Raw genomic sequence first — 57,671 nt, forward strand, 5'->3', positions numbered from 1 at the left:
CCCTGCAGCTTGTAGACCTGCACGGCCTCGAACAGGTTGTTCGTCGTGTCGCTCATGATCGTCGTGTAGTTCGACCCGAAGCTGCCCGGGAAGTTCCCGATCGGCATGCTGGCCCGGTAGATCTTGCCGTTGTCCCCGGCGAAGAAGAGGTACATGTTCGTACCGTCACCGATGACCGCCTGGTCGATCGGCCCCGTCCCCGAACCGGTGATGCTCCCGCTGAACAGCGTCTGCGGCGCCGACCAGCCGTTCGGGTTGGTCGGGTCGGTCGAGGTCCGGTAGGAGAACGCCGGCCCACCCCACTGGTAGGCGAGCACCCAGATGTTGCGCGGCGCGAAGTAGAACAACGACGGCGCGACGGTCTTCGTGAAGAGGCCGAAGTTCATCGAGCCCCACCTGGTCCCAGTGTCGTGGGTGGTGGCGTAGACCAGTTGCTGGCCGTTGTACGGCGCGACGGTGAAGTCCTTGAGCGACACCCAGCCCGACCTCGGGGTTGCCAACACGCCCGTCGACGACCACCGGTACGTCGAGGGAAGGTTGCACGTCTCGGTCGGCGGTGGAGTCGTCGGCGGTGGAGTCGTCGGCGGTGGGTCGGTCGGCGGTGGGGTCGTGGGCGGAGGGGTCGTCGGTGTCGTGCCACCGGTGCAGGTGACGCCGTTCAGGGCGAAGCTCGTCGGTGCTGGATTGCTGCCCGTCCACGACCCGTTGAACCCGAACGAGACCGTGCCGTTGGTCGGGACCGAACCGTTGTAGCTCACGTTCTTCGCCGTCACCGCCGAACCGCTCTGCGTCAACGACGTGTTCCACGCCTGCGTGACCGTCTGACCGGCGCCGTACGACCAGGTCAAGGTCCAACTGCTCAACGGATCACCCAGGTTCGTGATCGACACGTTGGCGCCGAAACCGCCCTGCCACTGCGACGACACGGCGTAGTTCACCGAACAACCCTCGGCCGCGGCGCCGGCCGGCAGCGCCGCGACAACCGTCGACGACAGCAGTAAACCGACGCCGGCCGCAACCAGACCGACATTTGTGGCTCTGGATCTGGCCATATAGCACCCTCCTCGCGGGACGGCGGCCTACACATTGGTGGTGGTCGCTGCTCAGTGACTGATTGTGAGCGTTAACAGGCCGCGACAGGTATGTTACGGGAGCGCTCCCATACCCTCAACTGTCATCTATGCCTTGAGGGCCGTGCTGCGCCGCCGGCCCCGACGATTCGCGATGAGCCCCCCTTCGAAACACGAGGGAAACCCGACGCACTAACATTGCCGCGGTCCGCGACGGCTCTGCTGAATCGAGGCGACATGCGTTGGCTCCGTCGGTTGCTGGGCGGTAGGCGAGTCCAGCTCGACCCGGGACGCCAGCAGGAGCTGCTGCGCGACGTCCAGTCGCGGTACGGCCCCCACGCGCACGTCCGGTTCAACGACCAGGTCGAGACGCTCACCGATTCGCTCGACAGCGACGACGGCCTGGTGGTGGCGGCCCGAATCGTGAGTCAGGTCGCCGACGAGGCCCATGTGGACCTCCAGGCCCAGGCCCAGGAGTTCCATCGCCGGACGGGCCGGCGCCTGCTGGTGCACCGCCGCAACTACCGGCCACTGTGGAAGGAAGCCGGCACGGCCCTGCGCTGGCCGCTCTTCGCGTTACCGTGTGGCTTCCACCCGTACGCGCAGGTGGCCGCCGCGGTCACGGTGGTCGGCAACCGGGCGCCCCGGCTCGACCGGGTGACCGACCCGAATCCGCTGGTGACCCGCGTGTTCGAGGTGCTCGACCTCACCACCTCCGGCTGGGAGTACGGCCGGGTGCGGGTGGACACCGACGCCGCCGCCCTGGCCGATCGACTGATCGTCAGTGCCGGGCAGGTCCTCGCGGCCATGGACGACCCACCGCGACTGCCGCCCGCGGTCCGGGAGCTGATGCGTCGCAACAACACCGTCGCCGTGCACGATCCGGCCGGCCCTCGGGCAGTCGGTGGCATCAACCTGGGCGCGCGGATGCGGGAGGAGTTCCTGGTCTGACGGTGGCGGACCGGCGCGACGACAACTGCGCGCAACCGCTTGCCGGCCCGCCGGACACCGCTCGACCATGGGCGGATGGGGCCGGAGCGTCGGGTGATCGTCGGTGTCGACGTAGGCACCACGGCCGTGCGGGCAGCCGCGTTCGCGCTGGACGGCACCGCGCGCCACATCGCGACACGGGAGTATCCGCTGCTGGAGCCGGTGCCCGGTTGGCGGGTACAGGAGCCGGACGTGCTCGTGGCGGCCACCCTGGCGGCGACGTCCGCGTGTGTGGCCGGCACCGCCGGGGCGGAGGTGGTCGCCCTCGCGCTGAGTTCCGCCAGGTACGGCCTGATCGGGTTGGACGCGGCGATGAACCCGGTGACGCCGCTGCTGACCCGGCGGGACGCACGCTCGGCGGACGCGGCCCGCGCGTTGCGGCTGTCCGGCCAGAGCCGGGAGCTGCACCGGTTGACGGGTACGCCTGTGCACCCGATGAACCCGCTCTGCAAGCTCCTGTGGTTCGCCCGCCACGAGCCGTACCTCTGTACGGCCACCCGGTGGTGGATCGGCCTCAAGGACTTCGTGGTCCATCGGCTCACCGGGATGTTGGTGAGCGAGTTGTCCTCGGCATCGGGCACCGGGATGTTCGACGTGCACCGTCGGGGCTGGAGTTCCGCCGTACTCGATCTCGCCGGGGTGTCCGAGAGTCAGCTGCCTCCGGTCCTGCCCACGACGGCGGTGTTGCGGCTCTCGGCGGCGGCCGGACGCGCGGTCGGCCTGCCCTCCGGCACACCCGTCGTCGTCGGCGCCGGCGACGGTCCGTTGGGGAGCCTCGGCGCGGCGGCGATCGACCGCACTGTCGGCGGCCTGACGCTCGGGGCCACCGGGGCGCTGCGGACGGTTGTCGCGGCGCCCCTCGTCGACCCGGCGGAGACCTTCTCCTGCGGTGCGCTGACCGACGACGCGTGGGTTGTCCGCGGGGCGGTCAGCAACGGCGGCAACGTCGTGCGGTGGGCGGGACGCGCCCTCGGTGACGACTGTGCCGCACCCGCGCTCCTGGATCTCGCCGAACGGATCGCACCCGGCAGCGACGGGCTCGTGATGCTGCCCTATCTGCTGGCCGACGATGCCCTGGCCGGAGGCTGGAGCCCGCCTGGCGCATTTCTGGGGTTGCGCAGCGAGCACTCACGCGGGCACCTCGTCCGGGCTGCCGTGGAGGGTGTCTGCCTGCAACTCGGCGGTGTCCGCGACCGGCTGGCCGAGCTGACGCCGGTCGGCAGCGTTCGGTTGACCGGCGGTGCCTTCCGGTCGCCGCTGTGGCGCGAGGTGATGGCCGCGGTCCTGGACTGTCCGGTCCAGGTCGCGAGGACGGCCGACGAGGTCACCCTCGGCGCGGCGGCGCTCGGGCTCTTCGCGATCGGCCATGCCTGTGACCTCTCGGACGCCGTCACCCAGCTCGACCCCGGGGTCGCCGGCACCGAGCCCGTCGCCGTCGACCCCACTCTCGCCACGGCCTACCGTGGCCTGCGCACGAGGTTGCCCGCGCTCATCACGGTCGCGGGCCACCTGAGCGAGCTCCTCGACGAGGCGGCCGGCGCGGGCCTCAGTGCTCGGGTTCGTCCTTGACCCGCGCCACGAGCTGGGTCGGGTTGACGTATCGCAGTGCGACGACGAGCAGGACCAGCATCATCGAGGTGTAGATGACCGCCATGGCGTCGACCGACTGCTGGGCCCTGATCCCGGACGCGGACATCGAGTAGTAGAGCGCCACCACGAGGGTCTGCGAGTCGGGCCCCGCGGTCAGGAAGGTCAGCTCGAACATGCCCACGGTCCGGACCAGCACGAGGATCGCGGCGGCGAGGATGCCCGGCACGAGCAGCGGCGTGAGGATCCGGAGGAACACCGTCCGCAGGCCGGCGCCGCACATCCGCGCGGCGCTCTCGATCCGCGGGTCGATCTGCTCGATGAACGGGGTCATGGTCAGGATGACGAAGGGCACCGACGGTACGAGGTTGGCGAGCACCACCCCGGACATGTGCCCGGCCAGGCCGAACTTGTAGAGGACTGTTGCCAGCGGGATGCCGTAGGTGATCGGGGGCATGAGGATGGGCAGCAGGAACACCAGGAAGATCAGCCGTTTGCCGGGGAACGAGCGCCGCGCGAGGGCGTAGGCGGCCGGCACGCCGATCAACAGCGACAGGCCCACGACGAGTACGGAGACCTCCAGGGTCACGGTGATGACCTGCAGGAGCGCGAACTCGTCCCAGGCCCGGGCATACCAGCTGGTGGTGTAGCCGTCCGGGAGCCAGGTGTCGAACCACCGCTTGCCGAACGAGCTGACCAGCACGGACGCCACGACGCCCAGCAGGTTGACGAAGAAGAAGATGACGACGCCCCACACGATCCAGGCGGCCGGTCGCGCGGCGATGCGTCGTCGCCGGTCGGTGGTGGTGGCGGGGGGCCGCGCTGGTGGCGCCTGGGTGGTCGTTGCCATCAGCCCTTGCCTCCGGTGGAGCCGGTGTAGAAACGGCTGCGAGCGGCCAGCACCACCGCGATGATGACCAGCTCGACGAATCCCATGATCATGGCGATGGCCGACGCGTACGGGTAGTCGTACTGCTCGTACGCCGCCTGGTACGCGGCGAGCGAGATGACCCGGGTCTCGCCGGCCGGGTTGCCGACCAGGACGGCCGACGGGAAGACGCTGAACGCCAGCACGAAGGTCAGGCAGAACGTCGTGGCCAGGCCGGGCATCAGCAGCGGGAGGGTCACCCGGGTGAACCGACGACGCCAGTCCGCGCCCAGCGTCGCAGCCGCCCGTTCCAGGGTCGGGTCGATGCCGGACAGGTACGAGAGCACCAGCAGGAACGCGAACGGAAAGCCGGTGATCACCAGCGAGAAGAAGACACCCCAGTAGTTGTGGGTCAGCCGCACCGGCTCGTCGACGAGGTTGGTGGCCAACAGGGTCCGGTTGAACCAGCCGGTCGGGCCGAGGAAGTTCAGCAACCCTTGCGCGGTGAGGACCGTGCCGAGCGTGATCGGCACGACCAGCAGCGTGGTGACCAGCCGCTTACCGCGGAACCGACCGCGCATCCGGTAGGCGATCGGCACCGCGGCGAGGACGTTCAGCAGCGCGGCGGGCAACGCGATGCGCAGCGTGATCCAGATCGTGCCCCGCTCGTAGGAGTCGGAGAAGAACCGGGCGTAGTCGCTGAGCGGCCCACCCTTGGTCGGCTGGAACGAGAGCGTCAACCCGTAGAAGAACGGGTAGAGGAACAGGGCGATGACGAAGACCAGGGCGGGGACCAGCAACCAGAGCTGACGGTCGATGCCCCGCTCGGCGAGACGGTGCTGCCAGTGCGCCAGTGGCCTCCCGGGCCCGGCGTCGCTCACCGCGTCGCCCCCGCGGCGTCGGCGAGGCGGTCGGTCTGGGCCGACGCGTCGGCCGGATAGACGAGCAGCCGCTGCGGGTCGATGGCGAGCTTGATCTCGTCGCCCGGCGCGATCCGGTGCTCGGTCCGCAGGTGCACAAGCAGCCCGGTGTCGGTGCGGGCCTCGGCCGCCAACTCGCGGCCCTGATACTCCACCACCTCGACGGTCGCCGACATGGCGTTGCGGGTCTCGGCGGGCCCGTCGACGCGGATGTCCTCGGGGCGTACCGCGACCACTGCGTCCACCCCGGGCCGCAGACTCCCCACCACCTCGCCGAGCAGACGATGGCCGGACGGCTCGACGGTGGCCCGGTCGCCGTCGACCTGCCCCACCCGCCCCCGCCACAGGTTGCGGTAGCCCATGAAGTCGGCGACGTGCCAGTTCGCCGGCCGGGTGTGCAGCTCGCGCGGCGAGCCGATCTGCTGCACCCGCCCCTCGCGTAGCACCACCAGCCGGTCGGCCAGGGAGAGCGCCTCCTCCTGGTCGTGGGTCACGTAGACGGTGGTGAGCCCCAGCGACTGGTGCAGCCGGCGGATCTCGGTACGCATCTCCAGGCGCAGCTTGGCGTCGAGGTTGCTCAACGGCTCGTCCATCAACACCAGGGACGGTTCGAACACGACGGCTCGGGCGATGGCGACGCGTTGCTGCTGACCGCCCGAGAGCTGACCGGGCAGCTTGTCGACGTGGTCCTCCAGCCGCACCAGCCGCACCGCCTCCTCCGTACGCCGGCGGGTCTCCTCCTTGGGCAGCCGCCGCATGCGCAGCCCGAAGGCGATGTTCGCCCGGACCGTCAGGTGCGGGAAGAGGGCGTAGCTCTGGAACACCATGCCGAAGCCGCGCCGCTCCGGTGGCAGGGTGTCGATGCGGCGCTCGTCCTGCCAGATGCTTCCGGCCGTCAACGGCAGGAGCCCGGCCAGGCAGTTCAACGCCGTCGACTTGCCGCAGCCGGACGGGCCGAGCAGGGCGATGAACTCCCCCGCCTCGATCGTCAGGTCCAGCTCGGTCAACGCGGCCTGGCCGCCGAACCGGCGGGACACCCCGTCCAACCGCAGCTGGGAGAAGGCGCTCATCCCTGCTTGACCTTCCCGCCGCCGATCTCGCGGTCCCACCGGCTGAACGCCGCCACCAGGCTCTTCGCGTCGAGCGGGACCTCGGTCGGGTTACCGCTGATCAGCGCGTCGTACTCGGGGCGACCGAACTGCCGGATCGCGTCCTGGCTCTTCTGCGGCGCCGACGAGAGCTGCACACCCTTGATCGCCGGGCCGGGGTAGAAGTACCCCTCGTCGTACGCCTTCGCCTGCTGCTCCGGTGTGAGCATGAACGCCAGCAGGGCCAGCACCGCGGCCTGGGTGTCGGTCGACACGCCCTTGGGCAGGACGGCGTAGTGCGCGTCGGTGACCCAGTGGAAGCCGTCGATCGGGGTGATCCTGGCCTCCTTGGGCACCGTGCCGAGCACGCGCGGGTTGATGTCCCAGCCGGTCGTGCTGACGATCAGGTGCGCGGTGCCGTTGGCGAGGTTCTTCATCGTCTCGGTGGTGCCGGACGGGTAGTAGTCGACGTACTGGCCCAGCTCCTTGAGGAAGGCCCAGGTCTTGTCCCACCCCGCAGTGGGGTCCTTGGGGTTCGAGTCGCCCAGGATGTAGGGCAGACCCATCAGGAACGTCCGCCCCGGGCCGGAGTTGGCCGGCCGGGCGTACTGGAACTTCTTGGGGTTGGCCTTGGCCCAGGCGAGCAGCGCCGCCGCGCTGGTGGGGGGCGTCGCGAGACGGGCCGGCAGATATTCGAGCAGCGGACCGGACGGGTAGTAGGTGACGGTGACACCCGCGTTGCCGGCGAGCTTCTGCATCGCGGCGGCCGGTTCGAGGTAGTCGCGCATGCCGCCGAGGCGGTCCTGGAAGGTCGGCAACAGGTCGATCCAGAGCCCCTGCTCGATCCCGGCGGCCAGACCGTCGACGCCGGTCAGCACGAGACCGATGTCCACCCGGTCCGCCCCCTGCTGGGCCTTGATCTTTCCGGCCAGCTCCGGTGCCGGCGCCTTCGAATAGGTCACCCGGGAGATCACGTCGGGGTTCTTCGAGACGAACTCGTCGATCATCGCCTGGGTCAGCTGGAGGTTGCCCGCCACGTCGAGGACGTTGAGCGTGACGGCCTTACCAGGCCGCTGCGGCACCTCGCCCGTGCTGTCGCCCTTATTGTCGCCGGGCGCCTCGGGTGCCCCACACCCGACTGCGCCCACCAGGAGCGACGATGCCGTGACCAGGAGAGCGCCGCGCCGCGTCATACCCATGAGCCGTTCCCTCCGCCAGGTGTCATCCCCGCTGATTGAGACAGCCGGCCCGCCGCGACGGCAACGGGTTGCCATGTATTGCCTTCACTACTCGGCGATCAAAGCTGCTCGATTGTTGCGAGGGCATTGCCGAGTATTCACGGCCGCCATAGCATGATCACGGCGCGTAGCCGGGAGGAGCATGCAGATGCCCGACCACACCAGGCCGCCGGACAAGAGGGTCACGATCTACGACGTCGCGGTCGAGGCGGCCGTCTCACCGTCCACGGTGTCTCGCGCCTTCTCCCGACCGAGTCGGGTCAATTCCGAGACCGCCGAGCGGATCCGGCAGGTCGCCGAGCGGTTGGGCTACCGAACCAACCCCCTCGCCCGGGCTCTCACCACGTCCCGCACGCAGATGATCGCGCTGGTCATCGCCGACATCACCAACCCGGTGTACGCGGAGATCGTGCGCGGCGCGCAGGAGGCCGCGACCGACGGCGAGTACACCACTGTGCTGATCGACGCCCAGGAGTCCGACCGGCGGGAACGGGCAGCTGTCGAACGCACCATGTCGACGGTCGACGGCATCGTGCTGGCCAGCAGCCGGATGTCCGACTCGGCCATCCGGATGTTCGCCAAGCAGCGGCCGGTGGTGGTCCTCAACCGCGCCATCGCCGACGTGCCCTGTGTCGTCACGGACAACCCCCGCGGGGTACGGCGGGCCGCCGAGCACCTCGGCGAGTTGGGGCACGACCACATCACCTACGTGGCGGGGCCGCAGGCGTCCTGGCCCAATGGCATTCGCTGGCGCTCGCTGCTCGAAGCGGGCATGGAACTTGAGATCAAGGTGCGCCAGATCGGGCCGTTCAGCCCCACCATGGACGGCGGCGAGCGGGCCGCGCAGGAGCTGTGCGCGCGTCCCACCACGGCCGTCCTCGCCTTCAACGACCAGATGGCGATCGGGATCATCCGCGGCCTCAGCCGGATGGGCGTCAACGTTCCGGGCGATGTCAGCGTCGTCGGTTTCGACAACATCCTCGCCGCCGACCTCGTCACACCCGGGCTGACCACGGTCGCGGCACCGCTCTACGCGGAGGGCTCGGCCGCGACCCGGCACCTGCTCACGATGATCGCGGGGGCGCCCGGGCACACCGGCCGGCCGATGGTCCTGCCGGTACGCCTCGTGGTCCGCCAGTCGACGGCCGCGCGCAACCCGAGCCCCGGTCGGGCCCGACCACAGTGGGTGGGGCAGCGGCCCGCGTCCAACCCGGCGGCCCACCTGCCGTGAGGCCGGCACGGCCCCGCGACAAGAAACGACAACTCGTTGCCGATGCGCAGCCGCGCCGGACAGGATCGGCGCGCATCCATCCATCAACGTCGTTGCGCTTGTGGGACGGGCCGCACGGCGTCCCCAGCGGACGAACGAGGAGATGGCGATGAACCGAGCATCGGTGCCCCGGCTACGGCGAACCCTCATCGTGCTGGGAACGGCACTCGCCACGGTCGCGGCCACCCTGACGGTCGCCACGACGCCTGTCGCCGCGGCCCCGTCGCCGGACGACTACAGCGGCTCCGACCTGTGGCTGCGGTACGTGCCGGTCGACGACGCGAAGCTGCTGCGCGACTACCGCCGCGCGGCCACCGCGATCGTGGTCGAGAACGCCGACGCCACAAAGGTCCACCGGCACACGACGGGCCTCGCCATGGCGCCCGGGTCGACCGAGAAGCTCGTCGAGACCACGCTGGGCGGCGCGCGGGACGAACTGGTACGCGGCCTCGGCGGGCTGCTCGGTCAACCGACCCCGGTGGTGACGGTCGACGGCGACCAGGTCCCGGACGGGGCGGTCGTGGTGGGCACGCCGACGAGTTCACCGCTGGTGGGCCGTGTCATCCCGGCGCGAGACCTGGCCAAGGCGGGCGACGAGGGCTACCTCGTCCGCTCGGTGTCGAAAGGCAGGGCACGGTTCACCGTCATCGCCGGCAACACCGACCTCGGCGCGCTCTACGGCACCTACGCCTTCCTCCGACTCCTGCAGACCCAGAAGCCCATCGACCACCTCCGCGTCGCGGAGTCACCGAAGATCAAGCATCGGTTGCTGAACAACTGGGAGACCGAGCGTCTCTACGCCGGCAACAACGCCTCCGGGCTGGGCGGGCTAAACGGGGAGAGCGGCGCGGTCTTCAACTTCGCCGCGACCGGGGCCAGCGCCGGCCGGAACCTGCCGGTCATCCTCGACCGCTACCTGGTCATGGCCCGCGCGCTGGCGTCGCTGGGCATCAACGGGATCACCATCAACAACGTCAACGCCGACAACGCGTACCTGACAAGTGCCCGGATCGCGCAGGAGGCTGCCCTCGCCGACGCGCTGCGTCCGTACGGCATTCGGTTGGGCCTGTCGATCCGCTACCCGCACCCACCGACAGCCGGTTCGCACCGGACACGCTGACCAACAGTCAACTCGACCCGTACGGTGCGGACTTCCGGGGCTGGTGGCACCGCCGGGCCCAGCAGATCCAGACCGCGATCCCGGACTTCATGGGGCTCACCGTCAAGGCCAACTCGGAGGGCCAGCCGGGGCCACAGGACTTCGGGTACGACCACGGTGACGGCGCCAACGCCATCGCCGCCGCCGTGGCGCCGCTCGGGATGACCGTGCACTGGCGCACGTTCGTCTACAACGCCGAGGTCGACAACGACCGGCTCAAGCGGGCCTACCTGGAGTTCGGGCCGATCGACGACGAGGTCCAGCCGGACGGAAGCCGGGGTCGCTTCGCCGACAACGTGTTCCTGCAGACCAAGAACGGGCCGCTCGACTTCCAGGCCCGGGAGCCCATCCACCCGATGTTCGGCCGGATGGAGAACACCAACCAGGCGCTGGAACTGCAGATCACGCAGGAATACACCGGCCAGAACTGGATGCTGGCCTACCTCGGCCCGATGTACGAGGAGATCCTCAAGACCGACACGTACGCGACCGACGCGAAGGGGAAACTGCTCAAGGAGCGCCTGGTCGGCAACATCGTCGACGGGACCGCCCAGCACCACCCGGACACCGCCATCGTGGGTGTCGCCAACCTCGGCAACGCCGACAACCTGACCGGGCAACACTTCTCCCAGGCGAACCTCTTCGCCTTCGGGCGTCAGGCGTGGGACTGGACGCTCGACTCGACGGACATCGCCACCGACTGGGTACGGATGACCTGGAGCAACGACAGGCGGGTCGTCGACACCATCCGCAAGATGATGATGGGCTCGTGGGAGTCGCTGGTCAGCTACCAGACGCCGCTGGGCATCGGCCACCAGTTCGCCGAGGGCGCCCACTACCGTCCCGACCCCGCCGACTGGGCGGGCCGCGACGACTGGAGCCCGATCTACTACAACAAGGCCGACACCGTCGGTCTGGGCTTCGACCGCTCCCCCACCGGCAGCAACCTGGCCGCCCAGTACTTCCCCCGGTTGCAGCAGCGCTACGGGAACATCGACGCGATCCCGGAGAACCTGCTGATGTGGTTCCACCACGTGCCGTGGGGCTATCGGATGGACAGCGGCCGGACCTTCTGGGACGAGCTGGTCTACCGCTACCAGATGGGCGTGCAGTACGTGACCTGGATGCGGGAGACCTGGGACGCGCTCCAGCCCGACATCGACGCGCGCCGGTTCGCCGAGGTACGCGCCAAGCTCGCGGTCCACGAGGCGGATGCGGCCGACTGGCGGGACACGTCGGTGAGCTACTGGAAGGAGTTCAGCGGGCGGGACATCCCGGTCGACGACGCGCCACTGTCCGCCACGATCGTCGTGAACGGCAAGGAGTTCGGCGGCTTCAGCCTGTCGGACACCTCGTACACGATTCCGGTGCCCGCGGGGGCGTCGCCGACCATCACGAAGGTGCGGACGGCGGACCGGAAGGCCCGTTACGAGATCATCTCCCAGGCTTCCGGCGTACCCGGACAGGCGATCGTCAAGATCACCACGGAGAGCTTCTTCGGCCCGCTCGTGAAGAACTACGTCTTCAACCTGGTGCCCGACACGACGCTGACCGCCCTGCGCGTCGACGGCGCGCCGCTGACGTCCTTCGCACCGACGGTGCTGCGCTACAACGCCCTCACGCCGGCCGGCACCACGACCGCGCCGACGATCACCGCCAGCGCCACCGACCCCGCCGCCTCGGTCCTGGTCGAGCAGGCGACAAGCGCCACCGGGCAGGCTCGGGTCACCGTCACCAACGGCGCGGCGTCGTCGGTCTACACCGTGGACCTGAACACCACAATCGCGGGCAGCGACGAGTTCGGCTCGACCCAACTCGGCCCGCAGTGGCAGTGGGTCCGGCCGGACGAGAGCAAACGGCGTCTGGCCGACGGGTCGCTGGTCATCACCGCGCAGCAGGGCGACCTCCAGGGCAACGCCAACACCGCGAAGAACCTGGCCCTGCAGGACGTCGACGGCGACTGGACGGTCGAATCCAGGATCGTCTTCTCCCGCCCACTCGCCAGCAACAACGAGCAGGGCGGCATTCTCGGGTACGCCGACGACAACAACTACGTGAAGCTCGCCTGGGAGATGGGCAACGCGACCGCAGCCGTGCACAAGGCCCGGATCGTCTTCCTCCGCGAACAGAACGGCACGGCGTCGACGCTGGAGATCACCGGTGCCGACGCTCAGCGAATCGTCGGAGCCGACGGCGCCATCTGGCTGCGACTGACCAAGATCGGTGACCGCTACCGCGCCTACTACTCCAGCGACGGCAGCGTCTACCGCTACATCGGCGCCCTGACGTTGAACGTCGAGCCGTCGAAGGCCGGGCTGCTGGCCTTCAACCGGGCCGGCACCTCCACCGACCTCGACGTCGCCTTCGACTACTTCCGGGTCGAGAGCCGCGGGGAGCGCATCCACTAGTGCTGTGACCGACGCGTCCGGGCCCGTCCCAGTAGGGACGGGCCCGGACGCGCTCCCCCGAGGTGGGCTCCGTCGCCGTCAGCCCCCGATGGCGATGGCGAAGATGTGCATGGTCGGCACGTTCGTCGCCGGCCGGGCGCTGATGTTGGGCAACACGACCGAGGCCACCGCCTTGCTCTGCAACCCGACGCCCACGTAGTAGATGCAGGCGGCGGTGGCCTGGCGGCCGTTGTTGGGCCGGTTCTGGTACGCGGACACGATGGCCGCGGTCCCGCCGGAGTGCGGCCCGCCGTACCAGTCGGGGCTGCTCAGCGTGAACGTCTGGCGGGTGCCGTCGGCGTAGACCACCGTGCCGGTTCCGGACACCGCGCCGTAGGTGCCGGTCAACAGGAAGCCGAGCGTGCTGCCGGTGCCGGTCACGCCGATGGTCTGGCCGGAGGCGATGGCGTTGTCGGCCGCGCCGGAGCTGACGTTGGGCCAGCGGAAGTTGACCCCGTTGCGGCTGATCGTGCCGCCCGGGCTGGCACCGGCCTGCGCCAGGGCCTGCGCGGAGAGCGACGCCCCGCCGCCGTCGAAGTTTCCGACGTTCGTGTTGCTGTCGCTGGTGATGCCGACGTTGCTGAAGCTCTGCTCAAGCGTCGGGGTGGCGACGCCGGAGCTGGTGACCCGGTAGGTGCGTCCGGCCTGCACGGTGACCTCGACCAGGTCGGACTCGATCCGGGTGACCCGAGCTGCCGTACCGTCGGTGGTGTCGACCACTGTCACGGTGCCGGTCAGGATCCGGGAGCGCAGGCGGACGGTGCCGGCCCGATCCGGCCGGAGAAGGATCTCGGTGGCCACGCCGCTGGCCCAGGTGATCCCGACGGTGTGCCCGCCCCGACCCCGCAGGCCGGTCACCCGCCCGCTCGGCCAGGCCGGCGGCAGCGCGGGCAGGACGTGCAGCTCGCCGGTGTGGCTCTGCAGCAGCATCTCGGCGATGCCGGCGGTGGCGCCGAAGTTGCCGTCGATCTGGAACGGTGGGTGCAGGTCGAACATGTTGGGTGCGAGCCGGGCGGTGGTGGCGAGGTAGCGGATCAGGTCGTGGGCCCGCTTGCCCTCCTCCATCCGAGCCCAGAAGTTGATTTTCCAGGCCAGCGACCAGCCCGTTCCGTCGTCGCCGCGCAGCGCCAGGGTCCGGCGGGCCGCCTCGAACAGCTGCGGGGTGCCGCGCTTGGTGATCTGGTTGCTGGGGGCCAGCCCGTACAGGTGCGAGATGTGCCGGTGGTTGGGCTCGGTCTCCACCCAGTCGTAGAGCCACTCCATGATGTTGCCGCGCGAGCCGATCTTCATGGGTGGGAGCCGGTCCCGGGTGGCGCGGACCTGGGCCCGGAAGGTGCTGTCCACGTCGAGGATCTCGCTTGCCCGGGCACATGCGTCGAAGAGGTCCCGCAGGATCTGGTTGTCCATCGTGGGGCCGGCGCACACGCTGGCGTTCGAGTGGTGGCTGAGCTCCGGCGAGTTCGACGGGTTGGTCACCAGGTAACCGAGGGTCGGCTCGGTCACCAGGGTGTTGAGGAAGAACTGCGCCGCACCCTTCATGGCCGGGTAGTTCGTCCGCAGGAACTCGATGTCGCCGTTGAACAGGTAGTGGTCCCAGATCAACGTGGACAGCCACGCGCCGCCGGTCTGCCACATGCCCCAGAACGCGCCGTCCACCACTGCGGTGGCCCGCCAGGCGTCGGTGTTGTGGTGGGTGACCCAGCCACTGGCGGCGCCGTACTGCACCTGGGCGGTCCGCGCTCCGGTGACGGCGAGGTCTCGGACCAGGTCGAAGACCGGGTTGTGGCACTCGGCCAGGTTTGTGGTGTTGGCCGGCCAGTAGTTCATCGGCAGGTTGGCGTTGATCGTGTACTTCGAGTCCCAGGATGGGGTCAGCGAGTCGTTCCAGATGCCCTGGAGGTTGGCCGGCTGGGTGCCGGCCCGCGACGACGAGATCAGCAGGTACCTGCCGTACTGGAACAGCAGCGTGGAGAACTGCGGGTCGTTGACGCTGTTGTGCTGGGCGATCCGCACGTCGGTCGTCTGGTCGGCCGCGGAGGTGCGACCCAGGTCGAGAGTGACCCGACCGAACAGCGCCTGGTAGTCGGCCACGTGCCGGCTGCGCAGCTGGTCGTAGCTGCTGGCTCGCGCGGCGGTGAGGCGCTGCCGGGCGATGCCCTGGTAGTCACCGCCGACGTTGCGGTAGTTGACGTAGCTGGAGCCGATGGAGATCAGCAGGACCACGCTGTTGGCGTTTGTCACCCGCAGGGTGCCGCCGGAGCTGGACACGCTGCCGCCGCTGACGGTCGCGTTGGCCAGGGCGAGGAAGCGGACCGCGCCGGTGACGCCCTCCATGTTTCCGGAGACGCCGTCGAGGCCGATGGTGGTGCCGTCCGGGCTGGACACCGTGGTGCGCTGCGGGCTGTCGAAGGTGGCGGTGAAGCTGATCGAGCCGGTCCGGTCGGCGGTCAGGCGGATCGCGATGACCTGGTCCGGCGCGCTGGCGAACACCTCCCGCTGGTGCCGAACGCCGTTCAGCACGTACGTCGTGGTGACGGTGGCGGTGGTGAGGTCGAGCGTGCGGTCGTACTGGGACGCTCCGCTGGCCGATCCGAAGGCGAGCCGGAGGTTGCCGACGGTCTGGTAGGCCAGCTGACCGCCCGGATTGCCCATCATGGTCTGGTTGATCAGATCCTGTGCCTGGGTCCACTGGTTCGCGTTGACCAGCCGCCGGATCTCCGGCAGCGCCGCCGCGCCTCGCGTGTTGCTGGGGTCGTGCGGGCCGCCGGCCCAGACGGTGTCCTCATTGAGCTGAAGTCGCTCCGTGTCGACGTTGCCGAAGACCATCGCGCCGAGCCGGCCATTGCCGATCGGCAGCGCCCGTAGCCAGTCGGTGCCGGCCCCCTCGTCATACCAGAGCGCGAGGTCCCCGGCGGCCAACACCTGCGGTGGCGCCACCGAGTCGGCTCGGGCCACGGCGGTCCAGGGCACCGGCAGGAGAGCGCCGCCCGCGCCGGCCGCGCCGATCTTGAGGGCTTGCCGTCGGGTCAGGTCTGACATCGATCCTCCAAACGGTGACCAGTCCGGCCACCCCGAAGCGTGACAACTGTGGGACTCGACATGGCCCCGTCGAGCCAGACATCTGATGTGTTTCGCGAAGGTTACTCCGAGGCCACAGAATAGGCAACGGTCGATCGATAGGTGAGAGCCGCACCGTACCGCCGGTCAGCAAGATGCAGGGACGGCACGGCGGTGGCGGACCGACACGGCACGGCACGGCGATTCGCCAGGACGAGGTCGACAACGACCCGGCTGGAGGCACATACATCAGATGTACGGGAGCAGGCAGGCGCGATCGTTCAACGCCAACAGAGCTGTGACCGAGCCGTACCGCCGGTCAGGCTCCGCATCGGCCGGGACCGTCAATCGCAGCCGAGTGTCTTCGTCGTACGGGGCCAGGCCTCTACCCGCTGGGAATCCGGGTAGACCACGTACGCCAGCTTGTCGGAGTCGCTCGGCGCCAACCACAGCTGCTGCCCGTCCGGGCCGGTGTAGTCGGTGGTGCGGGCATCAGCCGGCAGGTCGGCCCGTGGGGCGTAGGTGGCGAGGACCTCCCCGGCGAGCCGTCCCGCGGGATCCCGGACGTACTGCCGGTTCGCCGCCGGGCCGGTCTGACCCGGCAGCGGCCAGGCGATGTGCAGGAAGGTCAGGTCCTGCCATCCACAGTGCTCGGCACCCGCGTACGACTCAACGGCCCTGTTCTGGCCCGCGCCGTTGCTCCAGTAGGTGACCTCGGCGTCGCCTGATCCGCAGGCCGCGACGACGAGCGTGCTGCCGAGCAGCGCGCAGCGGACGAGCCAGCTGGATCTGAAGCCGGACACCACTGACCCCACTGCCCACCACGGCGCCGCGTTCATGCACCGATCATCGAGCACCACTCGCCTCGATCACAGTGGCTCCCGTACGCAATCGGGTTGTCCTCCGTCGGTGCACGGGTGACCATGGTCGGCATGGCGGGAGCCCGAGTGTGAGGACGCCTCTTCAGGGCGGCCTACCGCCGAGCCGCGCGGAGGTGGTCGGGGCGGTCGTGGAGATCGCCTGCGACGAGTCGGGGTTCTCGGGCACGAACCTGCTGCACTCGACCGCCCCGGTGATCACGCACGCGAGCGTCGACCTGGTCGTCGATGAGGCCGTCGCGCTCATCACCGTCCTACGATCCGGGTTCCGGTTCTCACCGCACGAGCTCAAGTCGGGGCGGATCCTGCGCGGCTCGGGTGCGGACGAGGCGCTGGAGTGGTTCCTGGCCGCGCTGGCGGGCCGCGCGTACGTCCACCTCATCGACAAGGAGTTCTTCCTCGTCACCCGGATCGTCGACTACCTGCTGACCGAGCCGTCGTACGCGGCGGGCACCCGCCTCGCTCGCGAGCACCGTCCGGCTGCTCTCGCCCTCTACGAGGCCAGACACGCGGCCGGCGGCGACTGGGGCGCCTTCCTGTCCGCGTTCGTCGATCTGGTCCGGATGAAGCGGCGGCTTCCGGTCGACCAGACGGTGCAGCGGTTCTTCCAGGCCCGGGACACGCTGCGGCGACGCAGGCTCGGCGCGGCGGCCGACGCCGTCCTCGACGGGCTCAGTCCGAGCCACGTACGGGCCGTGGTGGCCAGGCTCGACGGCGACGACCGCACGGTTCCTCCCCCGCTGGAACCGCTGCTGCCGGCGCTGGCGGAGACGGTCCTGACCTGGAGCGGCGGCCAGCGGCAGGTGCTGGTGACCCACGACGAGCAGAGCGCCCTGACGGCCGACCGACTGACCCGCCTCCAACGAGTGTTGGCCGACAACGGCGGCGCAGTGGCGGCAGACCCCAACCGGGTGTCACCGCTGGCCGGGTTGGTGATGGTCGACTCTCGCGACGATCCGCGCGTGCAGGTCGCGGACCTGCTCGCCGGGGTGGCACGGCGGTTGCCGGGGATCATCGACGACGCGCTACGTCAGCCGCCGCCGATTCCCCCGGGCCGACCGTAGTCTCATCGGCATGACGGACATCCAGACGCACACCCTCGTCATTCCCGGCGTCGACCTGGTCTACGACGTCCGCGGCCCGCTGCCTCCGGCCGACGGCCACCGCGTCTTGCTCCTGCTCGGCCAGCCGATGACGGCGGAGGGCTTCTCGGCGCTCGCCCCGCACTTCACGGACCGCACGGTCGTCACCTACGACCCGCGCGGCCTGGGCCGCAGCGTCCGCACGGACGGTCGTTCCGACCACACGCCGCAGCAGCAGGCTGTCGACCTGCACGCGCTCATCGAGGCGCTCGACTCCGGTCCGGTCGACGTCTTTGCCAGCAGCGGCGGTGCGGTGACCGCACTCGAACTGGTCGCCACCCATCCCGGCGACGTCGCCACGCTTGTGGCACACGAACCGCCGATCAACGCCGTGCTCCCCGACGCCACGGCCGCCGAGCGAGCCCGGGCCGGCTTCTACGAGGCGTACCAGGCGAAGGGCACGGGTGCCGGGATGGCCGCGTTCATCGCGATGACGTCCTGGCAGGGCGAATTCACCGACGCCTACTTCGCCCAGCCCACCCCCGACCCGGCGATGTTTGGCATGTCCGCCGACGACGACGGTGGCCGTGATGATCCGCTGCTGTCGAAGAACTCGTGGGCGGTCACCGACTACCGCCCGGACGCGAGCCTGCTCACCGCAGCGCCCACCCAGATCGTGGTCGCGGTCGGCGAGGAGTCGGCCGGTACGTACACCGCCCGCACCGCCCTCGGCCTCGCGGCGCTGCTCGGTCAGGAGGCCGTGGTGTTCCCGAGCCACCACGGCGGGTTCCTCGGCGGCGAGTTCGGCTATGCGGGCAAGCCCGAGGAGTTCGCCGTGCGCCTCCGGGAGGTGCTGGACGCCAACTGAGCGCCCGTCGTCGCAATGCTCTCGCTCGTCGGCCACCTCTCGAGCTTTATGCATCGATGAGCGTCTTTGTGCGCTAGGCTGCCTCATACCCGCATCGCAGGTCGGAACGCATTCCGTGCCGGCCCCCACCACCACGTACGGCGTCGACCACCAGCGTTCGCAGCCACCGACGCCGATTGGAGCATTCGATGAACTGGCGTCCAACCACTGCCGCGCTGGCCGGTCTGTGCCTCGCGGTCAGCGCCGCGGCACTCCCCAGCGGTGCCGCCGCCGCCCCCTCCGGCACTGTCGATGTTAGCGCTCACGGTTCGGCCGCCGCAGCCGGTGCGGCGCTCGCCGGTCCGCCCGGCGCCCCGGCCGGGGTCTGCCCGACGGGAGTCAGTTATGGCTCACCGCTGCCGGCCACTTCCGTGACGGCCACGAAGATTCGGAGCGGATTCACCTTCCTCGAAGGGCCGGTCTGGGTCGCCGACGGCGGCTATCTGCTCTTCTCTGACATGGCCGCCGGCACTGGGCCGTACAACGTCCAGCCGTCGACGATCCGCCGGTTCACCCCGCCGTCGACCTTCGACACGTTCATCGCCAACTCCGGCAGTAACGGCCTGGCGCTCAGCGCCGACGGTCAGCAGCTCGTCGCCGCCACCCACGACCAGCGAAACGTGTCCGCGTACCGGCTGAGCGACCGGTCCCGCAGCACCGTCGCGGCGAACTACCAGGGCCGCGCGTTCAACTCGCCCAACGACGTCGCGGTCCGCTCGGATGGCGTCGTCTACTTCACCGACCCGAACTTCCAGCGCGGCAACCGCCCGGATCAGATGAACGGGCGGACCAGCGTCTTCCGCGTCTCCGGCGGCCAGGTGTCGCTTGTCGACGACCGTCTGCGCCAGCCCAACGGCATCTCGCTCTCGCCGGACGGGACCGCGCTGTACGTGGGCGCCTACTCCGAGAACAAGATCTACAAGTACGTGGTCCAGCCCGACGGCAGCATCGGCGCCCGCAGCGTCTTCGTGAACTACATCGGCGGCCCGGACGGCGGCACGATCGACTGCGCCGGCAACGTGTACTGGACGTCGGGCTCGGACGCTCAGGTGCATGTCTACTCCCCCGCGGGCACCCAGCTCGGCACGATCCGGCCCGGCAATTCCGGCACGACGAACGTGGCGTTCGGCGGCCCCGACCGGCAGACCCTCTACGTCACGTCGGGTCCGTGGGGCGACTCTGGGCTGTACAGCGTGCGGCTCAACATTCCTGGATATCCCTACTGACCGAGCCGTTGGCTATCCGGCGGTCGGCGTACGGGGTGCTACCGTTGCCGCCGGCGAGGTGAAGCGTCGGAACGCCTCGTTGCCGACAAGGCCCGTTGACGCGTGATCATTACGTGTCTGGAGCCTGTCATGGCCAATCTCGCCAGCAAGTCGACCCTTGTCATGGGTGCCCGCGGAAGCGTCGGAAGATACGTCCTCGACGAGCTGATCGTCCGGGGTGTCCCGGTTCGCGCATCCGCCCGCCGCCCAGAGCCGGGCCACTTTCCCGACGGCGTCGACGTGTACGCCGCTGATCTGACCGATCCGGCCAGCCTCGTTCCCGCCTTCGACGGTGTCGAGCAGGTGTTCCTCTACGCCAACCACCGGGGCGTACGGGATGTCGTCAGGGCTGCCGGGTCTGCCGGCGTACGTCGGATCGTGCTGATGTCCTCGGGCAGCGTCATCCACCCGACCTCGAAGGGCAACCCGATCACGGAGGAGCACCGGGAGGTCGAGGAGGCTTTCGCGGCCGCTCCCGACCTGACCGTCACACCGATCCGGCCCCTGGTGCTCGCCACGAACACGCTCGGCTGGGCGTACCCGATCAAGGCGAGCGGCGCGGTGCCGCTCTACCAGCCGGACGCGCTGACCGCGCCGATCCACGAGCGGGACGTCGCCGCCGTCGCCGTCGCCGCCCTCACCGGCGACGACGACACCGCCGGGCTGCTCACCGGGCCCGCACGGATCACCCAGCGGGAGCAGGTCGCCGCGATCGGCGCGGCGATCGGTAGGGACCTGACCGTCACCGCCCTCACCCGTGGTGACGCCCTCGCGCGGTTCTCCCGCTTCATGCCCGCCGAGGAAGCCGCAGCGGTGGTGCGCTTCCTCGATGACGCCGCGGCCGGAAACTCACCCGCTACCGACACCGTCGCGCAGATCCTCGGCCGGCCCGCAATCCGCTTCGACGTCTGGGCCACCGACCACGCCACCGACTTCGCCTGACACCACCGGAGCCGGGGCAGATCAGGCTGCGGTCGAGGCCGCAGACCTGGCCTGCGGAGGTGGTTGCGCATACCCTCGCCGCGAGCCGCGAATTCAGAACTGGAGACGCCCGCCGATGAGAGGCCGCTACGAGAACCTGTCCCGGACCCGCGCCTTGGACCCGGAGCGCGACTATCTGGCCATCTATCAGACCATGCTGCGCTACGAGTTTCCGTGGGACATGAAGCTCGGGCTCAACCTCGCGTTCAACAGGTCCTTCTCGATCCCGGGCATCGCCGCCGTGCACACCGCCACCGGCGAGCTGACCGAACGCACCCAGAAGCGCATCGACGACACCGGCCTACTGATGTACGAGATGGTGCTCAACGGCTTCGAGCAGCCGCGTGGCCGCGACGCGTTGCGGCGCGTCAATCAGATCCACCGCCGGTACGACATCAGCAACGACGACTTCCGCTACGTCCTTGGCTGCCTGGTCGTGATCCCCACCCGGTGGTTGCAGGAGTACGGCTGGCGCCCGCCCTGCTGTCACGAACGGCAGGCCACGTACCTGTTCTACCGGGAGTTGGGCCGGCGGATGGGCATCACGGACATCCCCGGGTCGTACGACGATTTCGAGACCTGGTTCACCGCCCACGACGAGGCGCACCTGCGGCCCAACGACGATGCGGCGACCATCGAGCGGGCCACCCGCACGTTGATGCTCACCCGGATCCCCCGGCAGCTCGCACCGCTGGGAGACGCGCTGGTCAGCGCCCTCTACGACGCGCCGCTGCGGCACGCGATGCGAGTCGACACGCCGCCGTGGCCGGTCCGGGCCGGGTTACGTGTGGCGCTGAAGGCGCGCTCGCGGCTGCAACGGTGGTTCGGCGCGCCACGGGCCACGGCGTTGTTCGCCGATGGGATCAAAACCAAGAGCTACCCCGACGGGTACGAGGTCAGCCAGCTCGGCCCGCACCCGCTAACAACGCGACTGGACGTCGAGGACGACCGGGACGCTCTGCGTGACGGCACCGTCGGTGGCCCAGAGTTGGGGGACGTACCGGCTGGGCGCGACGCCGCTCAGGCGGAACGCGGCCAAGATCTGAACGACGTGACCGTCCCCGGAGCCGGGTAGAGCGGTCAGCGGGCTGTACACCTCGACGCCGGCGGGCATGCCGGTGTAGCCGACGGTGATCGACGTCGACCACGTCCCGTCGAGGACGACGAAGAAGTACAGGGCGCGCGGGTCGTCGGGGGTGGCGCAGAGCCGTTGTGGCAGGTCGACGAGCGTCCAGGTCGACGGGGTGTGGGTGGTCGTCGTGGCCGGTGCCGCCGAGACTGGCGTGCTGCCGACGAGCGCGAGCAGCATCGTCGCCACCGTGGCGGCAGCGATCCGTAGTGCCGTGCGAGAGAACTTCACCGTCGACTCCTCACCTCTGCCGGCAGGCTAGCCCGGCCGATCTGCCGCTGACCAGAGCGACCGAGGCGTTTCCGAGGTTTCTGAAACGCGCTTGACATCGACACTTGTCTTTGTGTCGGTATCGGTGAACCGTCCTACCGTGCGCCACGTCGTGCTGGGTGAACGGCACCCACCCAGGAAGGACGACGATGCGACCCCGGTCCCAGTCGAGCCTCGGCGAACCCGACGGCGCGCCCACCACGCAGCCGACCAACGCCGAGCCTCGAACCACACCGCCCGGGACCGCACCGGACGGCACCCGTACCGAGGCGCCTCGTTCGGCCTGGCAGCTGCCCAGCCAGCCACCGGCCGCCGCGAACGCAGCCCCCACGACCACGCCCGCCGCGCCGAGTGGCGGGCCGGCGGCAACTGTCGCTGGGCCGTCCACGGCCCAATGGGGCTGGCGGGGGCGGGCGAACCGGTTCAGCGGTGGAGCCCTGTCACTGCCACCGGCACGGGAGGAGTTGGTGCACCGAGCAGCGCGCCGGCGCCTGCTGGTTCCGTTCAGTCGGACCATGTCGGTCGTCGTGGCGAACCCCAAGGGCGGCGCGGCGAAGACCCCCACGGCCCTGTTGGCAGCGGCGACCTTCGGCTTTCACCGGGGTGGCTACACGCTGGCGTGGGACAACAACGAGACCCGGGGCACCCTCGGTATGCGCGCCGAGCCGGCCGCGCACCAGCAGACCGTGATCGACCTGCTGCACCGCATCGACGAATTCCTCGCCAGCACGGGGAGCGTCGGCCAACTCGCCGCCTTCCTCCGACCGCAGAGCGCCCGCTTCGACGTGCTGGCCTCCGATGACGCCGCTGGCAGCATGGAGATCATCGACGACGAGGCATTCGGGAAGCTGTGGAGAGCGTTGAGTCGGTTCTACCGGCTGATCGTCGTCGACACCGGTAACAACGTCCGGGCGGCGAACTGGCGCTCGGCGACGGCCGTGGCCGACTGCCTCGTCGTACCGACCACGGTGCAGCGCGATGTGGCCGACAGCGGGCTGTGGATGCTGGACCACCTGGTCCGCACCGGGCGTGCCGACCTGGTGCAGAACGCCGTCGCGGTCGTCTCGTGCGCAGACCCGAAGCCGGATCCTGAGCTGCTCACGGAGATCGTCGAGCGCTACCGGGAGGTCGTCCGCGACGTGGCAGTCATCCCCTACGACGGGCTCATCCGCGCCGGCGGGCGCATCGAGTACGACCAACTCGCGGTGGAGACACGTCGGGCCTGGTTGATGGCGTGCAGCTCGATCATCGACTCGCTCGCTCTCGGGGACCAGGACTGACCGGCCAGCGTTCGGAGGACGGCGCACGGCGAACGGCCTCGACGAAGCGGCGCAACGCCATCCGCGCGACCCGGTCGAGCCTCTCGTCGTCCGCGTCTGTGCTCGTCGCCTCCCTGGCCAGGACCAGCGCCGGCCCGCCAGTATCGGCCTGCTCGACCCCGAGCACCTTGAACCCACTGCCCGCCACGAACCACCGCCCGTCGTGGCTCCCGGCGAGCCGATTGCGACTCGACCAGATCGTCAGGACCGGCCCGAACCCGGGCGAGTCGACGACGTATGGCGCGGATGCCGCCGCCAACCCCTCAGGCGCGACCAATAGCTGGCCCGGCGACCAGCGGTCCTGGTCGCCCGGACGGCCGGCGGCGACGCACACGCCGCATCGATCCCGGCTAGGCACCCCATCAGCTGGTGGTCCGAGCGGGAGTTCCCGCGCGACTCCGACCGGTACGAGCGGCAGCGGTGGCCCGCTCGGCGTTGCCGGTACCGGCCGCTCGATCGGCGTCAGCATCGTCTGGGTGAGCCGTGTCACCACCGGCTCAGTCATCACCACCGCCGGCGCCGGCGCTGGTTCCGGCTCCGGTTCCGGCTCCGGCTCCGGTTCCGGTTCCGGTTCCGGCTCCGGCTCCGGCACTGGTTCCGGTTCCGGTTCCGGCTCCGGCACTGGTTCCGGTTCCGGCGCTGGTTCCGGTTCCGGCGCTGGCTCTGGCTCTGGCTCTGGCACTGGCTCCGGCTCTGGCACTGGCTCCGGCTCTGGCTCCGACCGCGACACGAACTCCGACACCGGCACCTCGGGGACTGGCTCCGGTGTGGTGGCCGGCGTCGCGTGGGGCAGTTCGATCAGGTGGCCTGGACCGACCACGGCCAGCAGCGGGCCGTACCGCGCGGCCACCGCGGCCCACGGTGACGCGTCGGGCTCGTCCGGCACCCGCGTCACAGCCACCCGCAGCAGCGGGGCGACATCGGTCGGCAGCTCGGCGGCCAGCGTGTCCAGCACGGCCAACACCGGGGCGGGTTCCGTGACCGCGGCGGTGCCGAGCACGAGCATCGGGTTACGCAGATCGACCGGCAGCCGCCGGACGAGGTCCTGCTCGGGATCCGTGCCGTCCTGTCGCAGCCACAGACCGCAACGGATCGCCTCGATCACCCAACCCTCGTCCACGCGCTGGATGCCGTTGATCATCTGCACGTCCGGGAGCGTCGGTCTGCCCTTCAACACCGATGGCGCGGCGCCGGCGCGGTAGACCAGTCGCGGCACGAACGAGGGCCATACCTCGCGTTGGGGACGGGCCTCGTCGGTGGCCTCGCCCACGGCAGGGCTGGGCAACATTCCGCTCGTCACCTCGACGGTCACGCCGGTGCGAGTGGCGAGCCACTCGGCGACCGTGTGGGCCGTGCCCTCGTGCGCCTCGTGTGGTGTGAGGATCAGTCGGCGGCGCAGCGGTCGGGGCAGCGACACCAGGAGCGCGTGGACCGATTCGGGAGTCATCGCGGGACGGCCCGGCTGGCCGATCACGACGGTGACCCGCTCGCTGTCGACCGGCAGGGCGGTTACCGCAGGGTCGATCTCCGGCATCGTCGTGTCAGCGTCGTGCAGCCACAGCCCGGCCGGCACCTCGGTCACACCCAGGTCGAATGCTCGGTGTCGCCAGTCGACAGGAAGTGCGCGCTGCCAGTCCGGGGCGGGGTGCCGGCTCCCCTGGCTCTCGGCCTGCTCTCCCGGTCGGAATCGGTGCCACTGCCCGTTGACGACGAAGAGCATCCCCGTGGGCAGGAGCATGACCGGCCCGGCCGGTGCCAGCACCTCCAGCCGCAGCTGGTCGGCGAGGACCTGCGCGACAGTCGGTTGGCCCGCGTCGGAGAGGACCAGCCGGATGGACTCGCATCGCACCGGCAGATGCCGGGCGAGCAACTCACTCAGGGCGGGCAACTCCACGGGCGGGTCAGCCGCCACGACGACGGTGTGCCGATCACGTTCGCGGGGCAGGCTCGCCGGGGTGACCTCCGGTGGCAACCCGGCACCGCGGACGATGAGAGTGACCCGGTCGTACCCGTACACCCGCAAACGATCAATTGGTGCACGCATCCGGACATCCTCACGCATCTCGGAGCTGAAGACCAGTGGGGCTGGTGGCTTCCAGGTCAGAGAGGCTCCGGATGCGGGTGCATGTCCTCGACGTCGGCGGGCGAGAGGCCGATCATGGCGCTGACGATCGGGCCCAGCGTCTCACACTCGTCCTGGCAGTCGCAGCAGTCGGTGAGGTGCGCTTCGAAGGCGACCACAGCATCCGGGCTGAGAGCACCCAGCAGGTACAGCCCACAGTCATGGCACGCACTGCGGGAGCCCTCGCCGTTGTTGGTCATCAGCGCGCTAGATCTCCTCGGTGACCTGGGCTGTTTGGGAAAGACACAGCCCAGGGTATGCCAGGACAGGCCCATACTGTAGGCCGTGCTCGTCGTGCCGGTCGCCCGGACACGGCACTCGGGCGTAACGCCCGGATCACTCCCCGTCGGTCCGTCCGATTGCTGCCCGCAACGCCTGCAACGCGTAGTGCGCCCGCGACTTCACCGTTCCCTCCGGGATGCCCAGCCGGGCCGCCGCCTCGTCGGTTGAGCGACCGAAGAAGTACAGCTCGATCAGCACAGAACGGTGCGCGGCACTCAACTTCGGCAACGCGCTGCGGACCGTCTGCGCCGTCACCACATCCTCGGTCACGTCGATCGCGCCAGCGAACCAGGCCAGGTCGGTCACCCCGATCTCGGCCGGTCGTGCCTGACGAGCGCGGGCGGCGTCGATGGCAATGCGCCGGGCCACGATGAAGAGCCACCGGCGGATCGACTCGCGGTTGTTGGGCAACCGGTCGATGTGCCGCCACGCCTGGAGCATCGTCTCCTGGAGCAGGTCCTCCGCAAGCTGCCGGTCACCCCAGGTCAACCGCAGCAGAAACCGGTGGAGCGGCTCGGCATTCCAGGCGTACAGCCGATGCATGCGCACCTGCGGCCTCATGCTGTCCGACGCCCAATCCGCGCCGTCGCCGTCGGCGAACGCCGTGCCGACTTTGCTGGCCAGCTCGAACAAGAGCAGCCTCCCAACCCGTAGCCATCAGATCCTGCGTCGAGCCCCCAACGACTACCGAACGGCGGTCTCGCTGCGAAGGCCCGGTGCAGCATAAGGGCGGGTTGGTGCCCATCAGCCCAAACTTTTACGAAACTATTACAAATGCTGGGCGCATCACCAGAACGTCGAGGCATGTTCATGCCCGTGTCACGTCCTCGACGAGCAGCGTTCGCAACTGCTCCACATCAGGGTTACGTAGGGTACGGATCCGGCCCGCCTGGCGGGTGATCGCCTCATCGAGCACCTGCCGCGCGTAGCGGCCGTTGCCGAAGGAGCGGGTTCGCGGTATGTGCTCGAAGTGCTCACGGAGTGCAACCAAGGTCTGTCCTGGGCACTCGTAGCCACTCGCCGAGGCGAGGTTCTGGAAGATGGCCACCAGGTCGTTCGCGTCGTAGTTGGCGAAGTGGATCCGACGCGAGAAGCGAGACGCCAAGCCGGCGTTGGTGGCGAGGAACTCCTCGATCTCGTCCTCGTACCCGGCGGCGATGACCACTACCTCGTCTCGGTGGTCCTCCATCAGCTTGACCAGGGTGTCGATCGCCTCGCGGCCGAAGTCCTGACGGGCGTCCGGCGGCGCCAGCGTGTACGCCTCGTCGATGAAGAGCACGCCACCCCTGGCCCGGTCGAACGCCTCCCGGGTCCGTTGCGCGGTATGACCGATGTACTCCCCCACCAGATCCGCTCGGGCCACCTCCACCATCTGACCCCCGGCGAGCACACCCAACGCGGTCAGCAGCTCACCGTAGAGTCGGGCCACCGTGGTCTTACCCGTGCCCGGCGGACCGGAGAAGACCAGGTGCCGGGAGACCGACGGTGCTGGCAGCCCGGCCTGGACCCGGGTGCGGATGGTGGCGAGCAGGTCGATCATCTCGGCCACCTCGCGCTTCACATCCGCCAGACCGATCATGTTGTTGAGGCGGGCGAGCAGGTGGTTGAGGTTCTCGTCATGCGCCTCCCCGGCGTGCACCCCGGGGGTCGCCTGCGCGCCGAGGTCCTGTGGCAGCAGCTGTGCCAGTTCGACACCGGAGGTGTCGCCGGCCTGGGAGAGCCGGTACGCCTGACGCCCGACCATCTCCTCGAACACCTTGCGGGCCACCCGGGCGTTGCCGAAGTTCACGTCCCGTTCCATGTCGTCGAAGAGGCTCGCCAACGCCAACCTGGTGTCGTACTCCAGGGAGTAGTGGTGCGTGCTGCAGAGCCGCTCGACGATGGTCACCAGCTCGCCGGTCGAGTAGCTCTCGAACTCGACGTTCCTGGAGAAACGGGAGGCCAGGCCGGGGTTGGCAGCCAGGAAGGTGCGCATCTGCGCCGAGTAGCCGGCGACGATGACCACCACCTCCTCCCGGTGGTCCTCCATCAACTTGACCAGCGTGTCGACCGCCTCCCGGCCGAAGTCGTGACCGCTGCCACCCTTGACCGGGGCGAGGGTGTACGCCTCGTCGACGAAGAGCACCCCGCCGAGTGCCTCGTTGAACTTCTCGGTGGTCTTCACCGCGGTACCGCCGATGTGCTCGGCCACCAGGTCGGCCCGGGAGACCTCGACGAGTTGACCGGAGCGCAGCACGCCGAGTCCGGCAAGGATCCGCCCGTACAGCCGTGCCACAGTGGTCTTTCCGGTGCCGGGCGCACCGGCGAAGACGAGGTGCCGGGACATCGGCGGCGCGGGCAGCCCGGCGGCCGCCCTACGCTGGCTGATCTGGTGCAGCCCGACCAGCGTCGCCACCTCGTGCTTCACCCCGGCGAGCCCGACGAGGGCGTCCAGTTCGGCGAGCAGCGCAGTGGTCTGGTCCGGCTTGCCGCCGGAGTCGGCGCTGGCCGACGCCACAGCGGGTCGGAGCGGCTCGTCGAGGGTTGGCGCCGGACCGGCGGGCCGAGTGCTGCCCGGGGTGCTCGGGCGGACCCCGTCACCGCCGTTGCCGACCATCGTGGTCGACTGGACCTCGACCGGCTCGGCCGTCTCCCGGAGCAGGCCACCACCCGCGTTCTCGATCAGCTCACACCCGGTCAACCGCCCGGCGGCGCTGCCGACGAACCGCACGCCCGGCCCACCGCTGTGGTGCACGCGCGTGCCGAGCAGGGTCAGGTTCGCGTCCTTCTGCGCCAGAACTCCGACGGTGCGGGAGCTACCCACATCCGACCCGGTGACCGTCGCAGTGCCGTTGACCAGTAGCCCGACCCCGCAGTTCTGCACCGTGGCCTGATCGGCGTCGAGCGTCGCCTCCGCCTCGACCAGGATTCCGCCGGCCCCGCACCGCTCGATCCGGGCCCGCTCGACCTTGGCCCGCGCCTGGTCGAGCAGGCGTATCCCGTACTCCTGGATGTTGTTGAGCGCGCACTCCTCGAGCCGCGGGGTGGCCGACCCGCCGACCACGATTCCGGTCTGCCCACCACTCACCGTCAGCCCGCGTAGCGTGCCCGTGGCCTCGGCCTGGAACAGCACCGCGCCACCCGGGTTGTTCGTCACCCGGCCGCCCTCGATCAGTGGCGCGGCCGACCCGCTGACCGCGATCGCCGCCGCCTCGGTGCCGGTTATCTCACAGTTGGTGATTGCGCCGGTAGCCTCCTCGAGCACGAGCAGTCCGTGCCCACGCGCGTCGTGCACCTTGCAGCCCCGCAGCACCGGGGCGGCGGTGCCGGACAGGACGACGCCGTGCCCGCCGACCGCGCGGATCTCACAGCTCTCCAGGGTCGGCTGGCCGCTAGTGACGACCACTCCGGTCCCGGTCAGGTCATGCAGTTTGCTGCGCAACACGCGCAGGAACCCGTCCTCGACCACCACGGCCGCGCCGTCGACCGCGGTGATGTCGCAGTCCTCGACCGTGCCCCGCCCGCCCTGGCTACAGTGCACCCCGGCGCCGTGGATGTCGGTAAGCGTGCAGCCGCGCAGCACCGGGTCCGCGCCGCTGGCGATCACCGCTCCGGCGCCGCCGGTCTCCCGGATCGTCGTGGCGCTGATCGTTCCGCCACCGGTGCGTTCGAACAGGAGACCGGCGCCGCTGGGGTTGGTGATCTGGCAGTCCTGAAGTGTTGCGGCGCCTGCGGGCACGTGGACCGCGACGATCCCCTGCCCGGTGATCGTGCACTCGGTCGCGTTCAGCGCTCCCCGCCCGACCTGTAGCGCTGGCAGGTTGGCCGAGCCGCCGCGCACCGAGAGACCCCGTAGCGTCACGTTCCCGCCGCCGACGAAGATGGCCACACCATCGCCGCCGTCGATGGTCACGGTGCCCCGGCCATCCTCGGCCACCAGGGTGACGTCTCCGGCGAGTCGTAGCTGCTCGTGGTATGTGCCCGGCTGGACGACGATCATGGCACCGGGTGCGGCCTGCGCCAGCGCCGCGGTGATGCTCGGCAAGCATCCCGCTTCGGTCTCGGAGACCGACAGCATGTTAGTCACGCTCGTACATCCTCATCAGCCGTGACAGCAGCACCGGCGAGCGCCGGTGCGGGAAAGGGCCGGCCCGCGTCGTCCAGGCCGGGAGCGAAAGGCAGCGGTACGCGGTCGTCAGCGGCCGATTTACCGCCCTGATCGGCGGTGCGCAAGCGATCCAGGATCCGCTCGCTGCCATCGTGCCCACCTCGGTGAGACGACATGAGATCGCGCAGCAGAACCCGGGCCGCACGGTCAGGGGTCGCCTCGTCGACCGCGAGCACCTGGAACCGGCTGCCCGGCGGGAAGATCGCCGCCGCTCGCGCACCGGTGTCCAGACCGTCCAACCGGCGGGCGCTGACCGACCAGATGGCGAACCGCACCCCTTCTTCCGCTCCGGTCCTGGGGGCAAGGTCGACGTCCACGAAGGCAGGCTCGACCAACACGTCGCCAGGCCGGTAGGCGGCGGCCAGGCCCGGGTCGACCAGGCCGTGCTGGAACACCGGGCCCAGGACCGACGGCAGTCGGCGCAGCCCGTACCCGGCGCTGCGGGCCACCAGCAGGAGCCGGTCCAGTTCCGAGTCGGGGCCACCACCGCGCAGGACCTGGTTCACCAGCGCACGTTCACCAGCGCAGTACGCCCGGACCGCGACCAGCCCGGCGGCGAGTTCCCTGGACGCGCCGGCCGCAGCCCGGAGGCCGGGCGACTGTGCCAGGGTCCGGGCCACCACCCGGGCATGCGCGTCGTACCGACCGTCGAGCGCTTGGCGCAGCGCCGCCGGGTTGGCGACCACCTCCTGACCATCGACGTCGACCAGCCAGCGAGGCGGCGGCCCGGACGGCGTCTCGGGCAGCGGAGCGTGCTCGGCAACGCTCGTGTCCCCGGCCGGGCCTTCCCATTGGCTCGACAGAGTCGACGCGGTGTCGGCCGATGGTGGTGCCGCGAGCGTGCTGTGCACGGCGACGGCGTCCAGGGACATCTCCGGCTGCCAACCGAGGACCGAGACCATCAGCTCGTCGGGTTGGTCGAGGCCCACAGCAGTCGGCATCACCTCGGCCGCGCTTGCCGCATCCGAGATTCTGGTCGGGCCGGTGTCACCAGTCAGGACGGCGTCTTCTGCGGGCGGCACCAGCAGGGCGGGCCACCGGGCGTGAGCCATCCAGCGGGCGGACTTCAGCAGGGCAACGATCTTCGGGGCGATCGGGGCCGGTACCGCTACCGGTGCCGCTGCGGTTGGCTGAGCCGGGCTGGGACCAGGTCGGCGCTTACGCGCGGACGGTCGGGGCGGTAATACCGGCCCGACCGCGCGGACGGGGCGTGGCCCGCGTGCGGCGCCCGGCTGCCGCCGGCCCCAGAGGGTGAAGGAACCGCTGGTCCACAGCAGCCCGGTGGCGGTCCGGGTGACTGCCCCGTCGGCGACGTACAGCGGTGCCGTGAGCGCGTCGGCCAGGCCACCGAAGAGCAGGTCGGCGGCGGCCCCACGCACCGGTACGCCGGAGGTGACGAGCACCAACGGTCGGCTGTCCCCCGCCCGGCACGCCTCGATCAGTTTCGCTAGCGCCCGAGGCGGCACCGGCCGATCGTTGAGCCGGAACCCGGTCACCTTTACCAGGATCTCCACCACGAAGCCGGCCAGGATCCGACCGTCGCCCAGCGCCGTTTGGCCGAGGAATGACCAGCCAGCCGCGGTGCGTACGCCCGGCATCGTCGCGGGAACGGTCATCGGCGAGCTGTGCCGCACGCGGGGCGTGGGCCGGGCCGGCCACAGAACGCGAGGCGGACGCCGCGCCGGCAGGTCGACGAAGCCGCCGTTGGTGTGCAGGACCACGTGGGGCCAGTGCGGGGTGACCGACAGCAGGCTGGGGTCGTCACCCCGCTCCGCGCGCTGCTCCACCACCTGCGGCAGCGGTGGCCAGGACGGAGGCGGTGCCACGACGACCGGCGAAGGTGAAAGCGGTGCCGGCGCCGCCACGACCGGCGAAGGCGAAAGCGGTGCCGGCGCCGCCACGAGCGCTGGTGCCGCCGCGACCGCCGGTGCCGGGTTGACCTGTGGAGTCGGGTGCGGAGGCCAAGACGGAGGCGACGCCGGGACGACCACTGGCGTCGGCGCGACCGCTGGTGACAGCGGCGCTCCCGCCGGTGACGGAACATCTGGCCACAGCGGTTCGGACCGGACTCCGCCCTCCGGGTCCACCGTCTTCCACGCCACGGGCTGGAGCACGGTGCCCGCCGAGACCATCAACTTGCTCTGCGGGTAGGTGACCTCCTGGCCGATCCACTCGGCCAGGAGCTGCACCTCCCTGCCGGGATCGACGGCGGGGGCGTACGACCCGAGCGGCACCAACCGGACCCCGGTGGCGACACCGCCCAGGTGCTCGGTCAGCGCCTCCACCAACTGGTCGAACAGATCCTGGCGGGCCGTCACCGACGGTGAGCTCAGCACCGCCCGTCGTCCCTGCTGCGCAGGCAGGGCGGCGGCCAGCCTGAGGATCGACGTTCGCGGGTCCACCGCGGTACACAGAGTCAGCGTCTCCCCGACGTGCTCCACGATGAGGGCAGGGGGCAGCGGGTTGACGCTCGTCGAGGACATCGCGGTTCGCACAGCAGTCAGGGCCGCGCCTGCCAGGTGGTCACTCTTGGTCAGCCCTTCGCCGTGCCGGTGCGCCAGAGCCCTCGGCCGCCGATCGTGATGGTCAGGTTGCTGTTGGCCCGCCGGGTCAGGGTGGCCCTGATCCGGCGCAGGGTGGAACCCACGAGCCGGTGTCGATGTCCTCGGTTCGCATCACCGCCGCGTGTGGTCGCCACTTCTCAATCTCCCTCAGCTACCAGGTCGGATGCCCGACAACTAACGCTCATGGTCGGCTCAAAGGTTGTCGCCGGTTTCTTTCCGGTCGGCAGGCGCGTCCGCAGGAAGCTCTGCGGTGCCCTGGGTCGACCTGCCCTCGTCGACCGGCGCATAGAGGACGGAGAGCGCCCGGTGCAGCGCGACCGCGTCGACTTCCGGCGGGAGGTAGTGGCTCGCCCGGATCGCCTCCACCAGGTCGGGATCCGGCGCAAGCCCGTACGTCCGCAGGTAGTAGACGGCGGCATCGGCCCAGATCCAGCGGCCGTCGGTGAAGAACCCGGTCGGCACCACCTCGCCGGCGGCCGGATCGACCACGTCCGGACTAAGGGTCGGAGTGATCAACAGCGGTGTGCCGTCGGCCAGGTATTCCAGAATCTGATCGCGTTCGTCCCCGTCGAGCCGAGGGTGGTCGGACGCGAAACCGGGCCCGCTTTCGGCGTCGAACATGTCGTAGACCCGTGCGACGAGCGGCCGGATCGGCGGGGTCGCGGTCCAGAGCAGGGTGGAGAAGCCGAGCGTGTTGCGCTGGTACGCCGGCAGTTCGTCCGGATCGACGAACACCTCGACCTGCGGGTCCGTCTCGCCGACGGCTTCCAGCGCATCCTGGAGGTGGACGGCCAACGCCGGCACGGCCGCCTCGTCGTCGCTCTGCAGCAGGTAGATCCGACGTGGCGGTGGCCACTGCGCGTCGATGGCGGGGAACCGCCAGGCACGCCACAGCGCGGCCACCGCCACCCCGTCGTTGCGCTGCGCCTCGGCCGCCGCGACCGCCGCCCGGTCGACGTCGTCCGCGGCGCCGGGCCCGTCGTAGGGCACGGTCAGGTCGATGCTGTACGGCACGGCGGAGCCGTGTTCGTCCAGCTCGTCGGGGCTGACCGGGGCAACCCCGTACGGCGGCAGCGGATCGTCATCGGTGCGCTCGATGTCGGCGAGCGCCTCGGTGTCCTCCCCCGCCTCGACCAGGGTCGCGGAGAGCAAGCTCAGGTCACCCTCCGTCATCGGAAGCCGAGCGGCGAGCGCGGAGAAGAGCACCGCCTGGGCGATTTCCACGAACTCACCCTCGGCGAGCCACCGACGCGCGGCGGTGGTCAGTTCGTCCGGGAGGCGTCCGGACATCCGCAGCAGCAGAGCGTGAAAGGCGGCAACCTGGTCGGTGGATGCCTCAACCACCTGTGTCATCGCGTCGCCCTCTCCGTACACCACGTTTTTTGCCTAGACGGTCGGTCCCGTCACCTGACTCGGACGTCCTCACGACGGACAGAAAGTCCGTCCGGTTCAAATCGGTTGCGGCTCCGGTCAGTGACGGTCACACCGCTCAATCCCGCGGCAGCAGGTAGGCACGGTCGGCGTCGAAGGTGAGATCGACAGACGTCCCCTCCGCCAGCGCCTCGCTCGGGTCGCCGCCCTGCTCAGTGGCGGTGATCGTGCCGGCCGCCGTCTCGATCTCGTAGTCGAGGCTCGGGCCGTGGAACGTCGAGCGCAGCACGGTGCCGTTCCCGCTGCTGGTGACCGGCGTGAGGCGGACCGTTTCGGGGCGGATCATCAGGAAGGTGCCGTTCGCCCCGGCGGCGACAGTCGGGTGGGCCGCGACGGTGAGCTGTCGGCCCAGCACCGTGAGAGTGGCCACGCCGTCCTCGATGCGCTCGGGTGCGGCCTCGACGAAGTTGGCGTGACCGATGAAGTCGGCCACGAACACGCTTGTCGGCCGGGTGTAGATCTCCCCCGGGCGGGCCACCTGCTCCACCTTGCCCTTGTTCATCACCACGATCCGGTCCGACATGCTCATCGCCTCGTCCTGGTCGTGCGTGACGTAGATGCTGGTGATGCCGAACATCTTCTGGATCCGGCGGATCTCCGCCCGCATCGCGGTGCGCAGCTTGGCATCGAGGTTCGACAGCGGTTCGTCGAAGAGCAGCACCTTCGGCTGCACCACAAGCGCGCGGGCCAGCGCCACGCGTTGCTGCTGGCCACCGGAGAGCTCGTGCGGGCTGCGCTCCTCCATCCCCACGAGATTCATGCTGGTCACCGCCATCCGCATGGCGGTCGCGATCTCGTCCTTGCTGCGCTGCCCGCGCTGCAACCGCAGGCCGTAGGCGATGTTCTCGGCCACCGTCATGTGCGGGAACAGCGCGTAGCTCTGGAACACCATGGCCATCGGCCGTCGCTGCGGTGGGAGGTGCCCGATGGCCTTGCCGTCGATCAGGATGTCGCCGCCGGTCGCCTGCTCGAACCCGGCCACCATCCGCAGCGTCGTGGTCTTGCCACAGCCGGACGGGCCGAGCAACGTGATGAACTCTCCCGGCAGCACGTCGAGGTCGACCCGGTCGACGGCGGTGACCGTCCCGGTGCGGCCGCGGAACTGCTTGGTGAGGCCATCCAGTCGCAGGTGCCCGGAGCCGCTCTCGGGACGCAGCGCGTCGGCCGGTTCGGTGATTGGCGCTTCGACGTGCGCTGCGGCGGTCATTTCTGCTGCCCTTCGGAGGTGGCGGTGCGGTGCAGCTCGGCACCCGCGCCGACGATGAATCGGATGACCAGGAAGCCCGCCAGCACGATGGCGGTCAGGACGGTGCAGTAGGCGAACGCCACCCCGTACCGGCCGGTGCTGGCGGCGCTCATCACCTGGGAGGTGATGATCTTCGTCTCCGGGGTGACCAGCAGCACGATTGTCGAGACGGAGGTCATGCTCCGGGCGAAGCTGTAGCTCAGCCCGGTCAAGAGGGCGGGACGAATCAGCGGCAAGGTGACCCGACGGAAGGTCTGCAACGCGCTGGCACCCAGGTCGGTGGATGCCTCCTCGATGCTGGGGTGCAGCTGGGTCAACGCGCCGACCGCGGTGCGCTGACCCGCCGGCAGGCTGCGGATCACGTACGCCAGCACGATCGAGACCGCTCCGGCGGCCAGTGCGCTGCCCCCGACGAGGCTGGGGAAGACCAGGAAGTCGCCGATGTAGCGGTCCGGGCGGTAGGCCAGCACGAACCCGATGCCCAGCACCGTGCCGGGAACCGCGACCCCCAGCGTGCCACCCAGGTCCAGCAGCCAGGCGGTACGCCGCAGATGCCGGACCACCAGCCAGGCCACCATCAGGCCGACGACGCCGGCGATCGGGGTGGCGATGGCGGCGAACAGCAGGGTGTCCAGGACCGCCTCGACGCCGGGGCCAGCCACGACCTCGCGCAGGTAGTCGAGCGTGAGCGTGTTGTCCACGCCGAAGACCTTCGTCACCGAGCCGATGATCACGGTGCTGTAGAGGCTGACGATCACCGCGGCGACCAGCAGGGCGAGGCCGTAGATCGGCCAGCGGCTCCACCCGGTGATGAGATGCACGCTGCCGGACGGCCGGCCGGTGATCGTGGTGCGTACCTTGCGGTTGAGCCACCACCGCTGCCCGAAGTACATCGCCAGCGACGGCACCAGCAGGATGACGCAGTAGACCGACGCGCTGGTCAGGTCGTACTCGCCGGTGACGGCGAGGTAGGCGCGGCTGGCCAGCACCGTGTAGTCACCGCCGAGCACCAACGGGTTGGCCAGGTCGGCGATCGCCTCCACGAAGAGCAGCAGGAAGGGGGCGACCAGACCGGGGGCCAGCAACGGCAGGATCACCGTACGCAGGATGCGCCACCGGCTGGCGCCGAGGTTCATCGCCGCCTCCTCCACCGCCGGGTCGAGGCCGCGCAACATGCCGAGCAGCCCCAGGTACGCCACCGGGAAGAGCGACATCGACAGGACGAACACCAGCCCGTCCAAGCCGTAGATGTCGTACTGCAGGCCGAACACGCCGTTGCTGATGACGCCCCGACGCCCGTAGAGCACCACCGTCGCGGTGGCCACCGCGAACGGCGGGCTGACGATCGGCATCATGGCGATGACGTGCAGGATCTTCTTGCCGGGTACGTCGAGACGGGTTTGCACGAAGGCGAAGAGGAAGCCCAATGCCGTGCCGCAGGCCCCGACGAGGGCGCCGAGCACCAGCGTGTTGCGCAGGATGCCGAGGTCCACCGACGAGGTGAAGAACTCCGCGTAGCGCGGCAACGCGTCCGGCGCGAAGGCGGTGGCCAGGACCGCGATGAGCGGGATGGCCGCGCCGATCGCCACCAGCAGTACGCAGACGACGATCAGCAGGCGGATCGCCGGGTCGCCACCCCGCCGGCGGCGAGCGCCGGGCGGGGTAGCGGTTGGGGCACGTTCGGGGAGCAGGAGCGTCATGACTTCGGCGCCTGCGCAACTTCAGCGTCGAAGCGCTTGTTCAACGCGGACTTCGCCTGCCCGGCGACCGTCGCGTCGTAGGTCACCATCTTGATGGTCGGCAGCTTGACCACCTTGTCGGAGACCTTGGCGTCCGGGTTGGTGGGGAACTGGTACGCCTTGACCGTCGGGCCGATCTCCTGGGCCTCCGTGGTCAACGCCCAGTCGACGAACTTCTTGCCGCTGACCGGGTTCCGCGCGCTCTTGACCAGGGCGACGCCGCCGGTCTCGTACCCGGTGCCTTCGGCCGGGAAGCTGACCTGCAGGTCCGGGAAGCCGGCCTCGACGGTCGCGACGCAGTCGTGCGAGAAGATGATCCCGACCGCGACCTCACCCCGGGCGGCCATCTGCGCGGGCGCGGCACCCGACTTGGTGTACTGCAACACGTTCGGGTGCAGCTTGCGCATGTACTCCAGCGCCTTGGCCTGGTCACCGCCGGCGAGCTGGACCTGGGTCCACAGCGCCGTGTAGGCGGTGCCGGAGGTCGACGGGTGTGCCATCCCGACCTCCTTCGCGAGCTTTGGGTTCAGCAGGTCCGCCCACGACTGCGGCACCGCTACGCCGCGCTCGGCCAGGATCTTCTTGTTGCTGCAGAAGCCGAGCGCGCCGACGTAGACGCCGGTCCAGAGACCGGTCGGGTCCTTGTACGTGGCCGGGATGACCGAGGCGTTGGCGGAGACGTACGGCTCGAGCAGGCCCTCACCTCCGGCGGCGGAGTAGCCGTCGGCGGGTCCGCCGTACCAGACGTCGAACTCGGGGCTGCCCTTGCCGGCCTTGATCCGGGCCAGCGCCTCGCCGCTGGAGAGCCGGACGAAGTCGGCCTTGACCCCGGTGGACTTGCTGAACTTCTCGGTGGTCGCCGCGCACCAGTCCTCGGTGGCGCCGCAGACCACGTGCACGACGTTGCCGTCGGTCGCGCTGTTGTCACCACCGGCGTTCTCCTTGGCGCAGGCCGACATGGCCGACGCGGTGAGCATGAGTGTGATCGACAGTGCCGCGAGGCGGCGTGAGCGGATTGATACCACGAGTCGACTCCTAAAAGGTGGTGGAGCGGTTCGATGCGAGCTGAATGTTTCGATCAGATTAGGAGCGCGTGAACCTCCCGACGGTGACGACGTCGTGAGCGCAGGTGACAGCGCTGTCACCAACGGGGCGTCCTGACCTTTCCTCAGGGCTGAGACACTGGCCGCGTGAACCAGGGGCCGGGGCAGTGGTGACGAACGTCTGGTGGGGACTGACCGCGGCGCTGGTGGGCGCCCTCGTTGGCGCGTCCGCCTACGCACTCGCGCTGCACCCACGAGGAGCCCGGATGCGCGCCGAGTTGGCGACCGCGGAGCAGATGGCACAGCGGCGCGCAGATCAGGTCAACGCGCTCAGCCACGAGCTGCGCACACCACTGAGCATGATCAAAGGTGCGGTGGACCTGCTCCGCGAAGGCACGCCCGGTCCGCTGACCCCCGCGCAGGAGAAGTTCCTCCGCCTGGTGGACAACCAGTCGACACAGGTGATCGGCCTGTGCGAGAGCCTGCTCCTGCAGGCGAAGATCGAGGCTGGCCTCTTCACGCCACGCCTGGAGAAGGCCGACGTGGCGGTGGTCGTCCGCGATGTCATCGCCGGCATGCGGTCGCTGTGCGAGCAGCGCGGCCAGCGGATCACGCTGGACACTCCGCAGGTGATGCCGCGCATCCTGGCCGACCCGATGTTGCTGACCCAGGCCATGACCAACCTGCTGTCCAACGCGAGTCGCTTCACCACGACCGGCGGCAGCATCAACGTACGGGTCATGGCGGTGGACTCCGGCGTCGCCGTCTACGTCACCGACGACGGCGCGGGAATGACCCGGGCCGAGCGCGAACGGCTCTTCCAGCGCTTCGCCACGGGTCGGCCACTCGTCGACGGGACCGGCCTGGGGCTGGTTATCACCAAAATCATTGTCGAGCTGCACGGAGGTGAGATTCTCGTGCACACCGCGTCCACCCGCGGCACGACGTTCCTGCTGACCCTCCCGGGGCAACCATGAGCACCGCGCCAAGGCCCACCGTGCTGGTGGTCGACGACGAGCCACAGATGGTGATCATCGTCGAGTTCGCGTTGCAGACCCAGGGCTTCGACGTGCTCACCGCGTCCGACGGTGCCACCGCCCTGCAACTGCTGCGGTCCCACCGGGTCGACCTCGCCATCCTCGACGTCATGATGCCGACCATGAGCGGGTTGACCCTCTGTCAGCTCATCCGGGCCCGCTCGGAGACGCCCGTCCTGCTGCTGAGCGCGCTCGGCCAGCAGCAGGACGTCATCGCCGGGTTGGAGCACGGCGCCGACGACTACGTCGTCAAACCGTTCCACCCGCGCGAGGTGGCGCTGCGCGCGCAGGCGCTGATCCGCCGACGACGCGACCACCCGGGCGTGATCCGGGTCGGCGAACTCGTCATCGACCCCGCCACCCAGAGCGTGACGCTCCACCAGCAGCGAATCGACCTGCCCTTCACCGAGTTCAAACTCCTGACCCACCTGGCGAGCCGGCCCGGCACACCGCAGTCCTGGCAGGACCTGCTCCGAACGGTCTGGGGGACGCCCGACATGCTCGGCGGCCGCGACGTGGTGAAGTCGACGGTCTACCGGCTGCGCTCCCGGCTGGCCGCGCTGCCCGGCGGCGCCAACTACCTCTGCACGCTGCGCGGCGTCGGCTACTTCGTGCCGGAAGTCCCCTCCCCCTAGGTTCTGTCTCGTAGATCTCGGTGGTCGAGGACGACGCGTAGCCGGTCAGTACAACTAGATAGTGCTCAGCCCCGCCCTCAGCCGAGCGAGCCGCGCCGCATCTTCGCGCGACCCAACCTGCCTCTCTAGTTGTTGCAGCTGGTTGATCAGCCCTCGCAGATGCCGCTGCAGGCCCTGCTTAGCCGCCCGGTCGTCGGGGTCCGTCACCGCCAGCCCGAGGTGACGCCGCAGGTCGGGCAAGTCGTTGACCAATTGGGCTGCGGCCGCTTTCTCGTTTTCTGGAAGCCGCTCGACAACAGCCTCGATCTCAGACAACGAGGGCAGCACCAACCGCACCAGAGGAGCGTTCAGGATCTCGTTGATGAGTTCGGCGTCGGGACGCGGGTCGAGCATTGCTCGGGCAGCTCCCGAGTAGGTGCCCTGTGCGAGCTGGTGCATATCCAGAACACCATCCCAGACTTCGTCCTTGTTCTTGATGCCCCAACCAACCGACCGGACTTCGAGCAAGACGAGCGGAACGGCGTCGCTATTGCCGGTGTCCAATTCGCCGTACAGGCCCGGCTCACGGTTGACGCCGGTCAAGTCTTGCGGGTCGAGGAAGTCGCCGTCGACGCCGAAGCTGGCTTTGAATATCAGCTGAATGGATGGATCCGCCAAGATCGCTCTCGACCTTTCTTGATCTTTGACGATTCCCTCATCCACCAGCAATTTTTTCACCATCCGCGTCGCGATACTGGCCCCCTGAGCGCTCAGGTAATTCTTAACCTCGGGTGACAAGGACTCTCGCACCACGCTGATGGGATTCCTGAGCGCGACAGCGGTTTGGTTCTTCGTGAGGGCCGGAGCATTCGGATTGCCGGCTGTGCGGGCAGCCAACTGCGTATACAGCATCGCCACGTACCCACGAACCTGAGCAACGCCACGCACACCCGCCAGCACGTCCGCATCGCGGTCCGAAATCCGGCGCCCGCTAGCTTCTACGTAGTGCCTCGCCACCCGCGCTCCCATTGCGCGGCCAGTCGCCATTCGCTGCATCTGATCATCCCACGAGGTACGGCCTTCCTGGGCCAGGGAGTCCAGGAACGAATCAAGCGCGACGACCGGAACTCCCACTGTCGCCTGCAAGTAATAGGGCGAAGGAGTGTCGATCGGGCGCCAGATCTCGAGCTGCTCGACGCTCCCATCGCTGGGAAAACTCCAGCCAGACCCGGCGTTTATCACGTCGACCAGCCGCACGCCAGCCGATCCACGCTGGAAGACGGGAACTGATTCGAGATCACGAAACAAGCCGTCCAGGCGTTCACGGAAATGGTCAAGACTCAACCGGCTCGCCTCACCGTTGACTGTCGCCAGCGGCGGAGAGACCACCTCCAGAATCGGCAGAGTCACCCCCTGGCCACCTTCCGACCCACGCTGAAGGAACCGATAGCCGTCCCACTTGTAGCCACGTTTGTCAATGACGATCTCTATACCTTCGACGGAGGTAGCAAGCACGGTTCTTGATGGCAGGTGCTTCAACCTGTCGCCGGGCTCCTTGACGAACACCTCGGCCTCGATCTCAAACCCGACCGCGCCGACCCCGGTCGTTGCCGCCGGATCCACGAGAGCGTCCGCAGCACTATCCTGCAACACCGGCCCGCCCGCTGCGATCTCATCGGCACCGCTCACATAGAGCAGGCGGCCTTCGCTGGTCGGCAATCGTAACGGGCCACCCAGCCCGCTAACGTCTGCTGTCCCCAACTGCGGGCGCTCCGCCGGCCAGAACAATCTGTACCTCGGCACCGCGCCACTGCTCTGCGTCTCGATCACCAGCAGGCCGCCATCCAACTCCGGAGCGCTGGCCGGCGGGCGATAGACGATCACGACGTGTTGGGGTCGGCCGGGCCGCCGCACCCAGGCTAGCGAGAACGCCCCTGATGGCATGCTGAGGAGGTCATCGGCGGTGCCCGCCTGGAACCTCCCGCCCAGGCGCACCGCCAAGTCAGTCACCTGGGGCGGGGAGTCGTCCATCCCATACCGCGAACCCACCCCTGCGTTGGTCAGCACACTGTGTACACGCGTCAGACAGTCGGGCGTCGACCCGTCCCAGTCTGGTAGCCGGTCAAGCGCATCCGCGAGATCGGCCGGCACCTCAACCTCTACCATCCGCATGGACTGGACGTCACGAGCCGTGACGACCGTCGTCCGCGTTCCGGCTGGCCGGTCTGATCCGGACGATCCGCTGGTGGCAGGAGTCGGCGTTGCTGAACTGGCTGCCACCCGACCTGAGGGCAGCGGGGACATCAGGCCACGTTGCCGGGCGAACTCAGTCTGCTCCGCATGCCAACTCACCGTGGAGGTTCGGTCCCGCCCTGAGGAATGTTGCCTCTCATCCGCTGCGATCAGCTGCGTCTGAGACTGCTCGGGGCCTGCCATCCGATACGGCAGAGATCGCGACCCCGATCGCACATGCAGCCCATCCGCTGACTGTTTCCCAGCCCGGAGGCCGGAGTCGACACCCCCACCGTGGATATGTTCGGCGATCGACCTGCTCAGCTGCGCAGGGCTGGTCGGAAGAACCTCGAACTCCTGCATCTCCATCCGCGCCTGCACGATCCGGGCCGGACTCACCGCCGGATGGTGCAGGTCAGCCAGATGCTGGTTGACGTTCTGCACCGTCTCCTCGCCTACCTCGAACGCGTCCCGCACCAGCACCGGATCCGACATCTGCGCACGCGGTTGGTACGACTCCACGCTCCCCGGCTCAGCAGCCACTACGCTGCCCTCCACCAACGCTGGCCGCAGCCCTCGCGAAGTCTGGACCAACACCACCCACGGCGCTTCGGGATTCTGGGATTCGCCAAACCGGATCAGAGACCCATCCGGACGAACGACCGCCACTCGGCGCGAACGGTAGAGGGCGATCAGGGGCGGTGTCAGCTCCGATGCCTCCGGCCCATCCAGCATCGCGACCAGATCAGCGTCCAGCGGCAACCCAAGCGCCTCGGGCGTCACACCGTCCTCGTCAGCGATGCGATCGCGCAGGAATTCCCGATGGTCGCTGACATCGTCGAAATCCGCGATCGCAGCGTTCAGCACCGAGTCCAGATCGTCCTCGACCAGCAATGACGAGGGCACCAATCGCCATCCCTGCCAGCGCAGCCGGGTGGTTTGCCGCGCCGTCAACAGGGCCGCGTCCTGCGCCACTCGGACCTCAGCCAAGGGCAAGGGTCCGTCGGCTCGAATCGGCAGTCCCGCAACGGCAGTCGGCTGGCCGGCGCGTGCAGCGCGCGCTGAGCGGGTCACTTCCAACAGCTCGACCGTTACCCGGCCATCGTCCTCGTCCCACTCGACGGCCCTAACCTGGTAGCTGGCGCGTGGGTCCAGCGAGAAGGGTCCCGGCCCCTCAGGCAGTGGTGTCAACGGGCGCACGACAAGCGTCAGATTGTCATCACCCGGTGCCAGATCCTCCTTTCCTCCATAGAAGTGCATAGCCGGAAGCTGGATCTGCTGCCCCGCGAAGGGATCCCCGATGTCCAGCAAGCGAGCGGTTCGGTAGACAGCGGGGCTTCCCGACGACACGACGTATGGTCCGGGTACCTCAGTGAGGACTGTCCCACTCCGTTGAGTCGCAACCACTGCGAATGGAGTGTCCGGCAGGATCAGCAGGCTACCCCCACGGAGGTTGCTCTCCAGGGCGGATCCGACGTGCAACTCAAGCACCACCTGGCCTGGTCTGGGCGTCGGTCGCCGCGTCATGGCGACCAGCGCGCCGGGCACAGTCAACACCCCTCCACTGACCGGCACATCCCCAGCAGGGACCTGGATATACCCCCGTTGCGGCGTTGCCAGGCCGTCTTCCGACTCCACGACGGAGCTGGTCACATCACCGGCGGCCAACGCAAGCTCATGCAGGTCTGAATTCCTGTACATCACATCGCCGAACACCTCCCCCGGCGGCAAGCTCAGAAAGAGCGACGCCGTAGCTTGCCGCAACCACAGGTCCTCCGACGCGGGATCGCCGGGAATACCGCCCCCGAATCTCGCGCGCCGGAGCTGGTTCTGGCGTTGCCGAACGGATGCGACATCGAGATATGCGCGAGCTGTCGCCAGCTGGCGTTGCCCGTAGCGGAAGTAGGCATCGTCGGCCGGGGAAGGTGCCACCGACGACAAAGGTTCCGGCATCGCGGGCACCCCGAGCTGGTGCGCCCGCGTCGCTGCGGCCTGTAGCGCCTCACTCACCGGTGCGTCGAAGTCAGCCAACACACCCGCTGCGGCCCTGGCGATCTCGGCCCGGTCAGCCTCGGACGCGCCGGGATACCGGGCGGCGATTGTTTCCGCCTGACGCTGCACGTACCGGGCCCGGTCCTCGGGACTGGGCGACAGGTCCGTGAAATCCGACTCGGTCGGTATTGGGTGAACTTGTACGCCCAAGTGGTCGCTGAAAGCAGCAGCGGCGTTCGACAGCCACCATTGCACGTCCCGCAGCAGTGCGTCATCCCGCACTGAGCTGGACATGTAGCGGCCGGACTGGCTGTTGAGGACCCACCGACCGTCGAACTGGTCATAACTCAGCTCACCAGCGAGACGGGCTGGACTGACTATGGTCCGGCCTTCATCGTCGAACTCAACGCTGACAGTCGGGTGCCCAACACGCAGTTGGTCCGCGGTCACCCTCGGATCAAATTGCCGCATCCGGGCTAAGAGCTGCTCGAAACTCGCACCGCCAAGCAACTCCTCCGGCGCCTCCGACCCGACGCGGATCACGCCGTCCCCACCAACGACAAACGTCCAGCTGGCGTGGGGGTGAGCAAGGATATCCGATGGCGATAGATCAGAGAGGGCGACCGAAAAGAACGGATTAATCCGAACCTCGCCGCTGGCATCACGCTCCATGGCTTTTATCTCCGTAGGACCTTCCAGGTCACCGAACCGAAAATCCAACTCCCGGTCCCTCGCCTGAAGCTCAGACGAGTCAAAGTGATCCGATGATTGGGAAGCAGAGCTCCCCTGCGACGACTGACCGCTGCCGCTGCCGCGCGGGTTACCACCGCGAATCCGCGGAACCCCCCCGAGTGCGATGTAGTGCGCGGTCGAAAACGCCAATGCCTTGCGAGGCGTCCTGGGAGCACCCGGATTCGCGGGCAGCATCTCGGTGAGATACTTCTGCACCGTCTGCACGTCCAACTTGCCGCCGTGGTAGGGCTTCGGAAGGTCAGCCTCCACTTCCGCGACGAATTCAGCGTCGACCGACTCGACGAGGGCCGCGTCCTTGACCGTCAGGCCCGCCCTGTCTGATGGCAGGGGCGGGGGTGGCGGCTGCACTGCCGAGCCCACGACTGGAGTCGATGCGAGCCCAGGTCGGTCACTGACAACGGCCGAGGGGTCGGCTCGGCGCTTCCCGAGCGGCGGGGAAACAGCGGCCCTCGACGTTTCAGACGCGACCGTCAGCGGGGTAACCAACGGCTCCGCAACCGGCTCGACCGGGGGCGCGGGAGCAGGGGCGGGCTTGGCGTGCTTGTGCGTCACCGGCGCCACCTCCACGCCGAGTCCGTCACTCATTCGCCGAGCAACATTGCCCAGCCAGCGAGACACATCGTCCTCGTGAACATCCGGCCGGACCTTCTTACTCATATACCGACCCGATTTGTCATCGACCTCCCACTGCCCGCGGGTCGCGTTCCAGTGAAACTCGCCACTGATTCGAGCCGATGAGACGCTGACGCCGCCCTCGTCGAGGAAACTCGCAGCGATCGTGGGGTGACCCTGACCATCCAATGACGCCTTCAACTCCTCCAGCGTCAACTGGTCGTCATGCTCCCGCATACCGGCCAACAACTGCTCCCACTCGGCGTCGTCAACGACCGTACGGATCTCCTCAGTCCCGATCCGAATCTCGCCGTCCTCGTCAACCGCGTAATGCCAACGCGCATCCTTCCGCTCCAGGAACGCTCGCGGGAAATCATCAAGCCGATACCACACGGGATTCAAACGCACTGGCCCGTCACCAACCTCGGTCGGTTTGACCAACTTCGGCTTGACCACCATCCCGTACTCGTGGTCCAAGTCGACGACAGAAGCAACTCCAGCGCTGACTTCGCCCGCCGACCGTTGAACAGTGATATCCTCCCGAACCGCATCCACGACAGGTTCGGCCGATTCCGGCAACCGCGTCTGGCCATCAGGCTTGGCCGGGATGTGCTTCGGGTCGTCGATGTGGACGTCGGTGTCCGACGTGAGCCTCGTCGGCACCGCGACCAAGCCGTCGAAGGCCCGCACCTTGCCCTCGACCTCGTCGTTGATGACGTCCCAGGGCGATCCGTCCGGAGTGAAGAGCAGCCAACTCTCCCCGCCCATGGTCAACACTTCGATCTGCTCGCCGGCCACGTCGACGAACAGGTCCGTCACCGGGGCGAGCACGTTCCGATTCGCAGCGATAGCGAACTGCTGTGCGAAGCCCTGCGGCAGCGCGCCGGCGGAGCAAGAGAGCAACGCCACCGACGTCCCGACAGGCAATCGCTCCGCCAGGATGTAAGCCAACTGCTCGGCGGTCATGCTGACGTCGTAGATTTCGCCGTCCGGATCCCGCACGGGGACGCGGACCGCCGCACCGGCCGGATGCACCGCCACCGGGACGCTCTTGCCCTCGCGGACCACGTCGCGTCCGACCACCTGGGCCAGCTCACTCTCAGCGAGCAACGCCCACCCGTCGCGCAAGCCTGGCACCTCGCGCAACAGCACTTCGGCCCCGTCGGCGAACCAGGTTCCGTCCCTGCTCGCCCGCAGATCAGAGACGGTAGGAAGCTCGGCGCCGCTCGTGCCCGGGTCGCCCAGGGTGAAGCCCCTGCCCCCGGAGCCTCCCGGAGCAGCGGGAGTCGAGCGAGAGGGCACAGTGGCAGCCGTTCCACTCGTTGATCTTTGCGGCGCTGTGCGCTGCGGCCCCCGCGGAGGATCAGCCCGCTGCGAGGCCGTGCCGCCCCGGCCCGGCGTGGGTTGCGACGGCGGGGCGACCGAGGACCCGGGTTGCGGCATCACGTCAATCAGCGGTTGCTTGATGCGCCCGCCAACTTGTTGTAGGTACTTCTCGATGTTCCCGCGGTGAAGAGGGTTCCTGGCCAGGAAGTCCCGGACCGCGAGGGCGAGTCGGTTCACCTCCGGGGTCATGCTCAACACGCGGGGCATTGTCGCGGAACTGTCCACCGGGCCGGCGGCAAGCACCACGTCACGTAGCGCGTCCACAAATCTGCCGCCGATTTGCGTCCCCGCATACGCGACCATGGCGCCAGCGTGTGCGTCCGCATTGCGCACGTGTGTGACGATTTTATTCATGTCTTCGTTGTGCTTCTCCCAGCTCGTGTGGCGTGGGCCGATCTGTCGGAACTCGACCGGGATCAGCGGCGATTCGTTGGGGCGGTCAGGCATGTCAGTGGCATCAGCCACGTCCAACACATCGATCTGCCTCAGCTCTTCTCCACCGATCAGCAACTGATCGAGGAATTGCCAAGCAAACACCGTTCGACGTCTTGGTGGGTTGGTCGCCTCCGGCTCGTCTGGGAGCCCCTTCCGCTCGCGAAGATACGTATCAAGATGGCGCTGTTCATTGCCCTGCAGATACGGATGTTGCGACAGGTGGCGCGTAAACGCTGCCTGAACCGAGGCTCGGTTCTCAGACAGCCAGCTCCTGGCTCGCTCCGGCAGTCGATCGCGAAGAGCACGGAGAGAGACTCGGGAGGCAACCGTGAGGAATGCCTTCGGGATCCCTCCTTCGCCACGGCCACGAGACCACCACAACGGGATCGCCGCTGTCTGAATGAATCCGAGCGCCAGCACCCCCGATATCAGACTGGTGTCCTTGTCGAAGTACGAGAGGGTGCGGACGACCTCGCTATCGCCGCTATTCAGGAACATCGCGGTCACCTCGGAGGCGAATCCCATCGCAGGCCGGACCACGTCCAGCCCCGCGCCAGAACGAATCATAGGCGTGATTGCAACAAGGGTACCGATGATGTTATGCGCCGGGATGCCTACGCTGATCTGCTGAAAGATCGTGTCGGCATCCGGGAAGATGTGCCGCCAGGAATTAATATTCCAGTCCCTAGCGCCCGGCGCTACTATAAAGTCCGGCCCAGGGAACAGATTCCCCAGCGAGACATTCCTCGCCCCCAAGAACATTTGTCGAATCCGGTATATATGCTGCCTGATCAACTCCGCACCCTGAGCCCGCTCACCGGTCAGCATCTCCCACGGCGCTGCCACGATCTCGGGAATGAACAAGCTCCTACTACGGGCCTTGGATGTCTGGACGCCACTGGGCGCCTTCTCGGGATCGAGATACCACTTTCCGTCCGACCCGTAATAGTGGCGCGCAGCGTCGACCTTGACTCGTACCAGCCCGTCGCTGGTACGCAGCATCTCATCCCCCTGAGCCTGACCCTGGTTGACCCGCTCCACCTCCACGTCATGTAGCTCAAGCTCGGGCGCCCCGTAGCCGAAGTCGTGATTGATCGGCGCGTCAATCACGGCCGATTCGAGGGAACTGGACTCGGGCCGCGTCCCCCTAGCCACTACCTCACCCAGATCAGGGTGATCGACCGTAACGACCTGACCATACGAGTCGAGCACAACGAACCGAATGTCGACCGCTTGGCTGATCAGCTTCGGCACCACGTCGCTGGTCGTACGGCTTCGATTCTCCGAGAGCCGCTGCGGATCAGCCCAACGAACGCCGTCCGTGGTGTGGTGCGCGGCAAGGACGTGCCCGGTTCGGCCCCGATCTCGACTGACCATGACCAAGACAGTGGCCCCCACTTTGGCCCCGTGCGCCACAGTGGAGAGAGCACTAGCCGAGTCAGCCCGATACCAACCAGGACCCGCAATGATCCCTGCCCGCACGCCGGCAACGCCACCCTGACCCACCGCCGTGTCATCAACCGCCCTTGCCGGCCTGACCCCGCCCCGATAGACCGCGCGGGAAAATCGATTAACCAGGCTCACACAGTCCGGCAACAGAAGTGCATCCATCACACTACGTTCACCGACGACCTCATCAACAAGATCGTTAAGATCATCGGGCGACATTCGAACCGGTTCACGCCCATGCCGCATGACCCCCGACTCGTTCGCAGCACGAAGGCTGGAGTCGCCATCTGGGCCGCTGGACCCAACACCATCATCGTCAGCGGCGTCACCACGCCCACTCACCCTCGGCGCCCCCTCCGACCGCAGCGGCTCGACGGGCGACGCCACCGAAAGGCCCGGAACGACCGACGAACCCGCAGCCGGCATACGGTCGACCGGCTCTGGGTCGACCCGCGCCTCGACATGAACACCACTGGACCTGACACCAGGGTCAGCGGATACAGATGCGGCCTGCCGGCTCGAGCCAGCAACAGGACCGTCGGGGTTGTGGACCTGCTCCGCAGAGCCGGCACGGCGGCTACTGCCGAGCAGTCTGGGTACCTCGCCGCCGCTCGCGATGTAGTAGGCGGTCAAATACACCAGGTCCCGGTGGGGCCTGGACAACGGACTCGCGGAGAACGCCAACTGGGCATGCCGTGTCACCGTCCGCGCACTCCGGTTGCGGTGGTGGTCGGGGTTGAAACGTCGCAGTTGCTCGTTCACGTCGGCCACGAACTCGCTGTTGATGACCACGCCACCGACGACGGGTTCGGTCACCCCGCCATCAGCGGGCTCAACTGCCTGGTCGTGCGGCGCGTAAGGCGGTAGTGGATGCGGGAGTGGCCGCAGTTGCGGCCGTTGCTGCGCCTCCTGCTGCGCCAGTCGCGTGTACCCACCCCCACCGCGGCGCTGAGGAAGCGAGGAACCCGTCGTCGAGGCGCCGCCGACGGCAGCGCCAGACGCGACAGGCACCCCAGGCTGCGACGACGACGGTTCCACCGAACCCCCGGGGGGCTGCGGCAGCCTCCGCACCGACCCCCCGGGGGGCTGCGGCAGCCTCCGCACCGACCCCCCAGACAGCGGCGGCATCGGATCTGCGGGTGGTGGCCGCAGCATCGGTTGCACCGGATCTGCGGGTGGTGGCGGCAACGGTCGACGCAGCCGACTCGACCCAGCAGTCCGAAGCGGAGCATCGATCGACGGCAGCTCAAGTCCGGCAAGGGTGCCGGTGAGCGCGTCAACCCCATCGGATGGCGACGGCTGTTGCCCCGGATCAACTCCTTGAACTACCGGAGGCACTCGTGTGGCCATTCTGCGCCTGTCCCGAAGCTCGCGGAGATGGTCGACGAACTCATGCCAATGAGCGTCGAGTGCGTCGGGCGTTACTTCAACATCTCGGAAATTTCGAATCTCGTAGACGACACATTTCTCCATTCTTCCATCATTGTCGTCGAGCCTGGCAAATTCGTTGTCGTTCGAATTCAACCCGACCGCCGCGCGTTGCGAGATAAAGGCGGCAGGCCTATCAAGAAGCGCATTGTCGAGGTAATCACCAACATGGTGGGAGGATTCGATCAACTCGACCTGAAGAATGCTAAGACCACCCACGTCCTGTCTGGACATAGTCCGATCAAGGCTTTTTCTGTTCTCGGAAAATTGCGCGACAAAAGCCGCTTTTATGCTTTCGGCTTCAACTTCGAGGTGACGACGAATCGCAATTGGCAATTCGGACCTTACCGAGGAAAGCGGGTTCCGCATGCCCGCTGCAAGCAAGTTCTTGTCGAGGCCCGGAGTGTGATAGAGGATACCAACCGCTGCAACTACGACGTGCGTATACGTATGCGTCATGAACGACCAGAGCGCTGAGACACCAGGAACATCCAAGTACTGACCTACCTCGCCAGGCTGGACACCGAGGTAGGCAGCAGTAACCGTCCGGCCAAACTCTAAGCCATTCTCTAGGAGCTGCCGCGGCACCGCCCTGAAGGTACGGTCGCCTTCAAGCAGCCACCACACGAAGCCCAGGCCATCGTCGAGCGGAACGCCGACGTTCCATTGCGCGTAGACGAGGTCGGTGTGGTAGGCCGCGAACAACTGCGCGCCCCTGCCTCGCTCGGTGATTACCCAACCGTCCTCGCTGCGATAGACATGCTCAATTGGTAGGCCCGACGACGATCGCGATTCCGGGCGGTACAGCGGGGCTTGGGCCGTGCGCGACAGGGTGGTCCGGTATTCTGAATAGACATCAGGCCATTCCGGCCTCCCCGCGTCGCCCGATGTAACCCTCGTCGGATAAGTGATCGTCTCAAGGATCGGTAGGTTTAGCCACTCGCCATCGCGTTTCGCCGATCCGAACTCATCCTTGAAATTATCTTCATACAGAAAACCGTCCGAATAGTCCAAAAAGTATTGGCGCTCGTCCAGCGCGACTTGAAGGTCATAGTCGGCGTCAACACCGGGACTACCTGAATGCCTCCTCGCCAATACGGTTCCATTCATTGGCTGCTCCCTGCCGGGGGCGAACACAATGATGGTGTTCTCCTCGCCCTCCAGGCCGATGGCACCGGCCTTACCATCCAGCTCAGACGGCGCGACTAGATCCGATTTCGCGGACACGTCGATGCCCTCGGTCAGCGGCAGGAAAATCCACTCGTTGAAGCTCTCCGGCAGCTTGGCCAACCCACCCCGCTGCCCATCGAGGAACACCACCTCACCCTTATACCGGATCACGTTGAACGCGTGCGCCGTCGTTACCGCTCCACCCGGCGTCGAGGCACGCACCAACACAATGCCCCGCGCACCATCCGCAGCCGACCCCATCGCCTCGCGAATCGAACCCGGATCCGTCCGGAAAATCGGCGACTTGTCACCATCGATCAACTCCAGCGTCTGCCGCTGATAATTAACCAGATCAGCCTCATCCTGTATGGATTCAGCCGGGGCCTCGAACGAACTATCCTCCAATAAACACAGGTCGGAAGTGAAAGCGGTCAAGACGCAGTTCGTCTCGGACCCGTCCAGATTCACCGAGTCAAGCCAGTCGAACGCCTGCTGCGCGTCCGCATCATTACGAACCGTCGACGTCCCGGCGACGAAGTCGCTGGTCGAGGGGAATGCTCCCGCCACCGGCTTACCCAGGGGGTCGACCACCAGCACCCGCGCCGCAGCCGGAGACCTTGGCGGCGCCGACGGCGTGGTCCCGGTACGAGCGTCGGGCAGTTCAACTCGGACGGTCCTGTTGTCCGACGTGTGGTGGAAGGCGAGGCTGTACTCGCTGCCGTCCTGCCGAGTCGACACGACGAACGCCGTGCTGCCCGGCCCCGCTTCCTCCAGTGCGGAGGTGACTGCCGACCAGGACGGTGTCCGACTCCACTGCTCAACGTTGGTGAACGCCTCGCTTCGCTGCCCCGCGCCAGCGGATGCCGGCACAGGCACGGGTGACACACCCGCCGGATACAACTCCTCAGCAAGGGCACTCAGCCCGGCCAGCGCGCCCGCCCCAACTCCCGCCCGTTGCGACGCCCGATCCTGCGCAGCCGGCAGATCGCCGCTATGCGTCGGCCACCCGTTCTTGAGCACCGGGTCACCCGACGACTCGACCACCAGCACCTCAGCCGTGGACGGTGGCGTCCGCGGGTTCCAGGTCTGCACCGGCCGTACCCGCTGCCGTTGGTCGGTTTCTTCGGGGTCGACCAGGAGGATCTGACCATCCGCGGCGTGATACACCGCCAGCGTCTGCGGCTCGGCGGAGCCATCTGACGGGGTGAGCCGGACGAAGGCGCTGGCACCTGGGCCCGCGTCTCGTACCCGGTCGACAACCGCTGCCCACGACGGCGGCCGAGACCATCGGTCGTTGGCGCTCACCGTGTGGGGCCCCTGGCCTACCGCGGCGCTCGACCACACCCCCGCCGGATACCACGCCTCGCCGAGGGCGTCGAGCGTGGCCGACGCGTTTGGCGAGGATCCTGCCCGGGTCAGGGCGTCGTTCGTCACCTGTTCGAGGCGGGCCGGCGAGAATTGATGATCATTGACAGCGAACCGGTCCCGCATCTCGTCGCCGGGCGGCACCAGGGCGTCGAATGGAACCTTGCTCATCCCGTACAGCCACCCGCCGCCGGAATCATCCCGTGGCTCGAAGGTCTCCCTCCGCCCATCGGGCAGGTGCGCCACCAGGGTGGCCCGGTACCGGTAGTAGGTGTAGGCGGCGCGCTCCTCCTCATTGCGTTCGACGATCTCGGACAGCTCCTCGGTGGACTCCCGCTCGCTGTCGCGACCGCCCTTCCAGCCGGACCGGATCCCCCCGTACTTGAGGTGCGCGTCGGGATCTGCCACCTCCGGGCCGAACCCCACCAGCCAGCCCGACCCAGCGTCGGACGAGGCGGCCGGCTTGGTGTCCGCCTGGCTGTACCTGCGCCCCTTCAAGGTGACCGTGAGGGGTTTGCCCTGGTCGTCGAGGAGCTGCGACGCGTCGGTGAGGTCGATGCCCAGCCTGATCTTGCTGTCGGGCAGCAGGTATTGATGGGCGAGTAGCTGCGGCAGCCGGGGCCGCAGGTTCGACTCAGCGGTGAACTGGTCGGCCTCGACGAGAACCTCGCCGAGAGTGAAGCTGGGAGACCGCAGGCGCTGGCCGGCCCACCCCGGCGCCTTGGGGTTGAGCCCCGCCGTGTCGATACCGTGCGCCGCCGTCAGGCTGACCGGGATGAACGACGTATCACCGGACACCAGCTCGTTCAGGGTTGCCGTGGTGTCGTCCGGTTCGACCCGCAGCAGCGGTTCCCACCGCTGGCCTGGCTCGTCGACCGGCCTCGTCAGGTATTCCGGCACCAGCCGACGGGCGGTGCCGCCCTGGAATGGCGGCGGCTCGACGGACCACACGATGTTGTCGGGACGGCCCGTGGTGATCTGGGACAGGGTGCTGCCGAGACCTGGTGCCAGCTGCGCGTTCATCGGAAGCTGGAGGGAATAGTCCAGCTTGACCGTGAAGGTGACAGCGTTGTTCAGCTCGTACGTTGCCGGGGTGTTGTAGCGGTAGATGTCCTTGGTGCTCTCCTCCTGCCCTTGCGAGACTCCGGTGCCACGGTCCAGGCTGCCGCGCGCGAATGTCATTCCGCCGGCGGTCGACGTCTCCGCTCCACGAACGCGTGCGGCACCCGAGAAGCCGACTGACGAGCCGGACGACCCGCTCCGCTCGACAGAGCCGATCACCTCGGTACGGAGGGTCAGCCGCGCGTCCGGGCGGGCCCGGCCCGGCTGCTGGGCACCGTACTCACCCTTGACCTGAACGTGAAGATAACCGGCTCCCCACATCCCGCCGGGCACCATGAACCAACCCTGTACGCCCGAGCTGAACAGCTGGAAGGCCTGCAGCTCCAACGCCTCGGAGGAGAACGTACGGGTGAGGGACTCACGCAGCGGGGTCGGCTGGTCGGTGAGAATCTTGCGATCGACGAGCGTGCCGAGAATGAACTCCAGTGGTTCGTCAGCTTGCAGCCGTTCCAGGTGGCTCGCCGCCCGGCCGAGCGCCGGATCCACCTCGACCCGTCGCGGTGATGCCGGCGGCTGTGCGCGCTCATCCTCTCCGGTCTGCAGGCCGAGCTCGTCGACCAACCGGTCGGGAACCTCGAACTCCAGCCCGTTTCGCAGATCCACTACTCCGCTGAGCTCCCGCGACGCGGTGGACGTGAAGGGGTTCGTCCCCCGAGTGAGATCGCCGAGCATTCGGCCCGTGGTACGAGTCGGCGTCGCCACCAGCCGTACCTTGAAACGGACAAGCCCGGCGCGGTAACCACGCACGGTCTTGTTGTACGTGGCACGGCTGATGTCCATGCTGCCGGAGGACGTGGTCTTCGAGTCACCCCACTCGTACGAGGTGTGCCCGACCCCGCTCGCACCGACGAGGGTCGACGTCAGGGACGTCTCGTCCGTCGTGTTGCCGCCCAGGGTGGCGTATCCGCCCACACCCACGCCTGCCGAGAACGACCTCGTCGATTCGTCGCTGACTTCGAATTGGGTGACCGCCTGCGAGTACTGCTCGACCTCGACCTCATCGCTGGCGCGCAGATGCTGCGCGTCATACACCTCTGCCGACACCTCGAGTGCCGTGCTCCACCCGTCGCGCTCGCCGAGGAAGAGGGTCCAGCTGGTGCCGGATCTGGTCAGGGCGGCGAAGTTCGCGGCGAGTTCGGTGGGAACCGCCAGCGACATGAGCTGCTCGGGCCAGTTGAGGGGGTTCTGGTGCCAGTCGGCGGGCAGGCCGTGCAGCGTGCCGTAGAGACGCGCCGCAGTGGACTCGAGTTCGGGCAGCTCCGGGAAGCGCGGGTACACCCCGGAGACACCGTTGGTGTCGAATCGGACCTGGTTTGCTGGCGGCTGCGATGGCTCAGCCCGCCTGCTCCCTGGGCCGAACGAATCGACTTTGACGCTGTCCAACTCGTCCTTGGCTACCGGATTTGCCGGTAGGTGCGGCTTCGGCACGACGACCTGCTGTTGGACGGTCTTACCGTGGTGCAGCCGCGTCGTCGGCTCGCCGCCCGTGGGTTGCACGACGATCTCGTAGACCAGTTCGTAGGTGTGCTCGACCACCGCGCCGAGAGTCTCCGTACGCCGGTAGCTCTTCACCGTTCGCGCGTGGGTTCGCTCGCTGCTGCTCTCCGAGGAGTACCCGACGTGTGGGGTGATCGGCGCGCGGGCGACTCCCGGAGGCTTGAGGAGGAAGGTGGCGGAGAGGTCGACGCCGATCTCACGTTCCTTGGTGATGCCGGCCTTGATTCCCGTCGAGGCCAGGGCCCGATTGTTGACCGTCATCTGGTACTCGCGGGTGCTGACCAGAGCGCGTGGGTGCGCGACGACCAAGACCTTGTACTCGTGGCCGCCGATGGTGAAGGTGCTGCGGATGCCGGTCCGGAGCCGACCCGGGTCACCTTCGAGTGCGGGCAGCCCGTAGGTGAGGCCGACCTGACGCCCCACCGCCGCCCAGGACTCCGCGTCGGGCTCAGTCTTCGGTCCGCTCTCGAGGTCAGATTCCCGGACTGACGACCCGTGTCGGGCACCGACCGCGTCGCGCAGCGCCACCAACACGTGCCCGGCGACCGGGCCGGCACCGGGGAGACCGACGGTGGTGCCCGGGCCGTCACCGCGCCGCGACGCGAGGATCAGCGGCTCCTGCGGATGCGGTGCGGTGCCCGGCCGGAACGGCACACGTGTCTGCGGCGCGTCCGGACGCTTAGGGCCGAGCTGCTGATCGACCGCGGCCGGTGGCAGCGGGGCGGGCGGTCTCACCACGCTCGGCGGGGTCATCGGCGTGTACCAGTGCACCCCGTTGGTCTCGTCGAAGCTCTTGCCACGGATTGCGTTCTCAAAGGCGTCCTGCTCCGAGGCCGGCACCCCGATCTCGCCTCTGGTACTTGTCGCGGAGTAGCTGAAGTTGTGGGTGGACGAGTGGACCCTGATCTGGACCTCCAGATCCGCCGCGTAACGGACCTGCGCTTCCTCCCGGTAGAGGACGGTGTGGTTCATGCCCTCGGCGCTGATCTCCTGCGCCGTCGAGGTGCCCCACTTCACGGGAAGACCCACGCCGACCCCGAAGCGGAGGATGCTCGGCGAGACGATCCGACTTACCGAGACATGCGGGAGGTCGGCCGAGTAGGAGGTGTCGACACCGCTACTCGTCGAGGAGCCCCGCACCACACCGATGTCGTCACGGATGCCCACACCTTCGATCTCGGCCACCCGTTGCAGACGACGCGGAACGAGAGAGATCTCGACATAGCCCTGGAAGCTCTTGCCGAAGGGATGGCGCGGGCTGTGCTCACCGGTCTGCACCACCAGGTGGCTCGACGTGTCGGAACCGTTGAGCAGCCACCGGCTCCGGCCGCGCGCGGCACGTTCGTTGAGATGCTGGTGGCTCACCTGGTTGACAACATCGGCCGCCGCAGCCGCAGGAAGGGCGTCTTCGCCCTGACGCAACGTCCGCTGTAGCTGCGCCATGGCAGGGGTGAAGTCAACCGCGTTCAGGACCTCGTGGGCCGACGCGGGCCCAGCACCACCGGCTGGCCCTTGCTGTGGGGCGGTCTCGTTCGGGCCATAGGAGCGCGTGACGTCCTGGGACGGGAACTTGACGACGAGCATGCCCTCGTCGCCATCGACGAGTGCCGGCTTCCCCCAGGGTTTTCCGTCGACGTAGACCTCAAAGGAGACCCCACTGCGGAACTTGACGGTGTCATTGATGAAGAGCTTGCGGCCGGAGATGATCCGACGCGATTCGGCCCCGGACTGCGACCGCCCGCCCCCCAGCTCAAGCTCAGGCGCGTAGGTGAGGTAACTGCTGCCCTTGAGTCCCTTCAGGAGGTCCGGCAGCAGCGTCCACTCACCCGGCGACGACCGTTCACCCTCGGTGCCGGTCGACGTCGATCCGAAGGCGACCTCGTACCGCCTCGGACCCTTGTCGGACTTGTCGAGATGCGTCGGGGCGTGCAACTTCGGCTTGATCCACACCAGCCGGCCATCGATGTCGCCGACCCAACCGACCCGCAGAAGCTCGTCCCACTTGTCGGTGTTGGCCTCGTTGGTCATCTGCTTGGTGACGGAATCCGGAGCGTCACTGACGTCCTCGGTCACGGCGGGATCGCCGGGCGCGGACTCGATCCGGAGCATGCCCTCGATCTGCGTCCGCACGCCCCGGCTCAGCACAAACCCGTCCGCCACGCTGCCATCCGGGGGTGCGGCCGGCAGCGCGTTCACGATCCGCTCGGCGACCTCGTCGGGCCGCGTCCAGCCAGCCGACTGCACGGTCATCCCGCCCGTGGCGCCGCGCGCGACGTACCACGGCACCGCTCGCGTGCTGGTGGGCTGCTGGGTCGGCGCCGGGCCAGCCGGCAGGCTCGGGCCCGGGACCGACCGACCTGGCACAGCGGCCCCGGGGCCGGCGGGCTGGGGATCTTCGTCGATCTCTTCGATGAAGGCCTCACCGGCCGTCGCGGCGGCGAGGCTGCGGGACTGTTCGATCATCTCGATCAGATCGGAGT

At 68.4% G+C, this 57,671-nt stretch carries 30 protein-coding genes and 1 pseudogene (1 of these 31 running past the window's edge); 13 read left to right on the forward strand and 18 right to left on the reverse strand.

From position 1 onward, the window contains the following. Positions 1-1,052 (reverse strand): non-reducing end alpha-L-arabinofuranosidase family hydrolase (locus IF46_RS0108910; protein ID WP_030487818.1); only part of this gene is annotated, 1,052 nt, incomplete at its 3' end. Between the two features lie 255 nt (positions 1,053-1,307). Here IF46_RS0108910 and IF46_RS0108915 point away from each other — a divergent pair. Beyond that, positions 1,308-2,021: a hypothetical protein gene (locus IF46_RS0108915; protein ID WP_030487819.1), complete on the forward strand. Its 714-nt coding sequence runs from the start codon at positions 1,308-1,310 to the stop codon at positions 2,019-2,021. A gap of 75 nt (positions 2,022-2,096) precedes the next feature. Beyond that, positions 2,097-3,629 (forward strand): gluconokinase, encoded by a 1,533-nt coding sequence (locus IF46_RS0108920; protein ID WP_084597832.1) that lies wholly within the window; start codon positions 2,097-2,099, stop codon positions 3,627-3,629. On the opposite strand, the gene IF46_RS0108925 is transcribed toward IF46_RS0108920, so the two are convergent. The 4 genes from IF46_RS0108925 to IF46_RS0108940 are packed head-to-tail and all read right to left on the reverse strand — an operon-like array spanning position 3,607 to position 7,722. After that, the gene (locus IF46_RS0108925) at positions 3,607-4,497 is read right to left on the reverse strand and encodes an ABC transporter permease (RefSeq protein ID WP_157562759.1); all 891 of its coding nucleotides are present in this window, start codon (positions 4,495-4,497) and stop codon (positions 3,607-3,609) included. The genes IF46_RS0108920 and IF46_RS0108925 overlap by 23 nt on opposite strands. Next, on the reverse strand, positions 4,497-5,396 hold the full coding sequence (locus IF46_RS0108930; protein WP_051723769.1) for an ABC transporter permease: 900 nt from the start codon (positions 5,394-5,396) through the stop codon (positions 4,497-4,499). Before IF46_RS0108930 ends, IF46_RS0108925 begins: the two co-directional genes overlap by 1 nt. Beyond that, entirely contained in the window at positions 5,393-6,505 is a 1,113-nt protein-coding gene (locus IF46_RS0108935; RefSeq protein ID WP_030487823.1) for an ABC transporter ATP-binding protein, read from the reverse strand. The genes IF46_RS0108930 and IF46_RS0108935 overlap by 4 nt, the downstream gene beginning before the upstream one ends. Then, positions 6,502-7,722, reverse strand: a complete 1,221-nt coding sequence (locus tag IF46_RS0108940) for an extracellular solute-binding protein (RefSeq protein ID WP_030487824.1) — start codon at positions 7,720-7,722, stop codon at positions 6,502-6,504. Before IF46_RS0108940 ends, IF46_RS0108935 begins: the two co-directional genes overlap by 4 nt. A 187-nt stretch (positions 7,723-7,909) precedes the next feature. Between IF46_RS0108940 and IF46_RS0108945 the strand changes: the two genes are divergently transcribed. The 3 genes from IF46_RS0108945 (at position 7,910) to IF46_RS32370 (ending at position 12,598) form a co-directional block, all read left to right on the forward strand. After that, on the forward strand, positions 7,910-8,992 hold the full coding sequence (locus IF46_RS0108945; RefSeq protein ID WP_036391535.1) for a LacI family DNA-binding transcriptional regulator: 1,083 nt from the start codon (positions 7,910-7,912) through the stop codon (positions 8,990-8,992). A gap of 148 nt (positions 8,993-9,140) precedes the next feature. Then, positions 9,141-10,151 carry an alpha-glucuronidase family glycosyl hydrolase gene (locus IF46_RS35490; protein ID WP_198041390.1) on the forward strand — a complete coding sequence of 337 codons (1,011 nt, stop codon included), beginning with the start codon at positions 9,141-9,143 and terminating at the stop codon, positions 10,149-10,151. Then, entirely contained in the window at positions 10,148-12,598 is a 2,451-nt protein-coding gene (locus IF46_RS32370; RefSeq protein WP_269638664.1) for a DUF1349 domain-containing protein, read from the forward strand. Before IF46_RS35490 ends, IF46_RS32370 begins: the two co-directional genes overlap by 4 nt. A 78-nt stretch (positions 12,599-12,676) precedes the next feature. On the opposite strand, the gene IF46_RS0108955 is transcribed toward IF46_RS32370, so the two are convergent. Both IF46_RS0108955 and IF46_RS0108960 read right to left on the reverse strand, forming a co-directional pair. Then, complete coding sequence (locus IF46_RS0108955; RefSeq protein ID WP_030487826.1) at positions 12,677-15,676, reverse strand: glycosyl hydrolase family 95 catalytic domain-containing protein; 3,000 nt, start codon at positions 15,674-15,676, stop codon at positions 12,677-12,679. Between the two features lie 362 nt (positions 15,677-16,038). After that, the gene (locus IF46_RS0108960) at positions 16,039-16,497 is read right to left on the reverse strand and encodes a hypothetical protein (protein WP_157562762.1); all 459 of its coding nucleotides are present in this window, start codon (positions 16,495-16,497) and stop codon (positions 16,039-16,041) included. 146 nt (positions 16,498-16,643) lie between these two features. Between IF46_RS0108960 and IF46_RS0108965 the strand changes: the two genes are divergently transcribed. The 5 genes from IF46_RS0108965 (at position 16,644) to IF46_RS0108985 (ending at position 21,882) form a co-directional block, all read left to right on the forward strand. After that, positions 16,644-17,636 carry a hypothetical protein gene (locus IF46_RS0108965; protein WP_157562764.1) on the forward strand — a complete coding sequence of 331 codons (993 nt, stop codon included), beginning with the start codon at positions 16,644-16,646 and terminating at the stop codon, positions 17,634-17,636. Positions 17,637-17,646: 10 nt separating this feature from the next. After that, the gene (locus tag IF46_RS0108970; protein WP_198041392.1) at positions 17,647-18,522 is read left to right on the forward strand and encodes an alpha/beta fold hydrolase; all 876 of its coding nucleotides are present in this window, start codon (positions 17,647-17,649) and stop codon (positions 18,520-18,522) included. A gap of 188 nt (positions 18,523-18,710) precedes the next feature. Beyond that, positions 18,711-19,787: an SMP-30/gluconolactonase/LRE family protein gene (locus IF46_RS0108975; RefSeq protein WP_030487830.1), complete on the forward strand. Its 1,077-nt coding sequence runs from the start codon at positions 18,711-18,713 to the stop codon at positions 19,785-19,787. A 129-nt stretch (positions 19,788-19,916) separates the two neighbouring features. Then, a complete protein-coding gene (locus IF46_RS0108980) occupies positions 19,917-20,768 on the forward strand; it encodes an SDR family oxidoreductase (protein ID WP_030487831.1) in 852 nt (283 codons plus the stop codon). 115 nt (positions 20,769-20,883) lie between these two features. After that, positions 20,884-21,882, forward strand: a complete 999-nt coding sequence (locus IF46_RS0108985) for an oxygenase MpaB family protein (RefSeq protein ID WP_084597833.1) — start codon at positions 20,884-20,886, stop codon at positions 21,880-21,882. On the opposite strand, the pseudogene IF46_RS34710 reads toward IF46_RS0108985, so the two are convergent. Next, positions 21,790-22,116: pseudogene (locus tag IF46_RS34710) on the reverse strand (DUF5980 family protein); the annotation flags it as partial. The gene IF46_RS0108985 and the pseudogene IF46_RS34710 sit on opposite strands and share 93 nt — an antisense overlap. A gap of 239 nt (positions 22,117-22,355) precedes the next feature. Between IF46_RS34710 and IF46_RS0108995 the strand changes: the two are divergent. Further along, positions 22,356-23,486 carry a MinD/ParA family ATP-binding protein gene (locus IF46_RS0108995; RefSeq protein ID WP_232233977.1) on the forward strand — a complete coding sequence of 377 codons (1,131 nt, stop codon included), beginning with the start codon at positions 22,356-22,358 and terminating at the stop codon, positions 23,484-23,486. Here IF46_RS0108995 and IF46_RS34715 read toward each other — a convergent pair. The 9 genes from IF46_RS34715 to IF46_RS0109045 all read right to left on the reverse strand — a co-directional run bounded on the left by IF46_RS34715 (position 23,452) and on the right by IF46_RS0109045 (position 38,081). Then, on the reverse strand, positions 23,452-25,569 hold the full coding sequence (locus IF46_RS34715; RefSeq protein WP_198041394.1) for a hypothetical protein: 2,118 nt from the start codon (positions 25,567-25,569) through the stop codon (positions 23,452-23,454). The genes IF46_RS0108995 and IF46_RS34715 overlap by 35 nt on opposite strands. A gap of 56 nt (positions 25,570-25,625) precedes the next feature. Further along, entirely contained in the window at positions 25,626-25,847 is a 222-nt protein-coding gene (locus IF46_RS0109005) for a hypothetical protein (protein ID WP_030487835.1), read from the reverse strand. Between the two features lie 136 nt (positions 25,848-25,983). Further along, positions 25,984-26,562 carry a sigma-70 family RNA polymerase sigma factor gene (locus IF46_RS0109010; protein ID WP_232233978.1) on the reverse strand — a complete coding sequence of 193 codons (579 nt, stop codon included), beginning with the start codon at positions 26,560-26,562 and terminating at the stop codon, positions 25,984-25,986. A gap of 175 nt (positions 26,563-26,737) precedes the next feature. Further along, positions 26,738-29,986 carry a right-handed parallel beta-helix repeat-containing protein gene (locus IF46_RS0109015; RefSeq protein ID WP_051723772.1) on the reverse strand — a complete coding sequence of 1,083 codons (3,249 nt, stop codon included), beginning with the start codon at positions 29,984-29,986 and terminating at the stop codon, positions 26,738-26,740. A gap of 5 nt (positions 29,987-29,991) precedes the next feature. Beyond that, the gene (locus IF46_RS0109020) at positions 29,992-32,559 is read right to left on the reverse strand and encodes a hypothetical protein (protein ID WP_030487838.1); all 2,568 of its coding nucleotides are present in this window, start codon (positions 32,557-32,559) and stop codon (positions 29,992-29,994) included. A 273-nt stretch (positions 32,560-32,832) separates the two neighbouring features. Then, positions 32,833-33,993: a hypothetical protein gene (locus IF46_RS0109030; protein ID WP_157562767.1), complete on the reverse strand. Its 1,161-nt coding sequence runs from the start codon at positions 33,991-33,993 to the stop codon at positions 32,833-32,835. Positions 33,994-34,129: 136 nt separating this feature from the next. Then, positions 34,130-35,278, reverse strand: coding sequence for an ABC transporter ATP-binding protein (locus IF46_RS0109035; RefSeq protein ID WP_030487840.1), 1,149 nt, complete (start codon positions 35,276-35,278; stop codon positions 34,130-34,132). After that, complete coding sequence (locus IF46_RS0109040) at positions 35,275-37,017, reverse strand: ABC transporter permease (RefSeq protein ID WP_051723774.1); 1,743 nt, start codon at positions 37,015-37,017, stop codon at positions 35,275-35,277. Before IF46_RS0109040 ends, IF46_RS0109035 begins: the two co-directional genes overlap by 4 nt. After that, complete coding sequence (locus IF46_RS0109045; protein ID WP_198041396.1) at positions 37,014-38,081, reverse strand: ABC transporter substrate-binding protein; 1,068 nt, start codon at positions 38,079-38,081, stop codon at positions 37,014-37,016. Before IF46_RS0109045 ends, IF46_RS0109040 begins: the two co-directional genes overlap by 4 nt. A 284-nt stretch (positions 38,082-38,365) precedes the next feature. Between IF46_RS0109045 and IF46_RS0109050 the strand changes: the two genes are divergently transcribed. After that, positions 38,366-39,076, forward strand: coding sequence for a sensor histidine kinase (locus IF46_RS0109050; protein ID WP_157562770.1), 711 nt, complete (start codon positions 38,366-38,368; stop codon positions 39,074-39,076). Continuing rightward, positions 39,073-39,771, forward strand: coding sequence for a response regulator transcription factor (locus tag IF46_RS0109055; protein WP_030487844.1), 699 nt, complete (start codon positions 39,073-39,075; stop codon positions 39,769-39,771). Before IF46_RS0109050 ends, IF46_RS0109055 begins: the two co-directional genes overlap by 4 nt. 54 nt (positions 39,772-39,825) lie before the next feature. Here the strand turns inward: IF46_RS0109055 and IF46_RS32380 are convergent, their stop codons facing one another. Further along, a protein-coding gene (locus tag IF46_RS32380; protein ID WP_036391511.1) for a toxin glutamine deamidase domain-containing protein crosses the window boundary here: on the reverse strand, positions 39,826-57,671 show its 3' portion. 17,530 nt of this gene lie beyond the right edge of the window; 17,846 of the gene's 35,376 nt are visible here — the last part of the coding sequence; its start codon lies beyond the right edge, outside the window — the gene reads right to left on this strand; its stop codon occupies positions 39,826-39,828.

The sequence above is a fragment of the Micromonospora chokoriensis genome (genome assembly GCF_000718555.1).
Lineage (GTDB): Bacteria > Actinomycetota > Actinomycetes > Mycobacteriales > Micromonosporaceae > Micromonospora > Micromonospora chokoriensis_B.

What these genes read in the sequence shown, in the direction of transcription:
- IF46_RS0108915 (WP_030487819.1), top strand. Translation starts at nt 1,308, where the DNA reads ATGCGTTGGCTCCGTCGGTTGCTGGGCGGTAGGCGAGTCCAGCTCGAC.
- IF46_RS0108920 (WP_084597832.1), top strand. Translation starts at nt 2,097, where the DNA reads ATGGGGCCGGAGCGTCGGGTGATCGTCGGTGTCGACGTAGGCACCACG.
- IF46_RS0108925 (WP_157562759.1), bottom strand. Translation starts at nt 4,497, where the DNA reads ATGGCAACGACCACCCAGGCGCCACCAGCGCGGCCCCCCGCCACCACC.
- IF46_RS0108935 (WP_030487823.1), bottom strand. Translation starts at nt 6,505, where the DNA reads ATGAGCGCCTTCTCCCAGCTGCGGTTGGACGGGGTGTCCCGCCGGTTC.
- IF46_RS0108940 (WP_030487824.1), bottom strand. Translation starts at nt 7,722, where the DNA reads ATGGGTATGACGCGGCGCGGCGCTCTCCTGGTCACGGCATCGTCGCTC.
- IF46_RS0108945 (WP_036391535.1), top strand. Translation starts at nt 7,910, where the DNA reads ATGCCCGACCACACCAGGCCGCCGGACAAGAGGGTCACGATCTACGAC.
- IF46_RS35490 (WP_198041390.1), top strand. Translation starts at nt 9,141, where the DNA reads ATGAACCGAGCATCGGTGCCCCGGCTACGGCGAACCCTCATCGTGCTG.
- IF46_RS0108955 (WP_030487826.1), bottom strand. Translation starts at nt 15,676, where the DNA reads ATGTCAGACCTGACCCGACGGCAAGCCCTCAAGATCGGCGCGGCCGGC.
- IF46_RS0108970 (WP_198041392.1), top strand. Translation starts at nt 17,647, where the DNA reads ATGACGGACATCCAGACGCACACCCTCGTCATTCCCGGCGTCGACCTG.
- IF46_RS0108975 (WP_030487830.1), top strand. Translation starts at nt 18,711, where the DNA reads ATGAACTGGCGTCCAACCACTGCCGCGCTGGCCGGTCTGTGCCTCGCG.
- IF46_RS0108980 (WP_030487831.1), top strand. Translation starts at nt 19,917, where the DNA reads ATGGCCAATCTCGCCAGCAAGTCGACCCTTGTCATGGGTGCCCGCGGA.
- IF46_RS0108985 (WP_084597833.1), top strand. Translation starts at nt 20,884, where the DNA reads ATGAGAGGCCGCTACGAGAACCTGTCCCGGACCCGCGCCTTGGACCCG.
- IF46_RS0108995 (WP_232233977.1), top strand. Translation starts at nt 22,356, where the DNA reads ATGCGACCCCGGTCCCAGTCGAGCCTCGGCGAACCCGACGGCGCGCCC.
- IF46_RS34715 (WP_198041394.1), bottom strand. Translation starts at nt 25,569, where the DNA reads ATGCGTGCACCAATTGATCGTTTGCGGGTGTACGGGTACGACCGGGTC.
- IF46_RS0109005 (WP_030487835.1), bottom strand. Translation starts at nt 25,847, where the DNA reads ATGACCAACAACGGCGAGGGCTCCCGCAGTGCGTGCCATGACTGTGGG.
- IF46_RS0109015 (WP_051723772.1), bottom strand. Translation starts at nt 29,986, where the DNA reads ATGCTGTCGGTCTCCGAGACCGAAGCGGGATGCTTGCCGAGCATCACC.
- IF46_RS0109020 (WP_030487838.1), bottom strand. Translation starts at nt 32,559, where the DNA reads ATGTCCTCGACGAGCGTCAACCCGCTGCCCCCTGCCCTCATCGTGGAG.
- IF46_RS0109030 (WP_157562767.1), bottom strand. Translation starts at nt 33,993, where the DNA reads ATGACACAGGTGGTTGAGGCATCCACCGACCAGGTTGCCGCCTTTCAC.
- IF46_RS0109035 (WP_030487840.1), bottom strand. Translation starts at nt 35,278, where the DNA reads ATGACCGCCGCAGCGCACGTCGAAGCGCCAATCACCGAACCGGCCGAC.
- IF46_RS0109040 (WP_051723774.1), bottom strand. Translation starts at nt 37,017, where the DNA reads ATGACGCTCCTGCTCCCCGAACGTGCCCCAACCGCTACCCCGCCCGGC.
- IF46_RS0109050 (WP_157562770.1), top strand. Translation starts at nt 38,366, where the DNA reads ATGCGCGCCGAGTTGGCGACCGCGGAGCAGATGGCACAGCGGCGCGCA.
- IF46_RS0109055 (WP_030487844.1), top strand. Translation starts at nt 39,073, where the DNA reads ATGAGCACCGCGCCAAGGCCCACCGTGCTGGTGGTCGACGACGAGCCA.